The following is a 55,686-nucleotide window of genomic DNA, read 5'->3' as shown; positions in this document are numbered from 1 at the left end:
TCCCAGCATCCGGGCGAAGTACGCCTCGGAGACCGCGGTCGAGCCGGACGACGCCTCGACGATCGTGGTCGCCGGGCCGATCCAGCCGTTGCAGAGGCCGTACAGGAAGAGCGAGCGGGCCAGCCGGTGTTTGAGCGAGCCGGTGGGGTGCACCGACTCGTCCTTGAGATAGAGGTCGATCCCCCATTCCCTGGGTAGCGGGAAGGGCAGCAGGTGGGTGTCGGCGGAGCGGTTGGCGTCCGCCTCGACCGTGGCGATCGCCTCGGTCACCCAGGCTCGGCTGGCCTCGTCACATCGGTCGAGATGAGTCACGCCGGCAACGTTACAAGCGAGGTCAGCTCGTATCTCGGCAGGCCCGGCGCTCCGACCGCGCCAGCCGTCAGGAGGCGGGCGGCTCGACCGGCTGGGGGCGGTTCTCCCACTTGGTCGACAGGGCGATGCCGGTACGGGTGGAGGCGACCCCGGGCGTCCGGTTCAGCCGGACAATCAGCTGCTCCAGCTCGGCGATGGTGCCTACCCGCGCCTTGAGCAGGAACGACTCGACCCCGGCCATGAAGTAGCAGGACTCGATCTCGGGCATCTGCCGGAACGCGTCCAGCACGTCGTCGGTGTCGGCGTCGGAGTCCTCCACGATGCCGATCAGCGCGGTGACCCGGAGCCCGATCGCCTCCGGCTCCACCTCGGCCCGGTACGCCCGGATGACCCCGCTCGCCTCCAGCTTGCCGACCCGCTCGTGCACGGCCGGGGCGGAGAGGCCGACCTGGCGGGCCAGCTCGGCGTACGACAGGCGTGCGTTGCCGCGTAGCAGTTCCACGAGGCTGAGGTCGATCGCGTCCACGGAGTGTGACCCTATCCGTTCGGGCGTACCGCCCTACGCCGGGCATCAGCTGAACCTGACAGTTGGTAAGGGCTTCCCAAAGTCGCAGTCACTGGGGTTCTCCGCCGGTACCATTTACTAACTTCTCACTCCGTGCGTTTTTCGCGTTTTGACGGACAGGCCAGGTCGCCGGTGCTGTAATTGCCATACGTCCCTCATGACGGCTCTGGGCTCGCACCGGCCGGGGGCAGTGTGTTCAGCCGGGGGCTTCGTCGACGCGAGGAGGGGGCTGTGGACACTGGAGATCGCCTGCTGACACCGGGTGAGGTCGCCGCGCTGTTTCGGGTTGACCCGAAGACCGTGACGAGATGGGCAGCGGCCGGCCGGATAGGCAGCATCCGGACTCCAGGCGGGCATCGCCGGTTTCGGGAATCCGAGGTGCGAGCCCTGCTTGAGGGGGAGGGCATGCTGGACGAGGCGGAGGATATGAGCAGGCCGCGTAATACGGGACCGACCGCCTCGACCGGCCCCGGACCGGCGAACGCCGGTCTGTACTGACCTGGTGCCGATCGGCACGCGGACCGGCCGTCAGGTGCGGTCCGCGTCCCGTCGGGCCGCCGCCAGTTCACCGGACCAGCGTCGGAAGAGCGTGTGCGGCACACCGAGCGCGTCCAACACCTTGCCGGCCACGAAGTCGACCAGCTGCTGGGCGGAGGCCGTCGCGCCGGCGCCGTAGAAGCCGGGGCTGGCGGGCAGTACGACGGCACCGGCGTCGTGCAGCGTGACGAGGTGTTCCAGGTGGCTGCGGGTCACCGGGGTCTCTCGTGGCACCACGACCACGGGCCGCCGTTCCTTGAGGTTCACCTCGGCGGCGCGCTGCAACAGGTCCTTGGAGAGCCCGATGGCGATGCCGGCGCAGGCGGCCGTGCTGGCCGGGACGACGGCCATCCCGCGTACCCGGTAGGAGCCGCTGCTCGGCCCCGCCGCCAGGTCGCCGGCGGGCCAGAACCGCAGGTCCGTGCCGGCGAGGTCGCGGTCCAACCAGGCGGCCAGGTCGTCGGCCCAGTGCGCGTCCCGGAAGGGACGTCCGGTCTCGTCCAGGATGGTCAGCCGGGCGGCCCGGGAGACGATCAGGTCGACCGCCTCACCGGCGTCGAGCAGGCCCCGGACGACGGCGGCCGGGTACGGCGTGCCGGATGCCCCGGAGACGCCCACCACCCATGGTTCGCGCATACCGTCAAGCGTGCCTGGTCGGCCGGAGCGCCGGGCGGGCACCCCCGGTGGACCGGTCCGAGCTGTCCTGTTTGTTGGTGCATGTCCTCTGGTCGCGTGGGAATCCCACGAACCTGCCATGCTTCCGTCGACGAGCCACGGTCGGTGGAAGGGATCGGTGATGACGGCAGCCGTGCTCCGGTCACTGCGCTCCGCCTGCCCGATCGCGCCCCGACTCTCCCCGCACGCCGAGCCGGTGCAGCAGTGGCTGACCGGCCAACTCGACCGTCTCGGGCTGCCGCCGGACGCCGCCGCCCGGGAACGGCTGGCCCGCGCCGGCTTCGCCCGGTACGCCGGCCGACTCCACCCGGACGCCGACGAACCCGACCTGCGCGTGCTGACCGCCCTGTTCACCTGGTTCTTCCTGGTGGACGACAGCTGCGACGGGCCGGGGCAGCCGGACCCGGCGCGGATCCGGGCCCTGCGGGACGGCGTGCTCACCCTGCTCCGGCAGGGCTCCCGCGCCCGGCATCCCGGCTTCGCCGGCCCGTTGCGCCGGCTGCTCGTGCAGGGGTGGCGGGAGCCCCGACGCCGGATGCCGGCCCGCTGGCGGCTCCGCTTCACCGACGCCGTCGCCCACCATCTCGACGGCGCGTGGCGGGAGGCGGTCGCCAGGTCCGCCGGCCGGCCGCCCGGGGTCGACGAGTACGTGGAACTGCGCCGGGCCACCTCGGCGGCGTACGTGTCGTACCCCCTGATCGAGTTCGCGACCGGCCGGCCGCTGCCCGACGCGGTCTACCACCACCCCGCGCTGCGCCAGCTCGCCGACATCGCCAACGACCTGCTCTCCTGGTTCAACGACATCGCCTCGCTGGAGCGGGACCGGGCCAGCGCCGGCGGCCACAACCTGGTGCTGGCGGTGGCCGCCGAGCGGGGCGTGCCGGTGACGGACGCGGTGGACCTGGTCGCCGACCGCTGGCGCGGCGAGATGGCGCGCTTCCTGGCGCTGCGCGCCGCCGTACCGTCCTTCGGGCCCGCGCTGGACGAGTCGATCACCGCCCATCTCGACGGGGTGGCCAACGCCGTCCGCGGCACCGTCGACTGGACCCTCGAAAGCGCCCGGTACGGGTAAGGAAGGGCCCCTTCTTGACGCCTCCGGTAGAGCAGGGGCCCCCTGTTAACAGACCGCGGCGGCCGGCTCACGGGTGCAGGTCGAGGCGAACCACCAGGTCGAGCAGGGCGAAGACGAACAGCGCGATGCCGACGAAGCCGTTGGCGGTGAAGAACGCCCGGTTGACCTTGCTCAGGTCGGTCGGGCTGACCACCAGGTGCTGGTAGCCGAAGGCGAGCGCGGTGAACGCCAGCCCGATCCACCAGAGCCAGCCGAACCCGACCAGCGCGCCGAACCAGAGGAACAGCGCGAAGGTCACCACGTGCGCCACGGTGGAGGCGTGCAGCGCGAAGCGCAGCCCGTACCGGGCGGGGACGCTGTGCACCCCGATCCGCCGGTCGACGTCGGCGTCCTGGCAGGCGTAGATCAGGTCGAAGCCGCCGATCCACAGGCCCACGGCCGCGCCGAGCAGCCAGGCCGGCCAGGAGCCGGCGAGGGTGCCGGTGACCGCCAGCCACGCGCCGACCGGCCCGACCGCCTGGGCGATCGCCAGGATGGCGTGCGGCCAGTTGGTGAACCGCTTGCCGTACGGGTAGACGACCAGCGGCACCACGGCGAGCGGCGCGAGCGCCAGGCAGAGCGGGTTGAGCAGGGCGGCGGTGGCGAGGAAGACCACCAGCGCGACCGCCGCGCCGGTCCAGGCCGTCCGCAGGCTCACCGCCCCGGTGACCAGTTCCCGGTTGGCGGTACGCGGGTTCCGCGCGTCGATCCGCCGGTCGAGGATCCGGTTGGCGGCCATGGCGAACGTGCGCGCCCCGACCATCGCCACGGTGATCAGCAGCAGGTCGACCCAGCGGACGTGCCCGCCGTCGACCCGCATCGCGGTCAGCGCCGACAGGTACGCGAACGGCAGCGCGAAGACCGAGTGCTCGATCGCGACCAGCTTGAGGAAGGACTTGACCCGGCCCGGACGTACCACCGGGGCCTCAGCGACGGCGGCCATCAGATCCCGTACTCCTTCCAGCGCTTGTCGACCAGCGAGACCACCTCGGGCGTCATGGTCATCTCCTCCGGCCAGCCCCGGGTATAGCCCTCGGCGGGCAGCTTGCGGGTGGCGTCGATGCCCGCCTTGCCGCCCCAGAACTGCTGGTACGACGAGTGGTCGAGGTGGTCCACCGGGCCCTCGGTGACCAGCAGGTCGCGCGCGTAGTCGACGTTGCCGAAGGCGCGGAAGGCGACCTCGGCGTAGTCGTGCACGTCGCAGTCCTCGTCGACGATCACGATCAGCTTGGTCAGCGACATCAGGTGCGCGCCCCAGATCGCGTTCATCACCTTCTGCGCGTGCTTCGGGTAGCGCTTGCGGATCGACACGATCGCGCAGTTGTGGAAGACCCCGGCGGCCGGCAGGTCGTAGTCGACGATGTCCGGGATCATCAGCTTGAGCAGTGGCTGGAAGATCCGTTCGGTGGCCTTGCCGAGGCCGTGGTCCTCCTGCGGCGGCTTGGAGGTGACGATCGAGTGGTACACCGGGTCGCGCTGCATGGTCATGGTCTCGACGTGCAGCACCGGGAACGGCTCGACCGGGGTGTAGAAGCCGGTGTGGTCGCCGAACGGCCCCTCGGGCAGCCGCTCGCCGGGCTCCAGGTAGCCCTCCAGCACCACCTGGGCGTGCGCCGGCACCTGCAGCGGCACGGTCAGGCAGTCGACCATCTCCACCCGCTCGCCACGCAGGAACCCGGCGAACAGGTATTCGTCGATGTCGCTGGGCAGCGGCGCGGTGGCCGCGTACGTGACGACCGGGTCACAGCCGATCGCGATGGCGACCGGGAGCCGCTGACCGAGCCGCTCGGCGACCGCGTGGTGGGCGGTGGAGTCCTTGTGGATCTGCCAGTGCATGCCCAGCGTGTTCCGGCCGTGCTGCTGGAGGCGGTAGAGGCCGAGGTTGCGCTTGCCGCTCTCCGGGTGCTTGGTGTGGGTCAGCCCGAAGTTGTGGAAGATGCCGCCGTCGTCCGGCCAGACCTGGAGCCCGGGCAGCCGGTTCAGGTCGACGTCGTCACCCCGGTAGACCACCTGCTGGCAGGGCGCGGTCTTCACCTTGCGCGGCGGGACGGACTTGAGCTGCATGACCTTGCCGAGGCCCTCACGGATGCCGGACCAGCCGACCGGCAGCTCCGGCTTGATCAGGCCGCCGATCCGCTCGCCGATCTCGTCCAGCGAGTCGACGCCGAGCGCCATCGCCATCCGCTTCTCGGTGCCGAACAGGTTGATCGCCAGCGGCATCTCGCCCCGGGTCGGCCGCTCGAACAGCAGCGCCGGGCCGCCGGCCCGGACCGTCCGGGTCACGATCTCGCTGATCTCCAGCGTCGGGTCGACCGGGACACTCACCCGCCGCAGCTCGCCCGCGCGCTCCAGCGCCGCGAGGAAGTCCTTCAGATCCGTGTACGGAAACCCACGAGCCGCCATACCCGCCAGTCTCCCCCACCGGGCTGCGCTGCGAGGAAGGGCCCCTTGTTAACGCCTCTGGTAGAGCAGGGTCCCCTTGTTGACACCGGCGGCATGGGCGGCGGCCGGGCGGGTAGTCGAGCGGCCCGGTGCGACGGAAGGGCGGCCGTATGGGCGACGGACGGATGCCAGCGGGGTTCACCGAGCAGCGGGCCCGGGTCGGCGACGTGACGTGGAACTACGTCCGGGGCGGCCGGGGGCCCACGGTGGTGCTGCTCCACGGCTACCCGCAGTGCTGGCGGATGTGGCGGCACCTGCTGCCGGAACTGGCGGAGTCGTACGAGGTGATCGCCCCCGACCTGCGCGGCTTCGGGGACAGCGACGCCCCGCCCGACGGGTACGACAAGAAGACCGTCGCCGCCGAGCTGCACGGGCTGCTCAGCGGGCTCGGCCTGGCCGAGGAGATCCGCCTGGTCGGCCACGACCTGGGCACCATGGTCGCGTACGCCTACGCCGCCGCCCAGCCCGACTCGGTCGCCCGGCTGGTGCTCACCGAGGCGCCGATCCCCGACGAGAGCATCTACGCCATCCCCGCGTTGACCGCCGCGGGCCCGGCGGTGTGGAACTTCGGCTTCTTCAACGTCCCCAACGGCCTGCCGGAGCAGCTCGTCGCCGGCCGGGAGGCGCTCTGGGTGGACCGCTTCAGCGACTCCATCATGGTCAACAAGGGCAGCCTCGGCCCCGACGTCATCGAGGAGTACGCCCGGCACCTGCGCGACGAGGCGCACCTGCGGGCCGGCTTCGGCTACTTCCGGGCGTTCGGGCGGGACGTCGAGGACAACGCGGCGTACCGGTCGAACCGGCTACCCATGCCGGTGCTCGCCGTGGGTGCCCGGGCCAGCCTCGGCCCGCAGGTCGCCGAACAGGTGCGCCGGTACGCCGACACGGTCACCGGCGAGGTGGTCGAGGACTGCGGCCACTGGCTGTTCGAGGAGCGCCCGGCGGAACTGGCCGCCCTGCTGCTGCCGTTCCTCCGCGGCTGACCCCGCCGGTGAGGACCGGACCGCCGCCGAGGCCTCGCCCCGCGCGGTCGGGTTCACCGTCTCAGGCGGCCGGCTCCCAGGCGTACGCGGCCAGCGGCGGGTCGACCGGCGCGCCGGTGAGCCGGTTGGCGAAGGTGGAGATGGTGTACGTCCCGACGCCGAGCACCACGTCCAACGCGTGCCGGGGTTGCCACCCGGCGGCGAGGAAGGTGTCCAGTTCGCCGTCCGAGACCGCGCCCCGGTGATCGAGCACGGCCAGGGTGAACCGGCGGAGCGCCTCCAGTCGCGGGTCGGGCAGCTCCGCGCCGGCCCGCAGGGCTTCGATCAGCTCCGGGTCGGCGCCCTGCCGGGTGAGCGCAGCGGTGTGCATGGCCACGCAGAGGTGGCATTCGTTGCGGGTGGCGACGGTGAAGACCACCACCTCGCGAGCGACCGGGTCGAGGTCGCTGGCCTCGAAGACGGCGTTGGCGGTAAGGAAGCCCTTGAGCAGCTCCGGGGACTCGGCCATCAGGGCGACGGCGGTGGGGAGGTGGCCGAGATTGCGGTGGACGCCCGTCATGGTGGCGCGGGCCGCGGCGGGCGCGGTGTCGAGGGTGTGTGCGGTGAAGACGGGTCGGGACATACCGAGCCCTCCCAGGTAGAATAGTCAACGTGGTTGACCAAATAGTAAACGGGGTTGTCGAACATGGCAACGCCTGACCGCCCCGGCTTCGTGCTTCCCCTGCTCCTGCTCGCCGGCTTCCGTACGCTCATCGACGACCTGCACGCCGAGCTGGCCCATCAGGGGCACCCCGACCTGCGCCCGGTGCACGGCTTCGTCCTCCAGGCGGTCGGCGTGGCCGGCACCACCGCGGGCGAGCTGGGCCAGCGCCTCGGCGTCTCCAAACAGGCGGCCGGCAAGACCGTCGACCGGCTGGTGGCGCTCGGCTACCTGGAACGCGCCGACGATCCCGCCGACGCCCGGCGCAAGCTGGTCCGGCTGACCGAGCGCGGGCTGGACGGGCTGCGCCGCTCCGCGGTCGTCTTCGACCAACTCCGGGACCGCTGGGTGGCGACCCTCGGTGTCGACCGGGTCGCGGCGCTGGAGGACGACCTGCACCGGATGACCCCGGCCGAGGTTTTCCGCCTCGACGTCCCCGGCTGGTTCGGTGCGTGAACTCTCAGCGGCCTCCGGCCAGCTCCACAAAGGCCCGCCAGGCGCTCGGCGAGAAGGTCAGCATCGCGCCGGCACGGTCCTTGGAATCCCGTACGTGCACCCGGCCGGGCAGATTGTCGGCGACCTCGACACACGCGCCGCTGTTGTTGCCGCTCCGGCTGGACTTGCGCCAGTGGGCGCCGGTCAGGTCCATGGCTTCAAGATCTCCTCGATCAGGCCGATCGACTGCTGCCGGGGCAGCGCGTCACTACGCAGACTCTCCCACCGTCCGAGCAGCACCGCCACCCCCTCGACGTCGTCCACCACCGTGCCGCCGATCTGGTTGTCGAGGAAGGCCGTCCAGCCCCCGTCGGCCGAACACCCGAGGATGAACGGGCCGAGCAGGCCGGGATGCAGCCCGGTGCCCTGCGGCAGCACGTGCACGCTGACGTGCGGACGCCGGGCGCAGGCCAACAGGTGCCGGAGCTGGCCCACCAGCACGTCCACACCGTCCTCGCCGAAGCGGCGCAGGGCCGTCTCGTCGATCACGGCGGTCAGGTGGGGCGGGTCCTCCCGGTCGAGGATCGCCTGCCGGTCGAGCCGGGCCGCCACCATCTCCTCCACCCGGTCGGGAGTGAGGGTGGGATCGAGCCGGAACACCGCCTGCGCGTAGTCGGCCGTCTGCAACAGGCCCGGCACCATCATGGGCTCGAAGCAACGCAGCTGGGTGGCCTCCCGTTCCGCCTCCAGCCAGGGCCGGAACCAGACCGGTTCCCGTTCCCGGCGGCCCAGCTCCCGAAGCGCGACGAAGAGCCCGCCGGTGTCGAAGACGTCGTCGGCGCGCCTCAGGAAGTCGAGTTTGGGCGCGGTGTGCCCCAACTCCACCGCCGAGATCAGCGACGTCGAATAGTGGATGCGACGACCGTACTCCTCCTGGCTCAACCCGGCCGCGACCCGGCGCTCTGTCAGCCCCGCCGCCCGAGCCCTGGAAGAGAAATGGAGAATCCGCCCTCGACGCTGGAGAGCACTTGCAGGTGCCACCCGGAGGTCGGCCGCTGCGGGGAAGCCCGTCAGTCCGAGTAGAGCCCGGCCGCGTCGACGAGGACGACGTCGGGCCGGTCTGCGGCTGCTCGCCGCAGCTCGTCGGTGAATCCTTCCCCGCTCGCCAGCAGCAGGCGGCTAGGGGTCGCGTCAATCCCGGGGCGGCGGACAAGCAGCTCCCGCACGCGCCGCAACCGTTCCAGGTCCGCCTGGCCCAGCCGCCGACCCAACTTCACCTCACCGATCCCGAGCAGCGGGCGCGCTCCGTCACCGAGCGGCGGCTCACCGAGGGCGACGAGATCCAGCTCGTGACTGGTTCGAGTGGACGGATCCGTCACGGTCGCGGCACTGGCCTCCGCGACGATGCCGTCGAAGACGTCAGGGTCGGCGAAGCGGATGGTCCACTGCCGGACAATCTCCTCGAACCGGGGGCCAAGGACGGCACTGGTGTAACGGCGTTTCGAACGACGCCAGACGTCCCCGCCACGACGCTGTTCGAGCGCGGTCCAGGCGGGTCGCATGACGGCCTGGTAGAAGGTGATGAGCGGTTCGGTGATCCGGTAGCTGCTGCGTCCGCTCCGGAGCGGATCCGGTTCCCGCACCAGCAGGCCGGCGTCCTCCAGCACGGTCAGTGGATGTTGCAGGTCGTTCGCCTTGCGCCCGATGTAGCCGGCAATCCCGCCCCGACTGGCGTTGCCTTCGGCAACCGCCGCGAGCACGGAGTGGTAGAGAGCGGTGTCCCGCAGATCTGGGTCCTCGGCAAGCAGGTAACGCGCCTCCCGGAACAACGGGCGGGCCGGGTTGAGGACTGCCCGCACCACCCAACTGTCGAAGTCCTCCGGACCGTCCGGCGCATCGTCCTGGACGTATTCGCGACGGTAGGCCGGCGTCCCACCCACGATGGAAAAGACCCTCACGGCCAGCAACGGGTCCTCAATGCCCCAGAAGGCCGCGGCGGCCCGGTAGTCCAGCGGCTGCACCGGCAGTTCCAGGCCGGCCCGGCCCCGCAGCGGCGCGGACCCGGCGAGCAGGCCACCCATGAAGGACAGGGCCGATCCGCAGAGCAGCAGACGGGCACGGGACTGCGTGCGTTCGGGCCGTCCTGGCGTAAGCGCGTGCTGGATGATCGACGGAAGGTCGCGGGCCGCGCGGACCAGATACGGGAACTCGTCGATGACCACGGTCACCGGGCGTTCCCGACCCAGGGCGAGCAGCGCATCCACCGCCGCGCTCCAATCGGCCAGCTGAAGCGGTCCTGGCGCGCCTGTGTGTGCGCCGAGCGCCTCGCCGAGCCGCCGAAGCGACTCCGCCGCCGTGGCCTCGGTGGCCCCGAAGTAGAAGCCGTCAGTGGCCTGAGCCAGCTCGTAAAGCAGCAACGTCTTGCCCTGGCGGCGGCGGCCGCTCACGACCCCGAGGGTCGCGCCCGGGCGCTCGTCGGCGGCGAAGCGGGTCAGCTCCGCCCACTCGACGTCCCGGTCGAAGATCCCCTTCGGCTTCTGCAGTTGAGTCACCTGAGGCCACCGCATTTCATAGGACTACACTTCTTAGAAGTGTAGTCCTACATCTTGCTCTGGGCGTGGGGATCCACTCCATGCCGCGCACTTGGCGGCATTCGGCCCTCGCCGAGACCACCGCATCTCGCGCACGGAGTCGATCACGACCTGGTCCGGGCGGGAGCGAAGGCGGCTACGGCTCGCGGCGGGAAGATACGGGTATGAGTGACGCGTATGTGGTGGGCGACCCCGACGGCCTGACCCCGCTGCTCCAGGAGATCCGGGACGCGGTGGCCCGCGAGCTGCACGCGCAGCTGGCCATGCGGGCCGAGCGGATCGAGCTGGCCGACGTCCCCGAGATCGCCTACCAGGTGACGCTCGGCGTCGACCGGGTGCTCACCGATCGACGCCGGACGAGGATCAGTTGACGCCGGCGTACGAGTGCAGGCCGGTGAAGAAGAAGTTGACCCCGAACAGGTTCATCAGCATGGTCAGGAAGCCCAGGATCGAGATCCAGGTGGCCACGTTCCGCTTGACGCTCGGGGTGGCCCGGGCGTGCAGGTAGCCCGCGTACACCACCCAGGAGATGAACGCCCAGGTCTCCTTCGGGTCCCAGCCCCAGGCCCGACCCCAGGCCGCCTCGGCCCAGATCGCCCCGGCGATCACCGCGAAGGTGAAGACCGGGAACGCGAACGCGTGCAGCGTGAAGGTCAGCCGCTCCAGGCCGGCCGCCGCCGGCAGCCGGCGGGCCAGGGTGTACGGGAAGCTCCGCCGGCCCTGCTCCCAGCCGGCCCGCATCAGGTACGAGGCCGCCGGCACCACGCCGAGCAGGAAGATGCCGGAGGCGAAGACGATCGTCGACACGTGGATGATGAACCAGTACGACTGGAGCGCCGGCATCAGCGGCGTGACCTGCACATAGAGCTTCAGCTCGGCGAACGCCAGCAGCAGCACCATGACCAGGGTCAGGAAGAGCCCGAGCCGGCGCAGTTGCGGGCGCTTCCAGAGCAGCGCCAGCCAGGCGACGGCCCCGATGAAGGTGACCGTCAGCACGAACTCGTACATGTTGCCCCAGGGCATCCGCTCGGCGGCGAGACCCCGGGTGATCAGCGCGCCCAGGTGCAGCACGGCGGCGAGCGCGGTGACCCAGCCGGCGATCTGTCCGGCCAGCGCGCCCCGCGCGGCCGAGCGGACGGGCCGGGTCTCGGTCGGGGCGGCGGGCGGGGCCGGCACCGTCGCATCGGTGCCACCGGCACCGCCGACGCCCGCGCCGACCAACTCGCGGGCCGGGGCGGCGACCCTCGCCGACACCGCCCGGGCGTTGCCCAGCGCGTACTCGACGGCGTGGCTGATCATCGCGACCAGGTACGCCAGGATCGCGTACGTGACCAGCTGGTCGGAGAGTGCGGACATCACTCGTCTCCTTCTCGCGCCCGCAGGTCGTCTCGCTCGTCGTCGCTGACCGCGGCGACGAGCTGCGCGAACTCGTCGGCGAACCCTGGATGCTCGGTGCGCGGCAGCCCACCGGCCTCCACCAAGCTACTACCGGCCGTCGGAGATCCACCCTCGGGGGGCGAAACCCGGAACCAGACCCGCCGCCGCCGGGCGAAGAGGGAACCCATCAGGCCGAGCAGCAGCGTCACGCAGGCGCCGAGCATCAACGTCTGCCCGGGGGCGTATCGGACGGAGACGGTGATGTACGGCTTGGTGCCGACGAACTCCAGCGTGCTGCCGTCGTCCAGGGTCCATTTCTCGCCCAGGCCCAGCTTCTTGTCGCCGACCTGCTTCAGCTTGCCGTTGTCGATCTGCCGCTGGTCGAGCTTGTAGACCGAGCCGGGGATGCCGGCGTCCAACCCGAGGTTGCCCTGGTACGCGACCAGCACCACCGCCGGGTTGCGCTCCCCGGGGAACTGGGACGAGACGAACGGCGCGCGGTCCGGCGCGGTGGGCAGGTAGAGACCGTCGAAGGCGACCTGCTGGTCGGCCGCACGCTGGCCGGTCTTCGGGTCGACGTTCGCGTCCGGGAAGGCGGCCACGCCCTCCTCGGTCGCGTTCGGGTCGCCGGTACGCAGGAAGGGCGCCGTGCTGGTCTGGCTGCGGCCGTACCTGTCGGTGTACTTCAGGATCGGCGCGTACCCGTTGCCGAGCAGGTAGACGTTGGCCGGGCCGAGCCGCAGCGGCGAGTTCACCGAGAAGCCGGCGGTCCGCGTCGACCCGTCCGGCTCGTCCACCGTCACCGTCGCCCAGAAGCGCTTCGGCTGCCCGGACGGGAGGTAGTCCGCCTCGAACCGGTCGAGGGTGAGGCAGAACGGGGGCAGGTCGGCGCTGTCCACCCGCGGGCCGAGCGACGCCTCGGCGTACTGCTGGCGGGTGTTGCAAAAGGCGTTGTCCGCGCCGGACACGAGGATCCGGTTGCCGTGCCAGCCGTACCACGAGCCGACCGCGACGCCGAACAGGACGGCGACCAGCGACACGTGGAAGATCAGGTTGCCGGTCTCCTTGAGGTAGCCCTTCTCGGCGGAGACCTCGTTGTCGCGTACCACGACCCGCCAGCGACGGCGGCGCAGCACCGCCGCGATCGCCTCGGGGTCGGCGGCGGCCGGCGCCTCCAGCACCGCGTGCTGCGGCAGCCGGTCGAGCCGCTTCGGCGCGGCCGGCGGCCGGCGGCGCAGCGCCCGGACGTGGTCGCGGGCCCGGGGCAGGATGCAGCCGACCAGCGAGGTGAAGAGCAGCAGGTAGATCGCGGAGAACCAGACCGAGCCGAACACCTCGAACATGCCGAGCTGATCGAGCCGGGGGGCCAGGTCGGGGTGGTCGACGAACCACTGGTTGACCTTCTCCGGGTTGACCCCGCGCTGTGGCAGCACCGAGCCGGGGATGGCGGCGACCGCGAGCAGGAAGAGCAGGATCAGCGCGGTACGCATACTGGTGAGCTGACGCCACGAGTTGCGCAGCAGGGCGAGCACCGGGTTGACCCGTCGCCGGGGCGCTCCGGCGGGCGGCGCGGACGGCCGGTCGTCCACCGTCGTCATCAGATGCTCACCTCGCCCGGGCCCACGTGCGTCTTCAGCCAGATCACGAAGTCCTGCCAGCCGCCGGTGACCAGCGCCAGGCCGATCAGGATCAGCAGGACGCCACCGATCCGGGTGACCCAGCGGCTGTTGCGGCGGACCGCGCGGAACACCCCGAGCAGGCGATGGAAGCCCAACCCGAAGACGACGAACGGTGTCCCCAACCCCAGGCAGTACGCCACGGCGAGCAACACCGCCCGGTCGGTCTTGCCCTCCGCGGCCGCCATGCCGAGCACCGCGCCGAGCGTCGGGCCGGTGCAGGGCACCCAGCTCAGCGCGAAGACCGCGCCGAGGACCGGCGCGCCGAGCAGGCCGGCGGCGGGCAGCCGCTGGATCCGGAACTCGCGCTGCAGGCCGGGAATCACCCCGAGGTAGCTGAGCCCGAGCACCACGATCAGCACACCGATGACGGTCTCCAGCGTGCGTTGGTGCTGGAAGAACGCCCGGCCGATGCCGGAGACCAGGATCGCGGTGGTGACGAAGACGGCGGTGAAGCCGGCGATGAAGAGCAGCGTGCCGGCGAGCACCCGCCCCTTCACGGCCGCCACCGGCCGCGCCGGGGGCGCCGCGACGCCCACCCCGCCACCGCCGGTGTTGACCGGGGCCCCGTCCTCCACCGGAGGCGTTAACAGGGGGCCCTTCCTGGCCGCTCGGCCCTCCAGGTCGGTGCCGGCCAGGCCGGTTACGTACGACAGGTAGCCGGGCATCAGGGGGAGGACGCAGGGGGAGAGGAAGCTGACCAGTCCGGCGAGGGCCGCCGCGCCGACGGCCAGCAGCAGCGGACCGGACTCGGCGAGCTGGCGGAACGTCTCGCCCATCAGCGGGATCCGTTGGGCGCCGGCTGCTCGGCGGCGATCCGCTCGACGACCGGTCGCAGCTCGTCCTGGGTGACGGCTCTGCGGATCACCACCGCGATCCGGCCGTCCCGGTCGAGCACGACCGTCGCCGGGGTGGTGTTCGGCGGGATGTCGAAGTTGAGCGCCTGCCGGCTGGCCGGGTCGAAGATGCTCGGATACGTGACCCGGCCCTCCTCGAAGGCGATCGCCTTGTCCTTGCTGTCCTGTGTGTTGATGCCGAGGAAGGTCACCCCGGACGCCTTGGTGGCCTGGTAGGTGGCCTCCAGGTCGTCGGCCTCGGCCCGGCAGGGCGCGCACCAGGAGCCCCAGAAGTTGACCACGACCACCTGCCCGCGGTCGCGGGAGACGTCGTAGCTGCCGCCGGTGAGCAGCTCACCGCTCACCTTCGGGGTCTTCGACCGCTGGTCGGGCGCGCAGGTGATGGTGAGGCCGTCACTCGTGCACCGGCTCTCCTGGTTGCCGGCGGAGCAACCGACCAGGGCCGCGCCGGCGGTGGCGGCGGCGAGCAGGGCAGCGAGCGTCCTCCGGCCGGGCATCTCAGGCCCCCTTGGCCGTCCGGGCCGTCGCCGACATCGCGATCAGGTGGGCGGCCGGCTCGGAGTAGCCGATGCCGGCGATCTTGGCGCCGTCGAAGTGGAACGAGGTGAGGCTCGCCAGCCCGCACTGCCGCTTACGCGGGTCGTGCCAGAGCCGCTTGTGCTCGACGTACCGGCGCAGGGTCCAGATGGGCAGCTGGTGGGAGACCAGCACGGCCTCGCGCCCCTCGGCGGCGATCCGGGCGGCGTGCAGCGCGGCGAACATCCGCTCGGCGATGGCCCGGTACGCCTCGCCCCAGGACGGGGTGACCGGGTCGCGCAGCACCCACCAGTTACGCGGGTCGCGGAACGAGCCGTCGCCCGGCGAGACCTTCTTGCCCTCGAAGAAGTTGGCGCTCTCGATCAGCCGCTCGTCCACCCCGACCGGCAGGCCGAATTGCCCGGCGATCGGCTCGGCGGTCTGCTGCGCGCGTTCCAGCGGGCTGGCAGCCACGTGCACCACGGTCTTGTCGGCGAGCGCCTGAGCGGCCGCCTTGGCCATCTGGACGCCCAGCTCAGAGAGACGGAAACCCGGCAACCGGCCGTAGAGGATGCCGTCCGGGTTGTGCACCTCGCCGTGCCGCAGCACGTGGACCACCGTCTCGCTCACGCCTGTTACCCCCCGTGTCCCGCCGCTGCCGCCGCCGTCGCCGCGCCGGGCAGGGCATCGGCGATCTGTTCCAGGGCGGCGTCGTCGATCGCCGCCGACACGAACCACGCCTCGAACGCGCTCGGCGGCAGGTAGACGCCGGCGGCGAGCATCGCGTGGAAGAACGCCTTGAACGCGGGCACCTGCTGGGTGCGGGCGCTGTCGTAGTCGACCACGTCGGCGTCGGTGAAGAAGATCGAGAACATGTTGCCCGCGTACGACAGGCGGTGCGGGACCCCGGCGGCGGCCAGCGCGTCGGCGGCGAGCTTGCTCACCACGGCGGCCGTCTCGTCGAGCTTGCGGTAGAGCGCCTCGTCGGCGAGGCGGAGCGTGGCCAGGCCGGCGGCGCAGGCCAGCGGGTTACCGGAGAGGGTGCCGGCCTGGTAGACCGGGCCGGCCGGGGCCAGCTTCGCCATGATCTCCGCGCGCCCGCCGAACGCCGCGGCGGGCAGGCCACCGCCCATGACCTTCCCGTACGTCCACAGGTCGGCGTCGGACGGGTCGAGACCGTGCCAGCCGGCGCGGGAGACCCGGAACCCGGTCATCACCTCATCGACGATGAGCAGCGCGCCGTACGCGTGGGCGATCCGGGCGAGGTGCTGGTTGAAGCCGTCCCGCGGGGCGACCACGCCCATGTTGCCGGCGGCCGCCTCGGTGATGATCGCGGCGATGTGCTGGCCCTCGGCGGCGAAGGCAGCCTCGACGGCGGTGAGGTCGTTGTACGGCAGCACGATGGTGTCGCCGGCGGCGGCCCCGGTCACGCCGGGCGAGTCGGGCAGGCCGAGGGTGGCCACGCCGGAGCCGGCGGCGGCGAGCAGCGCATCCGAGTGCCCGTGATAGCAGCCGGAGAACTTGATGATTTTGGCGCGGCCGGTGAAGCCACGGGCCAGCCGGATCGCCGACATGGTCGCCTCGGTGCCCGAGTTGACCAGCCGGACCTGCTCCACCGGGGTACGCGCGATGATCTCCTCGGCCAGGTCGACCTCACCCGGGGTCGGGGTGCCGAAGCTGGTACCGAGTGCCGCGGCCTCCCGCAACGCCTCCACCACCACCGGGTGGGCGTGGCCGAGAACCAGCGGCCCCCAGGAACAGACCAGGTCGACGTAGCGGCGACCATCGGCGTCGAACAGCCAGGGACCCTCCCCCCGCACCATGAAACGCGGAGTGCCGCCCACGGCACGGAACGCGCGCACAGGAGAATTCACCCCGCCGGGCACGATGGCCTTGGCGCGGTCGAACAGGGCCTCGGAGGCCGGTGCGTCGGCCGGGTACCGGCCGGATCCGGCGGAAAACATATCGCTCACGATGCCGCCATTGTGTCAGCGTCGGGCTGCTGGTCGGCAGCCACCCCGCTCAGGGGGTTACGAGACTCACGCTCGGGCCCGCCCGGACTCACGCTCGGGCCGTCCGAAACGGGACAGCAGGGGGCGGTGGCTCAGCGGGCCGGGTGGTCGAGATCGCGATAGGGTGACCGGGTGGATCGTGCCGAACTGTCCATCACGGTACACCGGACGGGCGATGAAGCCGTGCTTCGCCTCGCCGGTGAGATCGACATGCTCACGGCCGCCCAGCTGTCGACCGTTGTCAATGAGGTGCTGGCCGATCCGCCGCCGCGCATCGTGCTCGACCTGGGCGGGGTGACCTTCTGCGACTCGCAGGGCCTCGGCACCCTGGTGGTGCTCAGCCGCAAGGCCAGTCACGCGCAGAGCCTGCTGGTCCTGAGCAACGTCGGCGACTTCCTGCTCCGCGTCCTGGACATCACCGGCCTCCGCTCAGCCCTGATGATCCGCAACGAAACCGCCCCCTAACCCCCACCCCCACCCCCACCCCTCCCGGCCCACCCCCACCCCACCCCCGGGCCCGGCGGTTGATCATGAGGTTAGCGGCGCGACACGCCGACGCGGAGGGCGCCAACCTCATGATCAACGGTGCCGGACCCGGGTGGGGGTGGGGTGGTGGGGGTGGGGTGGGGGGTGGGGGGGTTAGGTGGTGGGGATGTCGCGGCGGTGGAAGGTGGCTACGCCGGCTGCTGCCAGGGCCAGGGCCACGGTGGCCAGGGTCCAGAGGGGGGTGGCGCTCCACTGGGGCCTGAGCACCTGCGGGGTGTGGGTGAACGGGGAGACGTCCAGCAGCCACTGGCTCAGCTTCAGCACCGCGCCGAGCTGGCCGAGCAGCACGCAGACCGCCAGGATCGCCCAGGCCACCGAGGCGAGCCGGGGCAGCAGACCGTAGAGCAGCACCGCGAGCCCGGCCAGCACCCAGGCCGCGGGCACCTGGGCCAGCCCGGCGCCGACCATCCGGGGCAGCTCACGCGGCACATCGTGCACGCTCAGCCCGTAGGTCAGGCCGGTGGCGAGACCGGTCACGGCCAGCACCACCACCGGCCCGAGCAGCGCGAACACCACGTGGGACAGCAGCCAGGTCGAGCGGCGCGTCTCGGTGGCGAGCAGCGGCTCGGCCCGCCCGTCGGTCTCCTCCGACCGCATCCGCAGCGCGGCCTGCACGCCGTACCCGGCCGCAGCCAGGCCGGCCAGGCTCAGCGTCGCACCGAGGTACGCGTCGGCCAGGCCCGAGGCCCCACCGAGCCGGGCCATGATCTCCTCCAGCTGGGCGTTGCCTTCGAGGGACCGGCCGGCGGCCTGCGCCGCCCCGCCCAGGATCAGCCCGAGCAGGCCGAAGCCGACCGACCACCAGAGGATCGGCCCCCGGTGCAGCCGCCAGGCCAACCCGAACGACCCGGACAGGGCCCGCCCGGCGGTGGCCGGCCCCAGGCGGGGTGGCAGCAGGCCGGCGCCCAGGTCGCGGCGCACCGACAGCGGGTACGCGAGCGCGGCGAACAGCACCGTCGCGGCCAGCGGCAGCGCCAGCACCCACCAGCGCTCCCCCTCGTACGCCCGCACGCGGGCCGCCCAGCCCAGCGGCGAGAGCCAGCTCGGCCAGTCGTGCGTGGCGGTGTCGCCGACGAGCCGGAGCCCGAAGGCGGCCCCGAGGATCGCGATCCCGATGCCCCGCGCCCCGCCCGCCGACTCGGTGAGCTGGGCGGCCAGCCCGCCGATGGTGGCGAAGACGATGCCGGTCAGCGCGGTGGCGAGGCCGTACGCGTACGAGCCGCCGGCCGGGAGCCCGGAGGAGACCAGCCCGGCCGCGGTGATCAGACCGAGCAGCAGGTCGGCCGCGTACGTCACGAGCAGCGCGGCGGTCAGCCCGGCGTGCCGGCCGAGCACCGTGCCGCTGAGCAGCTCCCGCCGGCCGGCCTCCTCCTCGCTCCGGGTGTGCCGGACGACGGTGAGCAGGCTGGCCAGCCCGATGATCACCAGCATGAGCCCGCTGCGCTGGGCGGTGAGCGCGCCGATGCTGTCGCCGTACACCGGGCCGAGCAGCGCGACGATCGACGGGTTGCGGGCGGTGCCGGCGGCGTACGCCGCCCGCTGGGCCTCGGTCGGGAACAGCTCGAAGAAGCTGGCCGCGTACGTGGCCGGGAGGACTGCGAGCAGCAGCACCCAGAGCGGCAGCACGAAGCGGTCCCGGCGCAGGATCAGCCGGGCCAGGTGGCGTGTTCCGGTGAGCGTGCTCATGCGTCCGCCTCGCTCCGCTCGGCAGCCGCACGAGGCTCGACCGCACCGCAACGATGATTCACTCGCTGACGCTCGCTCATGCGTCCGCCTCGCTCCGCTCGGCAGCCGCACAAGGCCCGACCGCACCGCAACGATGATTCACTCGCTGACGCTCGCTCATGCCGACACCTCGGTGGGTGCCGTCTCGTAGTGGCGCAGGAACAGCTGCTCCAGCGTCGGCGGCTGGCTGACCAGGCTGCGTACGCCCAGCTCGGTGAGCCGGCGCAGCGCGGTCTCCAGCGCGGCGGTGTCCACGTCGAAGCGCACCCGGTTGCCGTCCACCCGCAGGTCGTGCACGCCGGGCAGGTCGGCCAGCCCGTCCAGTGGGGCGACGATCTCGGCCTCGATCGAGGTGCGCTGGAGGTGACGCAGCTCGTCGAGGGTGCCGGACTCGACGGCGACGCCGTTGCGGATGATCGTCACCCGGTCGCAGAGCGCCTCCACCTCGGCCAGGATGTGGCTGGAGAGCAGCACGGTGCGGCCGTCCTGCTTGGCCCCGCGCACCCAGTGCTGGAAGACCTCCTCCATCAGCGGGTCCAGCCCGGAGGTCGGCTCGTCGAGGATCAGCAGCTCGACGTCGGAGGCGAGCGCGGCGACCAGGCCGACCTTCTGCCGGTTGCCCTTCGAGTAGGCCCGGCCCCGCTTGCGCGGGTCGAGTTCGAAGGACTCCAGCAGTTCGGCGCGGCGCTTCGGGTCGAGCCCGCCGCGCATCCGGCCGAGCAGGTCGATCACCTCGCCACCGGTGAGGCTCGGCCAGAGGGTGACGTCGCCTGGGACGTACGCGAGGCGGCGGTGCAGGGCGACGGCGTCGCGCCACGGGTCGCCGCCGAGCAACCGGACGGCTCCCGCGTCAGGCCGCAGCAGACCGAGCAGCACCCGGATGGTGGTCGACTTGCCGGCGCCGTTGGGGCCCAGAAAGCCGTGCACCTCCCCGGCGCGGACGGTGAGGTCGAGTCCGTCGAGTGCCCGGGTCCGGCCGAAGGTCTTCACCAGGCCGGACACCTCAATCGGGGTTTCCATGCTTCGGAAGCTACGCTCGTTTCATAAACTTGTGAAGACAGTGTTGGTTGAGGCACCATCACTTTCACACCCTTTTAACGCGAGGAGCCAGCGCCGATGCCCGACGACCACCGCCCGGACCGAAACGAGGAAGAGGTGCACCTCTTCGTCGAACGGATGGCGATGGCCTTCGCGGACGTCGGCTTCCCCCGGATGGCCGGCCGGGTGCTCTTCACCGTGATGAGCGCGGACGAGCCGCTCACCGCCGCCGAGATCGGCGAACGGCTCGGGGTCAGCGCGGCGGCGGTCTCCGGCGCGGTCCGCTACCTGACCCAGTTCGCCATCCTGGTCCGCGAGCCCGTCAAGGGCTCCCGGCGGGACCGCTACCGGATGCCGGACAACCCCTGGTACGAGGCCACCATCACCAAGACCGGCCTCTACAAGAACTTCATCGACATCGCCAACGGCGGCGTGGAGGCGCTACTCGGACGGGACACCCCGTCCGGCGAGCGGGTGGCCGAGATGCGGGACTTCTTCGTCTTCGTACAGGAGGAGATCGACGGCCTCGGCGAGCGGTGGCGGTCCCGGCGCGCCGCGACCGGGCACGGCGGCCCGGCCGCCTGAGAGATCAGCCCGGGTTTCCCCAGCGGGCCTGCTCCAGGATGTCCACCGCGCGGTCCCGGGACTCCGGGCCGTCGTCGGCGCGGAGCAGGGCCGTGGCCTCGTCCACCGCGTCGGTGAGCGCCCGCCACTGGGTTTCCCGCTCCCGCACCAGATCCGACTGGGCGGCGAGCTGGCGGGTCTTCACCCACAGCTCCACGAAGACCGACACCTTCGCCCGCAGCACCCACGGGTCGAACGGCTTGGTCAGGTAGTCGACCGCACCGACCGCGTAGCCGCGCAGGGCGAGCTGGGCGTCCCGGTCCGCCGCGGTGAGGAAGATGATCGGTACGTGCCGGGTCCGCTCCCGCCGCTTGATGTGGGTGGCCGTCTCGAAGCCGTCCATGTCGGGCATCTGGGCGTCGAGCAGGATCACCGCGAAGTCGTCGACCAGGAGCTGCTTCAGCGCCGCCTCGCCGCTCTCCACGGCGACCGACTGCACCGGAAGCCCCTGGAGGATCGCCTCCAGGGCCATGAGGTTCTCCCGCCGGTCATCCACCAGCAGCGCCTTGGCCATCTGACTCACGCCGCCGCCTCGCTCCGCTCCACGGCGGCGCGAGGCGCCACGCTACTGAGCCGCATGGTTCGCTCGCTCCGCTCGCTCACGAGATCTCCTCGCCTCGGCTTCGGCCGATCCAGGACGTCATCAGCTCGATCAGCTCGTCCAGGTCCACCGGCTTGGTGATGTAGTCGCTGCCGCCGGCGGTGATCGCCGACTCCCGGTCACCGGGCATCGCCTTCGCCGTCAGGAAGACGATCGGCAGGTCCGTGAAGCGATGGTTGCGGCGGATCTGCCGGGTCGTCTCGTAGCCGTCCTGGTCCGGCATCATCGCGTCCATCAGCACGATGTCCACCTCCGGATGCTCGGCGAGCTGGCGGACACCGTCCGTCCCGTTGTCCGAGTACAACACGGTCATCCCATGAAGTTCCAACGCGGAGGTGAGCGCGAAGACGTTTCGGACGTCGTCATCGACGATCAGAACGGTCACGCCCTCCAGCCGCCGGGTCGCCGGAGTCTCCGGCGGCTGGGGCAGCTCCATCGGCATGAGCAGCGACGACGGCAGGCCCGCGCGGCTCGGCGAGGGCGGCGCCGGCGCCACCACCGCATCCGGTGCCAGCACGTCCGGTACGAAGAGAGTGAAGGTCGAGCCCTGCCCGGGCGCCGACGCGACGGTGATCGTGCCACCGAGCAGGCGGGCCAGGTCCCGGCTGATCGACAGGCCCAGCCCGGTGCCGCCGTACCGCCGGCTGGTCGTGCCGTCGGCCTGCTGGAACGCCTCGAAGATCAGCGAGAGCTTGTCGTCCGAGACGCCGATGCCGGTGTCGATCACCGTGAACGCGACGACCCGCTGGGCGTTGGTCAGCGCCGGCACGTCGAAGACCGCGTTGTCGGCGGCCGGCGCGATACGCAGCGTCACCGCACCGTTGTCGGTGAACTTCACCGCGTTGGAGAGCAGGTTACGGAGGATCTGCTGCAACCGCTGGGCGTCGGTGACCAGCGCCGGCGACAGGTCCTTGCTGATCCGTACCTGGAAGTCGAGGCCCTTCTCCTCCGCCTGCCGCGCGAACACCTGCTCGACGTAGCCGCGGATCTCCGAGAACCGGACCTCGGTCGGCTCCACGTCCATCCGGCCCGCCTCGATCTTCGACAGGTCGAGGATGTCGTCGATCAGGGAGAGCAGGTCCGACCCGGCGCTGTGGATCGTGCGGGCGAACTCGATCTGCTTCGGCGACAGGTTCTGCTCCGGGTTCTCCGCGAGCAGCCGGGCCAGCAGCAGCAGCGAGTTCAGCGGCGTACGCAGCTCGTGGCTCATGTTCGCCAGGAACTCCGACTTGTACGCCGACGCCCGGGTGAGCTGCTGCGCCTTGTCCTCCAGGCCGAGCCGGGCCAGTTCTATCTCCCGGTTCTGGGTCTCGATGTTGGCCTTCTGCTCCGACAGCAGCTTCGCCTTGTCCTCCAGCTCGGCGTTGGTGCGCTGGAGTTCCGCCGACTGCTCCTGCAACTCCTGCGCCAGCCGCTGCGACTGGGCCAGCAGCTCCTCGGTACGCCGGTTGGCCTGGATGGTGTTGACCGCGATGCCGATCGTGCCGACCAGCCGCTCCAGGAACGCCAGGTGCAACTCGGAGAAGGTGATCACGCCGGCGAACTCGATCACGCCGAGCAGCTCGCCCTCGAACAGCACCGGCAGCACCACCAGGTCGGCCGGGGGCGTCTCGGCGAGGCCGGAACGCAGCACCAGCCGCCCGTCGGGCTGGGCGTTGACCCGGATGGTCCGCCGGGACAGGGCGGCCTGCCCGACCAGCCCCTCACCCGGTCCGAAGGTGACGTCGTGCCCCCGCGCCACGTACCCGTACGAGGCGGTGAGCCGCAACCGCATGCTCCCGTCAGAGCTGTCCGCCAGGAAGAACGCGCCGAGCTGCGCGTCGACCAGCGGGGTCACCTCCATCATGATCATGCGGCAGACCTCGCCGAGGTCACGCTGCCCCTGTAGCAGTCCACCGATCCGGGCCAGGTTGGAGTCCAGCCAGCCCTGCTCGGCGTTCTTCTTGGTCGTCTCCCGGAGGGTGACGATCATCTGGTTGATGTTGTCCTTCAGCTCGGCGACCTCGCCCTGCGCCTTCACGGCGATCCGCTGGGTCAGGTCGCCCCGGGTCACCGAGGTGGAGACCTGGGCGATCGCCCGGAGCTGGGTGGTGAGCGTCGAGGCGAGCTGGTTCACGTTCTCGGTCAGGTCCCGCCAGGTACCCGAGACCCCCTTGACCTGCGCCTGACCGCCCAACTTGCCCTCGATGCCGACCTCGCGGGCCACCCGGGTCACCTCGTCCGCGAACGACGACAGCTGATCCACCATCGTGTTCACGGTGTTCTTCAGCTCCAGGATCTCGCCCTGCGCGTCGACCGTGATCTTCTGGCCCAGGTCGCCCTTCGCCACGGCGGTGGTCACCGAGGCGATGTTGCGCACCTGCGACGTCAGGTTCGACGCCATCGAGTTCACGTTGCCGGTCAGGTCCCGCCAGGTGCCGCTGACCCCCTTGACCTGCGCCTGACCGCCCAACTTGCCCTCGGTGCCCACCTCACGGGCCACCCGGGTCACCTCGTCCGCGAACGACGACAGCTGATCCACCATCGTGTTCACGGTGTTCTTCAGCTCCAGGATCTCGCCCTGCGCGTCCACCGTGATCTTCTGCGAGAGGTCGCCCTTCGCCACCGCCGTCGAGACCTGGGCGATGTTGCGCACCTGCGACGTCAGGTTCGACGCCATCGAGTTCACGTTGTCGGTCAGGTCCCGCCAGGTGCCGGCGACCCCGCGTACCTGGGCCTGGCCACCCAGCTTGCCCTCGGTGCCCACCTCGCGGGCCACCCGGGTCACCTCGTCCGCGAACGACGACAGCTGATCCACCATCGTGTTGACCGTGGATTTCAGCTCCAGGATCTCGCCCCGGGCGTCGACCGTGATCTTCTGGCCCAGGTCGCCCTTCGCCACGGCGGTGGTCACCGAGGCGATGTTGCGCACCTGCGACGTCAGGTTCGACGCCATCGAGTTCACGTTGTCGGTCAGGTCGCGCCAGGTACCCGAGACCCCCTTGACCTGCGCCTGACCGCCCAACTTGCCCTCGGTGCCGACCTCGCGGGCCACCCGGGTCACCTCGTCCGCGAACGACGACAGCTGATCCACCATCGTGTTCACGGTGTTCTTCAGCTCCAGGACCTCACCCTGCGCGTCCACCGTGATCTTCTGCGAGAGGTCGCCCTTCGCCACCGCCGTCGACACCTGCGAGATGTTCCGCACCTGACTGGTCAGGTTGCCGGCGAGCTGGTTGACGTTCTCGGTGAGGTCGCGCCAGGTGCCGGAGACGCCGCGTACCTGGGCCTGGCCACCCAGCTTGCCCTCGATGCCGACCTCGCGGGCCACCCGGGTCACCTCGTCCGCGAACGACGACAGCTGATCCACCATCGTGTTCACGGTGTCCTTCAACTCCAGGATCTCGCCCTGGGCGGCCACCGTGATCTTCTGCGACAGGTCGCCCCGGGCCACCGCGGTGGAGACCTGGGCGATGTTGCGCACCTGCGCCGTCAGGTTCGACGCCATCGAGTTGACGCTGTCGGTCAGGTCCTTCCACGTGCCGGCGACGTTCGGCACCTCCGCCTGGCCGCCCAGGTTGCCCTCCGTGCCCACCTCTCTGGCCACCCGGGTCACCTGCTCGGCGAAGAGCCGCAGGGTGTCGGTGAGCGAGTTGAAGGTGTGCGCCAGCTCGGCCACCTCGCCCATGGCCGACACGGTGATCTTCTGCGACAGGTCACCCTTCGCCACCGCCGCGGCCACCTGCGAGATCGACCGCACCTGGTACGTCAGGTTCGACGCCATGGTGTTCACCGAGTCGGTGAGGTCCTTCCAGGTGCCGGCGACCCCGCGTACGTCGGCCTGGCCGCCCAGCTTGCCCTCGGTGCCCACCTCGCGGGCCACCCGGGTCACCTCGTTCGAGAAGGACGAGAGCTGGTCGACCATGGTGTTGACGGTGCGGCCGATGCGCAGGTACTCACCCCGAAGCGGGCGGCCGTCGATCTCCAGCGCCATGTGCTGGGACAGGTCGCCGTCGGCCACCGCCACGATCACCCGGGCGATCTCCGTGGCCGGCCGGCCCAGGTCGTCGATCAGCGAGTTGATCGCCCGCTGCCCCTCCACCCACGAGCCGTCCAGGCCCTCGTCGTCGAGGCGTTCGGTGAGCCGGCCGTCCCGGCCGACGATCCGGCTGATCCGGCGCAGGTCCAGATGCTGCCGCTCCTGGAGCGACACCACGTCGTTGAAGGCGTCGGCCACCTCACCGGCCAGGCCGGCCCGCCGGGGCAACCGGACCTTGAGGTCGCCGCGTCGCACCTGACGCAGCGCCTCCACCAGTTCACCGAGAAGCACTTCGTGGTCGGAAGCGGACGCGTCCGCGGCTACCGACTGTCTCGCCGTGGTCATCAGATTCCTCGCTCAGCTCGGGGCCGTCTGGCTCGTGCCGACACGTGGCCATCCCACCATTCTGCCCGCGTCCCGTCGAGGTGACGGCCGACGAGCGCACGCCACGCCCGGGCGTTCCGGCCGCCGCTCCTGAAAGCCCCTCCGGTTCGCCACCGCTCCTGGGAGGCGCTCCGGTTCCCGCCGTCGGGGAGCCGCTCGGGATGGTGCGCGGGGCCGCGATCGGCGGAGCGTTTGGCACCCGGGGCGGCGGCAGTGGAGGATAACCAGGTGTCAGCGGAGGCGGGGCCGGCGAGGAACGGCGGCCTGGACGAGCACGTCCGGCGGGTCCGCCTCCCCGCGGACCGGCGCACTCCCGCCGCGGCCCGAGCGCTGGTCCGGTCCGTCCTCGCCGAGGCGAACCTGGACGAACTGCTCGACGAGGCGCTGCTGCTCACCACCGAGCTCACCACCAACGCCGTGGAGCACGCGCGTACCGAGCTGGACATCGAGGTCGAAGCGGACACCGGGGGACTGACCGTCACGGTCACCGACTTCGCGGCCGGCCCGGTCGAGGACCTGGTGGTCGGCATACGCAACATCACCTCCGACATTACCGAGGTGGCCGAGCGCGGGCGCGGGCTGCTGCTGGTCGACCACTTCGCCAGCCGGTGGGGCACCACCTACCTGCCCACCGGGAAGGGCATCTGGTTCCGGCTCGACCGGCACGACGTGGCACCCCCGGCCCGTGCCGCCACGGCCGAACGGCCCGCGACGGCCGTCGACCCGCTTGGGGCGGGCGACGGCACCCCGAGCGCCGCCGCGATGAGCGAGCTGATGCAGACCAACCCCGACCCGTACGCGGACGACCCGCTACCGGAGTTCGCGACCGAGCTGCTGACCCGGCTCGCCGAGATGGTCGGCGCGGCCGGCGGCGTGGTCCGGCTGGACCGGGGCGACGGGCAGGGCAGCCAGTTGCTCGCCCGGTACGGCCGGCAGCCCCGCGAGGGGAACGAACTGCTCCAGGTCCCGCTCGCCGTGCACCGGCCGTACACCGGCCAGCTGGAGCTGGACGCGGCGCCCTCGGCGTACGCCCAGCCGCTGGCGGTGCTGGCCGCCGAACGACTCTCGCTGCACCTGGAGAACGACCGGCTGCGCCGGGCCGACGTCCGCCGGTCGGCGTGGTTGACCTTCCTCGCCGAGGCGAGTGAACTGCTCGCCCAGTCCCTGGACGTCGAGCTGACCATGGCGCTCATCCCGCAGTTGGTGGTGCCCCGGCTCGGCCAGTGGTGCGCGGTGCACACCACCGACGAGTGGGGCCGGCTGCGGCTCGCCGCGTCCAGCCACGCCGACGAGTCGGTGCTGCCGCAGCTGCACCGGGTGCTCCAGGAGACCGGGCCGGACTCGATCCAGGCCCGGCTGCGCGAGTCGTCGCGGAGTGCGGCGCAGGTGCCGCTGAGTGGGCCGATGGAGGGGTTCGCCGTTCCGCTGATCGCCCGCGGGCAGCGGCTCGGCACCCTGGCCGTCGGCCGGCATCATGGGCACCGGCACGATCCGGACGAGGTCTCGGTGCTGGAGGACGTGGCCCGGCGCGCCGCGCTCGCCATCGAGAACGCCCGCATCCACGCCGAGCGGCGGCGGGTCGCCCACACGCTCCAGCAGTCCCTGCTGCCGCCGGTGCTCCCGGTGGTCGAGGGCATCGGCTTCGCCGCCGAGTACGTCCCGACCGGCGGCGACGCCGAGGTCGGCGGCGACTTCTACGACGTGGTGCCGCTGCCGGACGGCCGCTGGCTGGTGGTGATCGGCGACGTCTCGGGCAAGGGCGTGCAGGCGGCGTCGGTGACCGGCCTGGTCCGGGACGTGATCCGGGTGCTGGCCGGTGACGGCAAGCCGCTGCCGGAGGTGCTGGTCCGGCTCAACGAGACGCTGGTCGAGCGGGGCAGCGGACGGTACTGCACCCTGGCCCTGGCGGCGGTCGGGCCGGGCGACGGGGACCAGCTCGACGTCTCCCTGCACCTGGCCGGGCACGATCGCCCGGTGCTGCTGCACGGCGCCGGTGGCGCCGCCTTCGTCGGCACCGGTGGTACGGCGCTCGGGCTGCTCGACTCGATCACCACGCCGACGGCCGACTTCCCGCTCGATCCGGGCGACTCGCTGATCTTCTACACCGACGGGGTCACCGAGCGGCGACGCGGCCGGGAACTGTTCGGCACCGAACGGCTACGCGGGTCGGCGGCCCCGCTGGCCGGCTACTCGGCGGACGTGGTGGCCGCCCGGCTGCGCGCCACGGCGATCGGCTTCTCGGTGGAGGCCCCCCGCGACGACATCGCCATCCTGGTCCTCCGCAACGACCCAATCTGAACCGGGCTCGCGCCGCACCCGCCGCGCGACTTCGGGGAAGTTGCTGCCTCGCGCCGCAAACAGCAACGTCCCCGACCTGCCGCGCCACGACGGTCAGAGGCCGCCGGGGAGGCGGCCGGGGGCCAGGCGGTGGTGGGGATCGAGGTGTGCCTTCGCCGTGCGGAGGCCGGGCAGGGTGGGCAGTTCGCCCCAGAGGTCGACGGCCCGCCGGACCGGGGCCGGGGCGGACACCACCACGCAGCGGCCCTGCCGAGCGAGAAGCACCCCGCGGACGGCGGCGAGGATCGAGGCCACCCGGTCGGCGGGCAGGGTGGCGGGCAACGCCGCGTGCACCGTCCCGACGCCGGCCGAGCCGCGCACCGGCACCGGGGCACCGGCGGCGTCGCGAAGCGCGTAGACCGCGGCGTGGAGGTCGTTGATCGGGACCTCGATCCGCAGCGCGGTGTCGCCCGGGCCGAACGGGTAGCGCCCCCACCACTCGGGTGCCGTGTGCCCGACGGTGGCCTCCGGACCGAGCAGGGCCGCCAGCCGCTCGGCCCGCTCCGCCACGTCGGCCGGGCCACCCTCCAGCAGCACCACCAGGCTGCCCGACGCGGCCGGCCGGGTCAGCCGCCCGGTCACCGACGGATGGTCGGGCCGCCGGAACACGGACGGGTGCGACGGGTGCACCCGCCGGCGCGGCAACGGCACCGGCACCGGCAGGTCCAGCTCGACGGCCGCCGGATCGAGCCCGGCGGCGAGCACGGCCCGGACCAGGTCGTGCACCTCCAACGGGGTCCAGACGGGACGGGACACCCAGACCCGGCTGGCCGGCACGGCCTGCACCCGCATGGTGGCCGAGACCAGCACTCCCAGGCCGCCCTGCGAGCCGCAGAGCAGCCGGGCCACGTCGAGCCCCGGCAGGTTGCCGGTGCCGAAGACCGCGGCAGCACCGCCACCCAACCCGGCACCGCCCGACGGGCCGGCACCGCCGCCCAGCCCGGCGCCGCCCGACGGGCCGGCACCGCCCGCCGGGTCGGCGGACACCGCGCTGCCGCCCGCGTGGTCGCAAGCCGTCGGCGCGGCCCGGCGCAGCGACGCCGTGCCGGACTCACCGATGCTGACCAGCTCGCCGTCGGCGTCCAGGTAGCGGACCCCGACGAGCTGGGCACACGGAGTGCCGTGCCGGTGCCGCAGCGGGCCGGCCTCGTCGGCGGCGAGCACCCCGCCGAGGGTCGCTCCGGGGGAGGGCGCGTCGACCGGCAGGCGCTGGCCGGTGCGGCCCAGAGTCGCCTGCACCGCCCGCAACGGGGTGCCGGCACCGATCTCGGCCACCGGAGAGCCCTGCGGCTCGTGCCAGACCCCGGCGAGCCGGCCCGTGTCGAGCATGATGTCGACCTGCGCCGGGGCCGCCCCCCAGTCGATCTTCGTGCCGGCGCCGCGCGGCACCACCGTGAGATCGTGCGCGGCGGCGAGCCGCAGCACCTCGGCGGCGGCGCGCGGGCCGCCCGGCACCGCCACCCAGCGGGCCGTCCGGCCGGCCACCTCGTCGGCCGGGCCGGCGAACCGGGCGAACGGCGAGCCACAGATCCCCGCCAGTCGCCGGGTGATCTCCAGGGCTCCGGGTCGATCGGTGGAACTCGCAGCAGCCGCCATGGCGCTCATCGTACACATGTTCGAAAGCGCTGGCGGCGGTTCGGCGGATCCGGCAGCGCGCCCGCCCGACGGCACACGTCCGGCCGGTAACGTGACGCCGTGACCACCACATCCGCACCCGTCGCCAAGCGCGTCCCGACCGAGCGCACCCACCACGGCGACACCGTCGTCGACGAGTACGCCTGGCTCGCCGCCAAGGACGACCCGGCGACGATCGCCCACCTCACCGCGGAGAACGCGTACACCGAGGCGCGCACCGCGCACCTGGCGGGGCTGCGCGCGGAGCTGTTCGAGGAGACCCGCCGGCGCACCCAGGAAACCGACCTGTCGGTGCCCACCCGCAAGGACGGCTACTGGTACTACACCCGCACGGTCGAGGGCCAGCAGTACGGCGTGCACTGCCGCCGGGCCGTCCGGGACGGGGAGACCGCGCCCCCGATCAGCGCCGACGGCGCCCCGCTGGACGGCGAGGAGGTGCTGCTCGACGGCAACCAGCTCGCCGAGGGGCACGACTTCTTCTCCCTCGGCGCGTTCGACGTCAGCCCGGACGGACGCTGGCTGGCCTACTCGGCGGACTTCGCCGGCGACGAGCGGTTCACCCTGCGGGTCAAGGACCTGAGCAGCGGCGAGGTGCTGTCCGACGAGATCCCGGACACCTTCTACGGCACCGCCTGGTCCACCGACGCCTCGACGCTCTTCTACGTCACGGTGGACGACGCCTGGCGGCCGAACCGGGTCTGGCGGCACGCGGTCGGCACCCCGTCGAGCGAGGACGTGGTGGTCCACCAGGAGGACGACGAGCGATTCTGGGTCGGCGTCGAGCTGACCCGCTCCGAGCGGTTCGTGGTCATCGACATCCACAGCAAGATCACCAGCGAGGTACGGGTCATCCCGGCCGCCAACGCCACCGGCGAGCCGGCGATCGTCGCCCCGCGGCGGCAGGGCGTCGAATACTCGGTGGAACACCACGGGCACCGGTTCCTGATCCTGCACAACGACGGCGCGGAGGACTTCGCACTGGCGTTCACCTCGGCGGACACGCCCGGCGACTGGACGCCGCTGATCGAGCACTCGCCGGGCACCCGGCTGGAGGCCGTCGACGCGTTCGAGAACCACCTGGTCGTCTCGCTGCGCAGCAACGGGCTGGCCGGGCTGCGGGTGCTGCCCGTCGGCGGTGGCGACCCGTACGACATCGACTTCCCCGAGCCGATCTACAGCGTCGGGTTGGAGACCAGCCCGGAGTACCGCACCAACGAGGTGCGGCTGCGCTACACGTCGCTCGTCACCCCCGACTCGATCTACGACTACGACCTGGTCACCCGGCAGATGGTGCTACGCAAGCAGAAGCCGGTCCGCCCGGGGCCGGACGGGCGGGCGTACGACCCGACCGACTACGAGCAGCACCGGGAATGGGCGCTCGCCGACGACGGCACCCGGGTGCCGATCTCGCTGGTCTGCCGGAAGGACACCCCGCGCGACGGTTCCGCCCCGTGCGTCATCTACGGCTACGGCTCGTACGAGTCGAGCATGGACCCCTGGTTCGCGATCCCCCGGCTCAGCCTGCTCGACCGGGGGGTCATCTTCGCCGTCGCGCACATCCGCGGCGGCGGCGAGCTGGGCCGCCGCTGGTACGACCAGGGCAAGCTGCTCGCCAAGCGGAACACCTTCACCGACTTCGTGGCCTGCGCCCGGCACCTGGTCAAGGCCGGTTGGACGGCCGGCGACCGCCTGGTGGCGCGGGGTGCGTCGGCCGGCGGCCTGCTGATGGGCGCGGTGGCCAACCTCGCTCCGGACGCGTTCGCCGGGATCGTCGCGCAGGTGCCCTTCGTGGACGCGCTCACCTCGATCCTCGACCCGTCGCTGCCGCTGACCGTCACCGAGTGGGAGGAGTGGGGCAACCCGCTCGACGACCCCGAGGTGTACGCGTACATGAAGTCGTACACCCCGTACGAGAACGTGGCCCCCGTCGACTACCCGGCCATCCTCGCGGTGACCAGCCTGAACGACACCCGGGTGCTCTACCACGAGCCGGCCAAGTGGATCGCCCGGCTGCGGGCCGTCGCTCCGCGGGGCGACTACCTGCTCAAGACCGAGATGGGCGCCGGCCACGGCGGCCCGAGCGGCCGCTACGACGCCTGGCGCGAGGAGGCGTTCATCAACGCCTGGATCCTCGACCGCCTCGGCCGAGCCTGAAAGGAGGGGTCCCTGTCAACGCCTGCGGCACAGCAGGGGCCCCTTCTTAACACTCACCCGGCGAGCGACGCCAGCACCGCCGGATCGACGTTGCCGCCGGTGACCACCGCGACGGTCCGCCCCGACGGCAGCTCGTCCCGGTGGAACAGGCGCGCCGCCACCGCCACGGCAGCGCTCGGCTCGACCACCAGCCGGGCCTCGCGGACCAGCCGGCCCATCGCCGCCGTGATCTCCTCCTCGGTCACCGTGACGATGCCGTCGAGGCGTTCCCGCAGGTGGGCCAGGGTCAGCTCGGACAGGTTGGTACGCAGCCCGTCGGCGCTGGTCCGGTAGGTCCGCTCGACGTCCCAGACCACCACCGCACCGGTGGCGAGCGAGTCGCGGGCGTCCGCGGCGAGCAGCGGCTCCACCCCGATGACCGCGGCCGACGGGCGCAGCGCCTTCACCGCCGTGGCGATCCCCGAGGAGAGCCCGCCGCCGCCCACCGGCACCAGCACCACGTCCACGTCGGGCAGGTCGGCGAGGACCTCCAGCCCGATGGTGCCCTGCCCGGCGATGATCCGCGGGTCGTCGAAGGGCGGCACCAGGGTGGCACCGGTCTCGGCGGCGACCCGCTCCGCCTCGGGCAGCCGGCGGGCCGGCGGGACGAACCGCACCTCGGCACCGAGCGCCCGGATCCGATCCACCTTGACCTGCGGCGCCCCCTCGGGAACGACCACCGTGCAGGGGACTCCGGCCGCCCGGGCCGCGTGCGCGAGGGCCTGACCATGGTTGCCCGACGAGTGGGTCACCACGCCCCGGGACCGGACGGCGGGGTCGAGCCGGGCCACCGCGTGGGTGGCCCCGCGCAGCTTGAACGACCCGACCGGTTGCAGGCTCTCCGGTTTCACCCACAGCTCGTCGTCCCACGGCACCGGCAGCAGCGGGGTACGCACCACCGTCCCGGCGATGTCGTCCGCGGCGGCTCGAACATCCTCGATCGAGATCAGCTCCATCCCCCCATCCTGCCCCGCCGCCGCGACGGTCCGCCGTCCCGCCGCGACGGTCCGCCGTCCCGCCGCCCGCCGCCCGCCGTCTGCCGTCTGCCGTCTGCCAAGATCGCCCTCGATCGTGGAAAGGCGTGGAGGCCACTACATCCACGATCGAGCGGGACCTTGCGACCGGGCGCCTAGACTGCGCGGGTGAGTGGGGGCGATGACGGGGAGCCGGGGACGGAACCCGGGGCGGGGCGGCGCGGGCCGACCTGGGTGATCCTCGCGGTGGTCACCGCCGCGCTGCTCGTCTGCTGCTGCTCGGCGCTGATCGGGCTGGCGGTCTCCTGGTCCGCCGGCCTCTTCGGCGGCCGCTGAGCCCCCCGCCGCGTCACGTCAGGTCGTCCGCTACTCCTCCCCGCCGTGCCGAACAGCAGGGATCGTCAGGTCGTCCGCAGTTCCTCCACTGCCGTGCTGGAGCGCAGGAAGAGCAGACCGACGCCGACGGTCACCAGCACCGCCACCAGGGCACCCCCCGCGAGCCACGCCAACTGCTCCACCGGTACGTCGGGAACCACGGTGATCTCGGGGACCCAGACCGTGCGGGTGTACCTGGCGGCCGTCGCCGGGTCGCCGCAGAGGGTGGCACCCGCGTTACAGACCTCCTGCGAGGAACCGCCGCTGCTCGGCGAGCCGAGGACGCCCCGGGCGAGCAGCAGGCCGACGGTCAGGGCGATGGCGATCGAGGGCACCGCCGGCGCGAGCGACTGCCAGAGGATGGACCGTCGGAGCGCGCCGCGCGGCACCCCGGTCGCGACCAGCGCCGCGTACTGGCGGCGGCGGGCGATGATCCCCTCCACCAGGGCGACCAGCAACCCGCCCGCCGCGATCACCACCGCCACCGCCACCGTCAGGTCGACCAGGTTCATCGTGCCGAGGTAGAAGTCGTCCGAGCCGCTCATCTCGCCGCCGGTGCGGCCGCTGAGTTCCACCGTAGCCATGAAGTAGGCGCGGAACCCGGCGGCCCCGGCCCCGAAGATGAGCGCGGCGAGCAGCGCGGCGAAGGTCCGGCTGCCCGCCCACGGGTCGGCCATCAGCCGACGGGCCGCCAGCAGCGCGGCGGGTTGCCGGGCGTACCGGTGCAGCAGCCGACCGGAGGTGTGGGAGATCCAGCCGGTGCCGGTGACCACCCCGATCATGGCGGCCAGTCCGCCGCCGACCAGCAGCGCCGGCAGCAGCCAGAGCGGCGGCTGGCTGTGCCGCCGTTCGTACCAGATCGCCACCGGTCGGACGGCGGCGAAGGCGGCCAGTCCCAGAATGATCAGCAGGCCGGGCCAGGGCCAGGGGCCCCGGGTCCGCACCTTCCGGACCACACCGAACGGGGTGGTCGCCACCCGGCGAAGCATCAGCGCGGTGATCAGCGCGGCGACCACCGGCAGCCCGAGCACCAGCACCGCCGCCCCGACGGTCGACGGGTACACGTCGGTGGGCAGCGGCAGCCGGCCCCGCTCGTCGGGCCGGTCCAGCAGCCGGTGGCCGGCCAGGTAGAGGCCCAGGCCGGCCAGCGCGCCGAGCAGGGTGGCCACTCCGGTCTCCGCCATGGCGACCCGGGTGACCTGGCCGGGGGTGGCCCCGGCCAGCCGGAGGGCGGCGAGCCGCCGGTCCCGGGCCGGAGCGCCGAGCCGGGCGCACTGCCCGGCCAACGCCAGCACCGGGATGGCCAGCAGCAGCAGTGCGAACGCCGTGCCGCCGCGCAGCCCCGGCTCCCGCAGCAGGGCGTTGGCGTACTGCTCCGACCAGCGGGCTTCGTTGCCGGCCGTGGCCGGCGGCGTCGGGATGGCCAGCACGGTCAGGGCGGCCAGGGCGGTGAGGATGGACAGGGTGGCGCTCAGTGCGGTCAGCGCCACCCTGGCCAGGTCGGTCCGGGTGCCGGCCAGCGCGAGCCGGAACACCGCGGTCGGCCTCATCGCCGGCCGCCCGGCACCGCGGCGTCGAGCCCCAGGCCCGAGTGGTCCACCATCCCGTCCCGCAGGGTCACCTCGCGGTCGGCGTACGCGGCGATGCGCGGCTCGTGGGTGATCAGCACGACGGTGGTGCCCTGCTCGCGGGCGAGCCGGACCAGTTGGGTGAGCACCTGCTCGCCGCTGAGCGTGTCCAGCGCGCCGGTCGGCTCGTCGGCGAAGAGCACCCGGGGCTCGGTGACCAACGCCCGGGCGGTGGCGCAGCGCTGCTGCTGTCCGCCGGACATCTCGCCCGGCCGGACGTCGGCGACCTCGGCCACGCCCAGCCGTTCCAGCCAGGTCAGCGCCGCCGTCCGCGCCTCTCGCCGCCCCGTGCCGGCGAGCAGCAGTGGAAGGGCGACGTTCTCCGCCGCGGTCAGCTCGGCAACGAGCTGACCGAACTGGAAGAGCACCCCGAAGTCGGTACGGCGTAACCGGGACCGGGCCGCCTCCGACCAGGTGTCGATGCGCTCACCCCGCCACGTGACCTCGCCCGCGTCGGGGCGCAGGATGCCGGCTAGGCAGTGCAGCAGCGTCGACTTGCCGCAACCGCTCGGCCCGGTGACGGCGACGACCTCCCCCTCCGCCACGGCGAGCGTCACGCCACGCAGGGCGGGCGTCCGGCCGTATGCCTTGACCACGCCGCGAGCTTCCAGATGTGTCACGAGTGCACCTCCCGGTGCCAGTCGGCGACCCGTTCCAGGGTGGTGTGCAGCCACCTCAGGTCGGCGTCGAGATGGTTGATCGCGAAGTCGGCCGCGATCACGTCGTCGAGGCTGGCCGAGGGGGCGGCCTTCACCGCGGTCAGTTCGCGGAGCCGTTCGGTGTGTGCCCGGCGCTGGGCGACGAGGTAGGACCGGGCCCGGTCGACGTCGGCGACCAGCAGCGCGACCACCACCTTGGCGAAGAGGGTGCTCGCCACGTGGGGCATGGGTGGCTCGACGGTGGCCAGCCACCGGTCGAGCGCGACCTGCCCTTCCCCCGTCAGCGCGTACGCCGTGCGGTCGGGACCACCCTCGCGCTCCTGGCCGGCCGGGACCACCAGGCCGTCCCGCTGGAGCCGGGTGAGGGTCGCGTAGACCTGCCCGAAGGCGAGCGGCCGGGCCCGGGGCAGCCGCTCGTCGTGGGCGCGCTTCAGCTCATAGCCGTGCCGGGCACCGCCGGCGAGCAGCCCGAGCAGGACGTGTTGTGTGGACACAGAGGCCACTATTCATTCAGCGAATAGTGATGTCAAGAACGGCCCGCGCGGCGTTTCGCCACGCGGGCCGGAGATTCTCAGTGCGTCCAGGCGGGATCTCGGCCGGTCCGGCCGAGAAGACGGTCCAGGTCGGTGGCGCCCGGGGCGGTGGACACCGGTTCGCCGAAGGCGCCCATCCGCTGGCCGGTGTCCCCCATCCGGTCCATGAAGCCGTGCCCGGTCACGAGCACCGCCGGTTCGACCTCGATCCGCTGCCCGGTCGCGCGGGCCAGGTCCCAGCCGTGCACGGTGAGGTCGATGAGGGCCATGTCGCCGATCGTCTCCTGCGGCAGCCCCATGCCGGGCGAGACACCCTCCAGCGCCGCCGGGTCCGACCACGCCTCGACCAGGCGGACGGACTCCGCGGCGAACCGGTCCCGCCAGCCCTCGGTCACGTGGTCGGTCTTGCCCGACCAGTCGACCTCTCCCCGACGGGCCATCTCCTGGAAGTTGACCACCACGTCGAACAGGTGGTTGAGCAGGCCGCGCACCGTGTACTCGGGGCACGGGGTGGGCAGGTCGAGCTGATCGTCGGAGATGCCGCGGACCACCGCCACCGTTCCGGGCGCGGCGACGGCCAGCAGCTCACTAGTCTTCGTGGTCATAGGGCCAGCGTATGAGGGCGGTCTTGAAGAAATGCGACACGAAACGCGGCGGGACAGCCGGGGCATCCTCGACCCCGGCCGGCTGCTGCGGCAGGTCCGCTTCCGCCGCCGGCTGCCCGCTCCGGCGCTGCGCCCGTACGTCGAGCACTACTGGCTGATCGACTGGGACCTGATTGAGCCCTTCGACCAGCACGTCGTGCCGCACCCGGCGGTCAACATGGTGTTCCAGGCCCGGGAGGGCGACCCGGAGACCGGCGAGATCGCCGGGGTCGGCACCGGCCTGTTCACCGTCACCCTGCACGGCGTCGGCCGGGTAACCGGGGTGCAGTTCCGCCCGGGTGGCTTCCGCCCGTTCTGGCGCCGGCCGGTGGCCGAGCTGACCGGGCAGCGCCGTCCGCTGCCCGCCGGACCGCCTCCCGCCCGCGCGGCGCCCGCCAAACCATTCACCGCCGGGCCGTTCACCGCCGACCCGTTCGCCGCCGGGCCGTTCACCGCCGACCCGTTCGCCGCCGGGCCGTTCACCGCCGGGCCGGTCTGCCCGGGTGGTGACGACGACCGGTGCCGCCGGCTGGACGACCTGCTCACCGGCTGGGGGCCGGTGCCGGACCCGCTCGCCGCCGAGGCCACCGGGCTGGTCGAGGAGATCCGCGCCGACCGGAGCATCCTGCGGGTCGACGACTTCGCCCGGCGGCATGCCGTCTCGATCCGGCGGCTCCAGCGGCTCTTCCTGGACCACGTCGGGGTCGGCCCCAAGTGGGTGATCCGGCGGTACCGGCTCCAGGAGGCCATCGAGCAGGCCGCCGCCGGGCCGGTGGACTGGTCGTGGGTCGCCGCCGACCTCGGGTACGCCGACCAGGCGCACCTGGTCCGCGAGTTCACCACGGTCGCCGGGGTCTCCCCAGCGGCGTACGCCCGCTCGCTGGCCGGCCGGGGCGGCGGGTGACGGCCGCGCCGACCCGGGTCAATGGCGGCGGACGGCGACCACCGCGATGTCGTCGCTGTTCTCCGGCGGTGCCAGCTCGACCAGCAGCCGCCGGCAGAACTGGTCGAGGTCGTCGTCCACCCGCACGGCGATCGCGCCCAACGCCGCGATCCCCTCGTCGATGGTGGCGTCCCGGCGCTCGATCAGGCCGTCGGTGTAGAGGACCAGCGCCGCCCCGGCCGGCAGCACGAACTCCAGGTCCGGCGGGCGGGGCGCGCGGACCCCGAGCAGCGGGACGGTCTGCTGCACGAACCGCACCCGCCCAGCATCGCTGACCAGCGCCGGCAGGTGGCCCGCGCTGGCCAGCCGGACCTGCCCGCTGCGCGGGTCGAGCAGCAGCACACAGATCGTGGCCAGCTCGTTCGGCAGCAGGACGCGCATCAGCTCGTTGACCCGCTCCAGGATCACCCCCGGTGGGTGCCCCTCGACCGCGTACGCCCGCACCGCGTGCCGCAGCTCGGCCATCACGGTGGCGGCGTGCAGCGAGTGCCCGGCCACGTCACCGATCGCCATCAGCAGATGACTGTCGAGCATCACCAGTTCGTAGAAGTCGCCGCCCACCTCGGTCCGGGCGCTCGCCGGCTCGTACCGGACGGCCAGGTCGAGGCCGGCGATCTCGGGCAGCCGGCGGGGCAGCAGGCTGCGCTGGAGGGTCACCGCGATCCGGTGCTCCTCGTCGAAGGAGCGCTGCGCCTCCGCCGCCGAGGCGATGGCCTGGGCGAGCTGCACCAGCACCGGCGTCCGGACGGTCTGGGTTGCGGTGGGCACCGCCACGTAGAGCGGGGGCCGGTCCTCGCGCAGCCGGGCGGCGGCCACGGTGAGGGTGTCCCCGGCCGGCCAGCCGACCAGGTCCCAGTTGCCCGGATCGTCCAACCGGACCGTGGTGCCGATCGGCACTCCCGCGTCGGCCACCGTCCAGGACGCCACCGCCGGCGGCGCGTCCGGTCCGGCGACCACCCCGGCCAGGCAGTTTCCGTCGGAGGCTTCCGCGATCACCGCCGCCGGGCTCTTGAAGATCCGCGCCGCGCCGGCCGCCGCCGCTTCCAAAAGCCGGACGAAGTTCGGCGTGGCGTGCATCCGGACGGTGGCGTCGGCCAGCGCGGCCAGCCGCTCGGCGAGCAACTCGGCCCGTCGCCGGGCCGCGCCGTCCTCCAGCGTCATGCTTCGCTCGTGGGGAGGATCACCCTGACGGTGCTGCCCCGACCGGGTTCGGTGAGGTCGGTGCGGTCGGCCAGGCCCCGCTGCCGTTCGCCCGCCATGGCGACCTCCTGAACCTCGGCCGGGGCGGACTCTATCACCGGAGCGGGCCGCGCTCCTTGTCTCAGGACAAAGAAATGATCGCGGCGTCGCTGTCGGTTCCCGTTCTGCGTATCACCCGCTTCGTGGGATACCGTTCCACCGAACACGGGAGGTCGGCGAATGTCCCTGACGGTGCAGACGGAACAGCGCGACGAGGTCGTCGTCGTGTCGGTCGCGGGCGAGCTGGACATGGCCACGGCACCGCAGCTCCAGGACCAGATCACGGACCTGCTGGACAAGGGGCGCAACCGCCTCGTCTTCGACCTGGCGGAGCTGTCGTTCTGTGACTCGACCGGGCTGTCGGTGTTCGTCCGGGCCAAGAACAGCTGCGACGAGACCGGCGGCGTGGTCCGGCTGGCCGCCCCGCAACGCGGTGTGCTCCGCATCCTGGAGGTCAGCGGCCTCGTCGAGGTGCTGCACACCTACCCGACGGTCGAGCAGGCGGTCGCGGGCAACCCGACACCGGCCTCCTCCTGACCGTCGCCGGCCAGGAGCTCGTCCTCGATGTAGCGGGGGCGGGCGATCACCAGACCCGCCGCCGTCTGCATGCCGAGGGCCGCCAGCAGGAAGCCGATCGGCGCGGTCCAGCCCCCGGTCACCTCGTAGAGGATGCCGACCAGCAGCGGGCCGAGCGCCGCGATGAGGTACCCGGTGCTCTGCGCGAAGGCCGACAGCGCCACCGTGCCCTCGGCGGTCCTGGCCCGGAGCCCGATGGTGGTCAGGATCAGCGGGAACGCGCCCTGGCCGAGGGCCAGCAGCAGCACCCAGAGCAGCGCGTAGCCGTGTGGCGCGACGGCCAGACCGAGGTACGCGACGGTGGAGAAACCGGTCAGCGAGAGCACCAGCGGGCGCAGCGTCCCCAGCCGGCCGGCCAGAGCCGGCATCAGCAGCGCCACTGGCACGCCGAGCGCGGTCACCCCGGCGAGCAGCAGCCCGGCGGCCTCGGGCGCGTACCCGGCGTCCCGGAAGAGCTGGGCCAGCCAGCCCATGATCGCGTACCCGCTGAGCGACTGCGCCCCGAAGTAGACGGCCATGGCCCAGCCGAGCCGGGTCCGCGCCGGCCGTACCCGGGCCGGGGCCGCGGCGACCGCCGCCGAGTTCGCCGCCCGCCGCGCCGCCTGGGCGCGCAGCGCCAGCGGCACCCAGGGGAGTACGGCCACGGCGGCCAGCCCGGCCCAGACGCCGAGGCCGACCCGCCACGAGCCGAAGGCGTGCGCCACCGGCACCGCCGAGGCCGCGGCCACCGTCGTGCCCATGGTCAGCGACATCGTGTACGCCCCGGTGACCAGCCCGGTGCGGTGCGGGAAGTGCTGCTTGACCAGCATCGGCAGCAGGATGTTCGCGATCGCGATGCCGGACAGGGCGAGCGCGCTGGTGAGCACGAAGACCGCCGCCGAGTCGGTGACCACCCGGAGCACCTGCCCGACGGCGAGCGCCACCATGGCCAGCACCAACACCCGGGCGGCCGGCCAGCGGCGGACCAGCCACGGGGTGAGCGCGCCGAGCCCGGCGAAGGCGATGGTGGGCAGGGTGGTGACGAGGCCGGCCATGGTGCCCGAGAGGCCCAGGCCGGTGCGGATCTCGTCGAGCAGGGCGCCCAGACTGGTCACCGCCGCGCGCAGGTTGAGCGCGACCAGCAGCATGCCGACCAGCACCAGCACGCCGCCGGTGGCCGGGGTGACCGGGCGCGCGGGCTCGGCCGCGGCGGGGGTCGGTCCGGGCGCCACGGTCAGGGTCGTCCCGTCAGCGGGCGCGTCGGTGCAGCTGGTTGGCGGGGTCATGACCTCCAACCTACAATCATGGGATGAATTTCGGGAGGAGTTGTAACCCGTGACACGTGCCCTCGACTCCGTCGCCGTGCCCCCGCGCGGCCACCGGGTACGCCAGACGATCGAGCAGCTCCGGGCCCGGATCCTCGGCGGTGAGTGGCCGGTGGGCGGACGCATCCCCACCGAGCCGCAGCTCGTCGCCGCGCTCGGCGTCGGACGCAACACCGTCCGGGAGGCGGTCCGCGCACTGGTGCACGCCGGGGTGCTGGAATGCCGCCAGGGCTCCGGGACGTACGTGGTGTCGACCGATGAACTGGCCCCGGTGGTGGCCCGCCAGCTCACCGACGACCGGATGGCCGAGGTGGTCGAGGTCCGCCGCGCCTTCGAGGTGGAGGCGGCCCGGCTCGCCGCGCTGCGGCGTACCCCGGAAGACCTGGCGGCGCTCGACGCCGTGCTCGCCGCCCGCGAGACCGCCTGGCGATCCGGCCGGGTGGACGAGTTCGTCGAGGCGGACGCCGCGCTGCACAGCGCGGTCGTGGCCGCCGCCCACAACGGCATGCTGGCGGAGCTGTACGCGTCGGTCGGCGCCGCGCTGCGCAGCACTGTCGCCCAGGCGATGGGTGACGCGCTGGAGCCGGAGCGGTACGTCGACCACGGCCGGCTGGTCGACGCGATCCGGGAAGGTGATCCGGCGCAGGCTGCCATCGAGGCCGGCGCTTTCCTGGAGCCCCCCTCCGGGGCATAGGTTGTCCCGGACGAGATACCGGACAGCACGGGAGAGCGGATGCTCAAGGGCTTCAAAGACTTCATCATGCGCGGCAACGTCATCGACCTGGCGGTCGGTGTCGTCATCGGTGCCGCGTTCACCGGCCTGGTCTCGGCCTTCACCAACTCGTTCCTGAAGCCGATCATCAAGCTGGTCGGCGGCGGCGAGGACCAGTTCGCAGGGGCCTGGGAGATCAGCAAGGGCAACTTCGTGGACTGGGCCGCCTTCGTCAACGCGGCGGTCACCTTCCTGATCACCGCCGCGGTGCTCTACTTCCTCGTGGTGTTCCCGATGAACAAGCTCGCCGAGCGGCGCAAGCGCGGCGAGGAGCCGCCGCCGGCGGCCCCCAGCGAGGAGGTCAGGCTGCTCACCGAGATCCGGGACGCGCTGCTCGCCGGCAACCAGGCCACGCCGGCCCAGCGGGGCGCGCTGGACGACGTGCTGGGCCACCGGCAGGAGCCGCCTGCCCCGCGCTGACGCACCGCCCGCACCCGGCCCCTGTGGGAATCCCACGGGGGCCGACGTGTGTCGAACACATGTTCGATAGAGTCCGGGGCATGGAGCAGCGCAGGCACTGGTGGAACGGGAAATGGGGGCGGCTGGCCCGGCGGGACGTCTTCCTGCGGGTGGACGGCGACCGCTGGCACATCGAGCAGCGCGCCGGCGGCGCCGAGGGGGTCTCCCGGTTCTACGAGTACGGCAGCGTTGACGAGGCGGAGAACACGGTCCGGGCACTGATGGAAGGGCCGGACACCTGGCGCGAGCTCTCACCCCGCCCGCCGAGCGGCTGGGCCCCGCCCGTTTAGCGCCGGGCCGGCCCGGGAACCGCTGCCTGCATGAGCCAGGAGACCATTTCCCGGGTCACCACGGGTATGCGAGTGGTCGACTCGACCGGCGCCCAGGTCGGCACCGTGGATCTCGTTCAGCGCGGCGACCCGAACGCGGTGACCGTGCAGGCGCCCGCCCCGGTGGACCCGGGCAGCAGCCTGGACGAGCTGATCGAGTCGGCGGCGGTCGAGGAACCGGACGTCCCCGCCGACCTGGCCGCCCGGCTGCTGCGTACCGGCTACCTGAAGGTCTGCACCGAGCTGGTCCGGACCGGCGCGGTCTACGTGCTGGCCGACCGGATCGCCGCCGTCACCGACCAGGGCGTACGCCTCGACGTCCCGGCCGCGGAATTGCCCGAGGAGGAATGACCGGCCCGGGACCTCCTCGAGTGATCCACTCCATGTGCCGCAAACGGCGGTCTCCGCGGCCTCCGAGACCACCACATTCCGCACACGGAGTCGATCAAAGGCGCGTCGCGGGGACCGGCTCCCCCGCCGGCCGCTCCGCCACCGGCGACGTCGGCCGCTCCGCCATCGGCGACGTCGGCCGGTCCGCCATCGGCGACGTCGGCCGGTCGGCCGAGGACGGCGGTGTCGCACGGCCGGTCCGGCGGCGGAAGAGCAGGAGCATCAGCCAGCCGGCGACCAGGCCCCAGAACGCGCCGCCCACCCCGAGCAGGCTCACCCCGGAGGCGGTGACCACGAAGGTGACCACCGCCGCCTCCCGGGCGTCCGGCTCGGCGACGGCCGCGGAGACCGCGCCGGCCAGCGCGCCGAGCAGCGCCAGTCCGGCCACCGCCTCGACCAGGACCGGCGGCGAGAGCAGCACCAGGGCGGTCGCCACGCCGGCGCCCAGGCCGAGCAGTGCCATGCCGATGCCGGCGGTGACCGAGGCGATCCAGCGCCGCTCCGGGTCGGGGTGGGCGTCCGGGCCGGCGGCCAGGGCGGCGGTGATCGCGGCCAGGTTCACCGCGTGCCCGCCGGCCGGGGCGCCGAGCGCGGTGGCGAGCCCGGTCGCCCGGAGCGCGGAGCCCAGCGGGGCCCGGTAGCCGTAGCCGGCGAGGACGGCCGTCCCGGGCACGTTCTGCGCGGCCATGGTGACCAGGAACAGCGGCAGCGCGAGGCCGAACACCGCGGGCAGCGTCCAGGTCGGTGCGGTCAGCGCGACGGTCGGGGCGAGGTGCGCCCGGACCGGCCCGGAGGTGGTCAGCGCGATCGCCACCGCCGCCACGGCCAGCGCGCCCGGCACCGCCCAGCGGCGGGCGAACCGGTGCAGCACCAGCCAGGCGAGCACCACCGGCCCGGCCAGTCGGGGCACCTCGACCAGGGCCCGGACCGGCGCGGTGCACAGTGGCAGCAGCACTCCGGCGAGCATGGCGCTGGCGATCGGGCCGGGGATCGCGGCGACCGCCCGGCCGAGCGCCGGGACCAGTCCGGCGGCGGCGATCAGCAGGCCGGTGAGCAGGAACGCGCCGACGGCCGCCGGCCAGCCGCCGGGCACGGGGCCGGTGGCGACCAGCAGCGCCGCGCCCGGGGTGGACCAGGCGATCGCCAGTGGCAGCCGGTGGCGCAGCCCCAGCCAGACCGCGCAGCAGCCGGTGGCGACGCAGAGCGCCAGCAGGCCGGAGGCCGCCTGCGCCTGGTCGGCGCCGACCGCACGCAGCCCGGCGAGCACCACCGTGAACGAGCTGGCGAAGCCGACGAGGGCGGTCACGACCCCGGCCAGCACGGGTTGGAGTCGACCGGTCATGCCTTCCTCCCGCGGGTTGCGGTCCGCGCCGCCGTTGCGGCGGCCGCACCGTTCCGTTTACGGAACGGTGCGATGTAGCACCATAGCCGGATGGCAGCAGCCCCACCAGACCGGGACCCGACAGCCGACACGGGGGCCGGGGCGGTCGGACGCCAGGTCCGCGCCCTCCGCGAGGAGCGCGGGATGTCCCTCTCCACGCTGGCCCGGCTGGCGGGCGTCGGGAAGGCCACCCTCTCCGGACTGGAGAACGGCACCCGCAACCCGACCCTGGAAACCCTGTACGCGGTCACCGCGCAGCTCGGCGTACCGCTCACCGCCGTACTCTCCGCGGCGGCGGCGGAACCCACGGTCAGCGGCGCGGCGGTCAGCGCCACCCTGCTGGAGGTCTTCACCGAGGCCGACGCGACCTACGAGCTGTACCGGATGCGGGTCACCCCCGGGCCCGGCCAGCTCTCCCCCGCGCACCAGTCCGGGGTGACCGAGCACGTCACCGTCTTCGCGGGCGTGCTGCGGGCCGGGCCGGTGGATGCCCCGCTGACCGCCGCGGCCGGTGGCCACCTGCGCTGGACCTCCGACGTACCGCACAGCTATGCCGCGGTCGGCGACGAGGAGGTGCACGCCAGCCTGCTGCTGCGTTACCCGCGCCGCTGAGCCCGGCACCGGCCACTGCGGAGAGCCGGTGACTCGATTGTTGATGAAAGACGGCAGCAGTTCTTTCAGCGGACGGGCACCTCGGTAGAGACGGGGAGCGGGTCTTCTTGGCAAGCTTGTCCCATGACGCTGATCCTCCGCTCGGCCATCCGCAACGACGTCGGCCTCGTCCGGACCAACAACGAGGACTCCGCACTCGCCGGTGACCGCCTGGTGGCGGTGGCCGACGGGATGGGCGGGCTGCCCGCCGGCGAGGTGGCGAGCGAGATCGTCATCCGGATCCTGGACGAGCTGACCCCGCCGACCACCCCCGACGAGGCCGCCGACGCGCTGCGTGCCGTGGTGAGCGCCGCCAACCAGCGCATCCGGGACGCCATCGCGGTGGACCCGGCCCGCGAGGGCATGGGTACGACGTTGACCGCCGGCCTGCTCGCCGGCGACGCCCTGGTCCTCGCCCAGGTCGGCGACTCCCGCTGCTATCTGCTGCGCGACGGCGAGCTGTCCCAGCTCACCCGGGACGACACCTTCGTGCAGGCGCTGGTCGACCAGGGCGCGCTCTCCGCCGACCAGGCCCGGCACCACCCGCAGCGTTCCCTGGTCACCCGCGCCGTGCAGGGTTCCGACACACCGCCGGCCATCGGGGTGCTGACCCTCGTCCCCGGCGACCGGCTGCTGCTGTGCAGCGACGGCCTGTCCGACTATGTGGAGGATGCGGCCATCGCCACGACGCTCGCCACGTACACCGACCGGCAGCAGTGCGGCGAGCAGTTGGTCAAGCTCGCCCACCAGGCCGGCGCGCCGGACAACGTCACCGTCGTGGTGTCCGACGTCGCCGCGGGCTGAACCGGCCGCCCGTCGCAGCACGGGCGGCGTCTACCTAGCTAGATAGTTGTGCCATCTAGATAGTGGCGCTACCCTTCCGTTCCGTGGAGATCGAGCGGCGGGGTCAGTGGTTGCGCGGGGTGCTCGACCTCTGCGTCCTCGGCCTGTTGCGCGACCGCGAGTCGTACGGCTACGAGCTGGCCCAGTCGCTCGACGCGGCGGGCATCGGCCCCATCCAGGGCGGCACCCTCTACCCGGTGCTGCTGCGACTGCAACGCGCCGGCCTGGTCACCGCGCTGTGGCGCGAGGGGGCGAGCGGCCCGGCCCGCAAGTACTACCGGATCACCGACCACGGACGGGCCGCCCTGAGCCGGGGCGGGCACGACTGGACGGCGTTCGTGACGCCGGTGACCGCCATCGTGACGGGAGGAGTCGACGGGTGAACGCCGACCAGTGGCTACACACGTTCGGGGCCGAGCTGCGGCGGCGCCGGGTGGCGAGCGAGGACATCCGGCACGTGGTCGCCGAGGCCGCCACCCACCTGCGGGACAGCGGCGGCGACCCGTGGGCCGTGTTCGGCCCGCCGGACCGGTACGCCGCCGTGATCGCCGACAGCATCGGCACCCGCCCGGGCCCCCGCCCCGGTCCGGTCCGGCTGCACGCCGAGGGCATCACCAAACGCTACGGCCGGCGGACCGTGTTGCGCGACGCCGGGTTGACCGTCCGAGCCGGGCAGATCGCGGCGGTGGTCGGCGCCAACGGCTGCGGCAAGAGCACCTTCCTGCGGATCTGCGCCGGCCTGGAATCCCCCGACGGCGGGCAGGTTACCGTGTCCGGCCGGCTGGGCTACTGCCCGCAGCAGGGCGGCACCGCCGACTTCCTCCTGCCGGACGAGCACTTCGTGCTGATCGGCGCCGGCCAGGGCCTGGGCCGGGCCGGCGCCCGCCGAGCCGGGCAGGTCGCGGCCCGCCAACTCGGCTGGGAGTCCGACGAGCCGGTGCTCACCCGGCGGCTCTCCGGCGGCACCCGGCAGAAGCTCAACCTCACCCTGTCCACCCTGACCGAGCCGGACGTGCTGCTGCTCGACGAGCCGTACCAGGGCTTCGACCGGGGCTCCTACGTCAACTTCTGGGACCAGCTCCTGCGGTTGCGGGACGAGGGCCGGGCCATCGTCGTGGTGACCCACCTGCTCAACCAGCTCGACCGGGTCGACCTGGTCCTCGACCTCACCCCCGCCAGATCGGGAGGCCGTCCGTGAACCCACTGCTGACCGTCGCCGAGATGACCCTGCGGGAGCTGATCCGCCGCCGGGGCGTACTCCTGTTGCTGCTCCTCATGCCGCTCGCCTTCTACCTCATCCGCCGCGACGCCTACATCGGGCAGTCGGTACGCGCGCTGCTGCTCGGGATCAGCTGGGCGGTGAGCACCGCGGCGCTCTTCGCCACCGGCGCGGCCCGTGAGCTGGAGCCCCGGCTGCGGCTCGCCGGATACCGGCCGCACGACATCTACCTCGGGCGGATGCTCGGCCTCTGGGCGATCGGCGTCGCCATCGCCGTGCCCTTCTTCGCGCTCATCGCCGTCGACGCGTCCGGCCTCCGGTACGGCGGGGTGGCGGCCGCGATGCTCTGCGCCGTCGCGGTGGCCGCGCCCTTCGGCATGCTGATCGGCGCGGTGCTGCCGCGCGAACTGGAGGGGACCCTGCTGCTGCTCACCGTGGTGGCGGTGCAGATGCTGATCGACCCGGCCGGCACCGGCGCCCGGCTCACCCCGTTCTGGTCGGCCCGGGAGATCGCCACCTGGGCGGTCGACCACACCGACGACGGCTACCTGGCCCGGGGGCTGGTACACGCGGTGGTGGTGACCGCCGTACTGGTCCTCGCGGTGGCGGGCGTGTCCACCGCCCGGCTGCGCCGCCGTCGGCACGTACGGCACCTGCCGGTGACCTGACCGGACCGGCCAATCCGGTTGCGCCGGTCGCCCCGGCAGGTTGGGATGAGCAGATGATCATCCGCCGGTTGGCCGCCGAGGAGCGCCTGACCCACAGCTTCCCGCTCCAGGCGTACGCGTTCGAGGCGTCGCCGATGGCCGCGTCCCGAATCGACGAGTTCCGCGAGTACCTGCCGTACCAGACGGGCAACCGGACGCTGGTCGTCGAGGAGGACGGTGGCGCGACGGCCGCCGCCACGGCGATCCCGATGCGGCAGAACCTGCGTGGTCGCGTCCTGCCGATGGCCGGCGTGGCCGGGGTGGCGACCCACCCGCTGGCCCGCCGGCGTGGCCACGTCCGGGCGCTGCTGCATCAGCTCCTCGACGAGATGCGGGCGGAGGGGCACGCGCTGACCGCGCTGTACCCGTTCCGCGCCTCCTTCTACGAGCGCTTCGGCTATGTCGGGCTGCCGCACCGGCGTAGCGCCGTCTTCTCTCCGGCCGACCTGGCCCCGCTGCTCCGGGCCGAACTGCCCGGCGAGCTGGTCTGGGAACGGACCGGCGCTGGCTACGAGAGGTGGCGCGCGTACACCGAGCACTGCCTGCACCAGCGACACGGGTTCGCGATCTTCCCCGACTTCCGGGCCGTCGGCCTGCGCGACCGGGACGACCGCTGGCTGCTCACCGCGGTACGCGACGGCGCGACGGTCGGCGCGGTCACCTACCGCATCGACGACCACGGCGGCGAGCTGATCGCCGACGACCTGCTCGCCGACGACCCGTACGCCCGCGCGTCGCTGCTCCAGTTCTTCGCCCGCCACGTCGACCAGGTGGACCGGATCCGCGTCCACCTGCCCGTCGACGAGTTGCCCGAGCTGTGGCTGACCGACCTGGCGGTGCACGTCGAGGCGCGGGTGTCCCGGCCCGGGTCGTCCGCCCCGATGGCCCGGCTGCTCGACCTGGACGCGCTCGCCGGTCTGCCGGCCGGAGCCGGCCGGGTCAATGTCGAGCTGGTCGGTGACCGGTGGCTCGCCGGCACCCACCTGCTCGACGGCACCACCGGCCGGCTGGAGGTGTTGCCCGGAGATTCCGCCGGTGCGGGCACCGTCCCGACCGCGACGCTCACCGCCGCCGGGCTCTCCGGCCTGGCGTACGGGGTGCTGGACCCCGCCGAGGTCGCCATCCGGGGGCTCGGCGAGATCCCGGCGGAAGCCGCCACCGAGCTCCGCCGCCTCTTCCCCCGCCAGCTCCCATATCTCTTCGCCGACTTCTAACCCCCCCACCCCCGCCCCCCGAAACCCCAAGATCCACGCAGATTCACGGAAACTGTGGCCTCCGAGCGCCGGAAGGCCACTCTTTCGGCGAAAGTGCGGCCTGTATGGACGGGCGGGGGCGGTGGCTTAGGGGTGGGTTAAGGATGTGGCGGAAGGTCGTGCGGGAGCTGGTGGGCTCCTAGCATCGGGCGGTGCGTATCAAGTCGCTCGTCGTCCTGTTCGTCCTCGGGATGGGGGCCGCCGCGCTGCCCGCGTGCGGCTCGACCGATCCGGCCGGTTCCCGCGCGGCACCGGTCGGCGCGACCGGATCCGCGGCCGCTCCGGCGGTCACCCCGACGGCCGGCCCGGCCGCGCGGGCCGCACTCGGCGCCGCGCAGCCGAGCGCCACCCCGTCGGCGTCCCCGTTCCGGGCCGGCAACCCGGGTGGTGGTGCCGCCGTGCCGGCCGAGGCGCGGGCGGTGGACACCGCACGCCCGACCCGTACGGTCGGCTCCGGGACCGCCGCGAGCTGCACCTCCGAGGCGGTGGTGAAGGCCGTCGCGGCCGGCGGGATCATCACCTTCGACTGCGGCCCGGCGCCGGTGACCATCCGGATGAAGGCCACCGCGAAGGTGGTCAACTCGCACGGGCCGCGGATCGTGCTGGACGGCGGCGGCAAGGTGACCCTGAGCGGCGGTGGCCAGCGCCGGATCCTCTACATGAACACCTGCGACCAGGCCCAGGGCTGGACCACCTCGCACTGCCAGAACCAGGACCACCCGCAGCTCACCGTGCAGAACCTGACCTTCGCCGCCGGCAACTCGACGGGCGACCGCACCGAGGGCGGCGGAGGCGGCGCGATCTTCGTACGGGGCGGCCGGTTCAAGGTGGTCAACACCCGGTTCGTCGACAACCGTTGCGACAGGACCGGGCCGGACCTGGGCGGCGCCGCCCTCCGGGTGCTCAGCCAGTACGAGAACAAGCCGGTGTACGTGGTGAGCAGCACCTTCACCGGCGGGGTCTGCGCCAACGGCGCGGCGACCAGCAGCATCGGCGTCTCCTGGACCGTGCTGAACAGCGTCTTCCGCGACAACCGGGCGGTCGGCGCGGGCGCCAACCCGGCCCGGGGCGGCACCTCCGGTGGCGGCAGCGGCGGCGCGATCTACTGCGACGGCAACGAGTTCACCGTCCGGATCGCCGGCACGATCATCGAGGGCAACCGCGCCAACGAGGGCGGTGGCGCGATCTTCTTCGTCAGCAACAACCGGACCGGGACCCTGCGGATCGAGCACTCGACCCTGCGCCGCAACCCCAGCCAGGGCTTCGAGACCCGGGGCTTTCCCGGCATCTTCTTCCTCGGCGCCCGCCCACCCACGGTGACCGCCTCCACCCTGACCTGAGCCGATGAACCCCTGCGCCACGAAGCGATTAGTTCACTACGGAGAGTAATCCGATGGTGCATGCAAGTGGGGTTGACGGCACCGGCAAGTCGCCTCGCCCAGAGTGCCGCAATCATGACTTTGCGACGTACAACCAGGTGGACTTCTTGATCATTGATCTCTGCGAAGATTGTGGACGGTGAGACATCTACATTCGCTCCTCCCCACGGATAGTAATTGGTGAACCGAGGGTGACGAGGGGGAATGATGAACGAAGCGCTGCCGGATCCGCTCTCCGGATACGAGGTGATGGCTGCCGCACTAGCCGTCGCTGGCACGACGGCAGGGTTGGTACGGGCCTACGTCGCGCACCGGACACGGTTACACGAGGAGCGCGAGGCGTCGACACGCACCGCAGCCCGGGTGACCGGGCTGATAAGGCTCGCAGAGGCCGACCACGACGTGGTGCGGATCGTGGAGCGTGATCGTGACGGGCATCGTGAGGTGGAGCTGGGTGGCCGCAGCACACCGAGGTACGACGACTCCAGGGAGGCCGCGTGATCGGGGTGGAGGGCACCGCCGCCCTGATACCGGAGCCGGCCGACAGCGAGACGGCGCGAAAGGCGGAGGCCGCGCGCCTCAAAGCCGAGCATGACCAGGAATTCGAGGTTTTCGCCGAGAACAATTACCACACAGTGGAGCGAATCCTCAGGGCGGGGTGCTGGGACCGTGAGGTGGTCCAGGACGCTCTCAACGAGGCGTACCTACACGCGCGAGTCCAGTGGCCCAAGCTCCGTACCTACGCCGAGCCGATCGGCTGGGTGATCATCACGGCCCGGAACAAGATCCGCAAGGAGCGTCAACGACGTCAGCGGGAAGCGGCGGTAGCGCCCGAAGACCTGCCACCAGCGCCGCACCCGGACATCGCCGACGTGTGGGAGGCACAGGAGACGCTACGGACATGGTTGCACCAACTCCCGTCGAGGCATGCCGAGGTGTTTCAGATGTCCCGCGAGGGGTTCTCCAACCAGGAGATTGCCCGGGTCCTCGGATTGGCCGAGAACAGCGTCCGCTCCTACAAACTCGCCGCGAGAAGGCGGCTGCGCGAACTGGCCGAGGAAGCCGGCTACACGGACTCGGAAAGCCGTCGGCGCCGGGGAGGCAGTCGTGGATCTCGATGACATTCTGGCGCTGGCCGAAACAAGCCAGCCCAGCCCTCTGGAACTCGCCCGCGCACGCCGCGTCGCCCGGGCGACTCAGGGCCAGTACGACCTCTCACTCGCCGAAGGGTACGAGATCATTGTCGACACCGATCTCGCCGACCCGTTGACCGCGGATATCGACGAGGCGACCAGAGTCGCGCGCGCCGCACAGCTGGCGAAGCTGGGCACGATCACCTGGACGACCGGTTGCGGTAAGACCGAAGGTTTCGGACGCCTCTTCTGGTCGGACGAAATGGCAATGATCTTCGGCCACGCGCCGGGAACGCTGCGCCTCACCCCCGAGACGCTTGTCAAACTCGTTCATCCCGCAGATGTGGAGATGGTTCGCAGTGCTGTCGAAACGGCATGGGAACGGCGCCATCCCGGCGAGGTCACCTTCAGGGTGATCCAGCCGGCCGGCTGCGTCCGCCACGTGCACTGCCACATCGAGATACTCACCACCGCGGGCGAGCCGTCGGGGATCATCGCCACCGGAAATGATGTCACCGCACTTGAGCTTGTCCGGCAAGAGCGCCGCCGGCTCGCCACCCGCAGCGAGATGCTCTGTGCCGACCTGGCCATGCAGGACATCGTGACCGGACTGCCGACCCGCGGCTACCTCATCGACGAGGTCGATCGAGCACGCCGTACCACCGGCGGAGCACTTGTCGTCGTGGCGACCGAACCCGCCACTCGGCTACCCGATGCGCTCACCGACGAGGATCACGACCAGTTGACGGCGGCGGTCGCCCGGCTCCTGCGCACGATCGTCGGGGATGAGGTGACCTGTGGGCTGGTCGGCTCCGGCCTGTGGGGCGTGCTCCATGCCCCGGCCGACGAGCACGCGGAAGCCGCCGAAACCCTGGCGGCCCGGATCATCGACACGTTCCGACGCCATCTGTTCAGTGTCCGGCGGAAAACTCTGCGCCTCAACACGTGGGCGGGCTTGGTACATTTCGGCAGCGGCGTTTCCGCCACCGGGTTCGACCTGCTCATCGATGGCGAGCACGCGGCCCGCGACGCGCGCCGCAACGGCAGCCCGATCACCATTCTCGATCAGCCCGTTGCCGACAAGGATCGGACAGACCGCTGCCGTTCCCGGGTACGGCGTGCGGTGTCGGCCAACAGGTTCGCGCTCTATGCCCAGCCCATCGTCGACCTCCGCCTCAACGAGGTCACTCGCCACGAGATCCTCCTGCGAATTCGCAGCGATACCGGCGAGTCCGTCGCACCTTCGGCTTTCCTCGACATGGCCGAGCGTGTCGGCGAGATCCTCACGGTGGACAAGTGGGTCATCGACCATGCCCTGGAACTGATCGGCCGGGGAGCCCAGACCTCCCACTACCAGGTCAATATCTCTGGCAAGTCGCTCGCCGACCCCGGCCTGCTCAACTACGTGACCGAGGCGATCAACCGGCACGGAGTGAAGCCGGAATGCCTGACCTTCGAGATCACTGAGACGACTCTCATCGAGAACCGTAACGAAGCCCTGGCCTTCGCCACGGGGATCAGGCAGATCGGCTGTCACCTCGCGCTCGACGACTTCGGTACGGGATACGCCGCCCTTGCTCATCTGAAATACCTTCCGGTGGACCTGGTCAAGATCGATGGAGTGTTCGTCGTCGATCTCTGCCGGTCGGCTACGGACCAAGCCGTCGTGTCGAAGCTGGTGGAGCTGTGTCACACACTCGGTATCAGTGTCGCTGCTGAATATGTCCAGGACGACGCGACCATCGAACTTCTGAAGAGCTGTGGGGTCGACTTCGCCCAGGGCTACGCGACCGGAAGACCTGAACCGATAGCGGTAAGCCCAGGGCAGCAGGTGCAGACGATCGAACTCGAACTGGGGTTTCCGCCGCAGCACACCGCCATGGGCTAGCAGAGGGCCATGGGATGAACCAGTCAGTCCGGTCTGCGGCCATGACACGGGGCGGCCCGGCTGCACCCGTACGACCCGCGCCAGTCGTTCACGGCTTCACCGCTCCGTCACTGTCCGCAGCTCCTCGTCCTGGTCGGGGAGGCTCATACGCCGCGAATCCCCGCGCGGCGGACTCGGTCTGCCCGGACTCCAGGAGCGGCTCGGCATGCTGGGCGGCACGCTCACCGCTGGGCCGCGCCGGCCCCGCGGGTGGCGGCTGGTCGGGTGCCTTTCCCGTGGCCTGCTGCCTTCCCCGCGCGTGCCAGACCCAGGCTGTTCGCGCGTACCCGATCGTGGCCGCGACCTGGTCGGCGGTGGCGGCCACGCCACACCGGATCTGCGACAAGTGGCAGGCTTGCCAGCATGCGTAAGAAGTCCGCCGCGACGGGCTTCAGTTCGTCGGTGCCGGGCTGACCGGTGCGCAGGCGGTCAGCGCCTCCTTCGTCTTCGCGTCGGACGGGTCGAGATTGTCCAGATTGACGCCGCGCCCGTTGAGGCAGGTGCGGTAGGCCGTGTCACGCCCGTCGCCCTGGCCGGCGCCCGGCCCGGCCGAGCCGCCGGGCCCGCCCCACCCGCCGGGCCGTCCGGTCGGCATCAGCGACGAGCACGCCTCCTGCGCCTTCTGCCAGGTGGCCTCGTCGACATCCGCCGGCCGGCCCATCCCCGGGAACCCGCGTCCCCCGCCACCGGAGGGTCGAGCCGTCGGGAAACCGGAGGGCCGGTCCGTCGGGAAGCCGGACGGCCAGGCGGTCGGGAAGCCGGACGGCCGATCGGTCGGGAAGCCGGACGGCCGCTCCCTGGGAGAGCGGTCCGGGCCGGCCGAAGGCAGGGTGATGCCGTTGTCGCGCAGGCAGTTCTGGTACGCGGCGAAGGCGTTGTTCCCTTCGCCGCCGGTCGCGGCGGTGGTGGGGGTACTGTCTCCGCCGCAGGCGGTCAGCAGCGCCGACGCGGCGGCGGTCAGGACGGCCGCCAGCAGGCGGCCCCTTCCAGTCTTCGACACGGAGACTCCTCAGCCGTTTCCGGGACCCGCTCAGGTAACCGGTCCCAGCTCCGGGTCGCCTCGGACCGGACTGGGAGTTGCCTCGGAGCTTTCTCGGTGGCGCCCGGGCCGACCCCGCCGGTGGGGCCGCTGCTTTGAGGCAACTCCGAGCTGGGACCGAGCCGGTGGAGAGGAGCGGCCGGCAGACTGACCCGTCATGGAAGACGGCCAGACCCGACTGTGGCGTACTCGACGGGGCCGCTGGGGGGCCGCGGTCGCCGGCGCCACGCTCGTGCTCGGCACCGCCGGGGCGTTGGTGTTCACCGCGGACGCCGACGAGGTACCGGCCCAGCCGGTCACCGTCGCGGTCGACCGGGGACCGGTCGAGATCCAGGTCGCCACCACCGGCACGGTCCAGACGGCGACCACCCGGGCGCTGAGCTTCACGGTTTCCGGCACGGTGGCGAGCGTCGCCGTTCGGCCCGGCACCGTGGTGCGGGCCGGGCAGCAGCTCGCCACCCTCTCCGACGAGGACGTCGCCGCGGCGGCCGACGCGGTCAACCGTGCCGAGCAGGACCTGACGGATGCCCGGAACGCGCTGACCGAAGCGCGCAAGCCGACCAGCGCGGCGTCGAGCTGTCCGACCGCCGCCGTCCGGCCCGTCGCGTGGACGTCGCCGCAGCCCACCGGGACGGCGACCCCGACTCCCTCGGCGGCGTCGGAATCCGCGACACCGGCCCCGTCCGCCAGCAGCGTGCCACCCGCCTCCCCCACCCGCCCCGTCCCCGCACAGACCGCCCCCGCACGAACCGGGGCCCCGCAGGCCCCGCAGCCCGGCGCGACACGTGCACCCGGCGGCGCCGCCTGCTCCGGCGGATCCCAGGGCGGCGGCGGACCTCAGGGCGGCGGATCCCAGGGCGGCGGCGACCGGATCCTCGATGCGCAACGCCGGGTGAACCAGGCCGAGGCAGCGGTGGCGGAGGCGGAGAGTACGCGTTCCGGTGCCACCATCACCGCGCCGATCCGGGGCACCGTCCTGTCCGTCGCCGGGAAGGTGGGCAGCACGGTCGGCCGAGGCGCCACCTTCATCACCCTGGCGGACACCTTCAGCATGCAGGTCGAGGCGAAGTTCCCGGAGGCGGACGCGGCGGCCATCGCGGTCGGGCAGACCGCCACGGTGGGCCTCGCCGACCGGGCCGGCCAGACGTTCTCGGCGACCGTCGTGCAGGTGGATCCGGCCGGTACCGCCGACGGCCAGATGGTCCGCTACGGCGTGGTGCTCTCGTTCACCGAGGCCCCGGAGAACCTGCTGATCGGGCAGACCGCGGCGGTGACCGTGCGCACCGGATCGGTCACCGATTCGCTGCGCGTGCCGTCCACCGCGGTGCACGATGTGACGGACGGCCACGGCACCGTGCGGTTCGGTGATTCCGGCGAGTTGCGTACGGTCGCCGTCGGCCTACGTGGCGACCAGTACACCCAGGTCACCGAGGGGCTGG

Annotated in this window: 55 protein-coding genes and 1 pseudogene (2 of these 56 only partly in view); 27 read left to right on the top strand and 29 right to left on the bottom strand. The window is 72.3% G+C overall.

What is annotated here, in order from left to right:
* Positions 1–312, bottom strand: partial view of a PLP-dependent cysteine synthase family protein gene (locus ACIRG9_RS11410; protein WP_402853689.1) — the 5' portion only. It extends 780 nt beyond the left edge of the window; the window shows 312 of its 1,092 coding nt (coding positions 1–312); the start codon lies at positions 310–312; its stop codon lies beyond the left edge, outside the window.
* Positions 313–379: 67 nt separating this feature from the next.
* Positions 380–838 carry an Lrp/AsnC family transcriptional regulator gene (locus ACIRG9_RS11405; RefSeq protein ID WP_402853687.1) on the bottom strand — a complete coding sequence of 153 codons (459 nt, stop codon included), beginning with the start codon at positions 836–838 and terminating at the stop codon, positions 380–382.
* Positions 839–1,108: 270 nt separating this feature from the next.
* On the opposite strand from ACIRG9_RS11405, the gene ACIRG9_RS11400 reads away from it, so the two are divergent.
* The gene (locus ACIRG9_RS11400) at positions 1,109–1,375 is read left to right on the top strand and encodes a BldC family transcriptional regulator (protein ID WP_402853684.1); all 267 of its coding nucleotides are present in this window, start codon (positions 1,109–1,111) and stop codon (positions 1,373–1,375) included.
* Between the two features lie 30 nt (positions 1,376–1,405).
* Here ACIRG9_RS11400 and ACIRG9_RS11395 read toward each other — a convergent pair whose 3' ends face one another.
* Positions 1,406–2,050, bottom strand: coding sequence for a UbiX family flavin prenyltransferase (locus ACIRG9_RS11395; protein WP_402853681.1), 645 nt, complete (start codon positions 2,048–2,050; stop codon positions 1,406–1,408).
* Between the two features lie 160 nt (positions 2,051–2,210).
* On the opposite strand from ACIRG9_RS11395, the gene ACIRG9_RS11390 reads away from it, so the two are divergent.
* Positions 2,211–3,161: a terpene synthase gene (locus ACIRG9_RS11390; protein ID WP_402853678.1), complete on the top strand. Its 951-nt coding sequence runs from the start codon at positions 2,211–2,213 to the stop codon at positions 3,159–3,161.
* Positions 3,162–3,228: 67 nt separating this feature from the next.
* Here the strand turns inward: ACIRG9_RS11390 and mqnP are convergent, their stop codons facing one another.
* Together mqnP and ACIRG9_RS11380 are read right to left on the bottom strand one after the other, a co-directional pair.
* Entirely contained in the window at positions 3,229–4,143 is a 915-nt protein-coding gene (gene mqnP, locus ACIRG9_RS11385) for a menaquinone biosynthesis prenyltransferase MqnP (protein WP_402853675.1), read from the bottom strand.
* Complete coding sequence (locus tag ACIRG9_RS11380) at positions 4,143–5,603, bottom strand: menaquinone biosynthesis decarboxylase (RefSeq protein WP_402853673.1); 1,461 nt, start codon at positions 5,601–5,603, stop codon at positions 4,143–4,145. Before ACIRG9_RS11380 ends, mqnP begins: the two co-directional genes overlap by 1 nt.
* 149 nt (positions 5,604–5,752) lie before the next feature.
* Here ACIRG9_RS11380 and ACIRG9_RS11375 point away from each other — a divergent pair, with 149 nt between their 5' ends.
* Positions 5,753–6,625 (top strand): alpha/beta fold hydrolase, encoded by an 873-nt coding sequence (locus tag ACIRG9_RS11375; protein WP_402853670.1) that lies wholly within the window; start codon positions 5,753–5,755, stop codon positions 6,623–6,625.
* Between the two features lie 61 nt (positions 6,626–6,686).
* On the opposite strand, the gene ACIRG9_RS11370 is transcribed toward ACIRG9_RS11375, so the two are convergent.
* Positions 6,687–7,247: a carboxymuconolactone decarboxylase family protein gene (locus tag ACIRG9_RS11370; protein ID WP_402853667.1), complete on the bottom strand. Its 561-nt coding sequence runs from the start codon at positions 7,245–7,247 to the stop codon at positions 6,687–6,689.
* Positions 7,248–7,310: 63 nt separating this feature from the next.
* On the opposite strand from ACIRG9_RS11370, the gene ACIRG9_RS11365 reads away from it, so the two are divergent.
* On the top strand, positions 7,311–7,781 hold the full coding sequence (locus tag ACIRG9_RS11365; protein WP_402853664.1) for a MarR family winged helix-turn-helix transcriptional regulator: 471 nt from the start codon (positions 7,311–7,313) through the stop codon (positions 7,779–7,781).
* A 4-nt stretch (positions 7,782–7,785) separates the two neighbouring features.
* Here ACIRG9_RS11365 and ACIRG9_RS11360 read toward each other — a convergent pair whose 3' ends face one another.
* From ACIRG9_RS11360 to ACIRG9_RS11350, 3 genes are all read right to left on the bottom strand, one after another.
* Entirely contained in the window at positions 7,786–7,974 is a 189-nt protein-coding gene (locus ACIRG9_RS11360) for a DUF397 domain-containing protein (protein WP_402853661.1), read from the bottom strand.
* Entirely contained in the window at positions 7,965–8,729 is a 765-nt protein-coding gene (locus tag ACIRG9_RS11355) for a helix-turn-helix transcriptional regulator (protein WP_402854259.1), read from the bottom strand. The genes ACIRG9_RS11360 and ACIRG9_RS11355 overlap by 10 nt, the downstream gene beginning before the upstream one ends.
* 101 nt (positions 8,730–8,830) lie before the next feature.
* Complete coding sequence (locus ACIRG9_RS11350) at positions 8,831–10,312, bottom strand: ATP-binding protein (RefSeq protein WP_402853658.1); 1,482 nt, start codon at positions 10,310–10,312, stop codon at positions 8,831–8,833.
* A 203-nt stretch (positions 10,313–10,515) separates the two neighbouring features.
* On the opposite strand from ACIRG9_RS11350, the gene ACIRG9_RS11345 reads away from it, so the two are divergent.
* The gene (locus tag ACIRG9_RS11345) at positions 10,516–10,722 is read left to right on the top strand and encodes a hypothetical protein (RefSeq protein WP_402853655.1); all 207 of its coding nucleotides are present in this window, start codon (positions 10,516–10,518) and stop codon (positions 10,720–10,722) included.
* Here ACIRG9_RS11345 and ccsB read toward each other — a convergent pair.
* From ccsB to hemL, 6 genes are read right to left on the bottom strand one after another with little or no spacing between them, the layout of a single operon-like run.
* Entirely contained in the window at positions 10,715–11,707 is a 993-nt protein-coding gene (gene ccsB / locus ACIRG9_RS11340; protein ID WP_402853652.1) for a c-type cytochrome biogenesis protein CcsB, read from the bottom strand. The two genes, ACIRG9_RS11345 and ccsB, sit on opposite strands and share 8 nt — an antisense overlap.
* The gene (locus ACIRG9_RS11335) at positions 11,707–13,326 is read right to left on the bottom strand and encodes a cytochrome c biogenesis protein ResB (protein ID WP_402853650.1); all 1,620 of its coding nucleotides are present in this window, start codon (positions 13,324–13,326) and stop codon (positions 11,707–11,709) included. The genes ccsB and ACIRG9_RS11335 overlap by 1 nt, the downstream gene beginning before the upstream one ends.
* Positions 13,326–14,183, bottom strand: a complete 858-nt coding sequence (locus tag ACIRG9_RS11330; RefSeq protein ID WP_402853647.1) for a cytochrome c biogenesis CcdA family protein — start codon at positions 14,181–14,183, stop codon at positions 13,326–13,328. The genes ACIRG9_RS11335 and ACIRG9_RS11330 overlap by 1 nt, the downstream gene beginning before the upstream one ends.
* Positions 14,183–14,758, bottom strand: a complete 576-nt coding sequence (locus ACIRG9_RS11325; protein WP_402853645.1) for a TlpA family protein disulfide reductase — start codon at positions 14,756–14,758, stop codon at positions 14,183–14,185. Before ACIRG9_RS11325 ends, ACIRG9_RS11330 begins: the two co-directional genes overlap by 1 nt.
* A 1-nt stretch (position 14,759) precedes the next feature.
* On the bottom strand, positions 14,760–15,407 hold the full coding sequence (locus tag ACIRG9_RS11320; RefSeq protein ID WP_402853643.1) for a histidine phosphatase family protein: 648 nt from the start codon (positions 15,405–15,407) through the stop codon (positions 14,760–14,762).
* A gap of 5 nt (positions 15,408–15,412) precedes the next feature.
* Positions 15,413–16,750, bottom strand: coding sequence for a glutamate-1-semialdehyde 2,1-aminomutase (gene hemL / locus ACIRG9_RS11315; RefSeq protein ID WP_402853641.1), 1,338 nt, complete (start codon positions 16,748–16,750; stop codon positions 15,413–15,415).
* A gap of 171 nt (positions 16,751–16,921) precedes the next feature.
* Between hemL and ACIRG9_RS11310 the strand changes: the two genes are divergently transcribed.
* The gene (locus tag ACIRG9_RS11310) at positions 16,922–17,254 is read left to right on the top strand and encodes an STAS domain-containing protein (protein ID WP_402853638.1); all 333 of its coding nucleotides are present in this window, start codon (positions 16,922–16,924) and stop codon (positions 17,252–17,254) included.
* Between the two features lie 174 nt (positions 17,255–17,428).
* Here the strand turns inward: ACIRG9_RS11310 and ACIRG9_RS11305 are convergent, their stop codons facing one another.
* Positions 17,429–19,021 carry an ABC transporter permease gene (locus tag ACIRG9_RS11305; protein WP_402853636.1) on the bottom strand — a complete coding sequence of 531 codons (1,593 nt, stop codon included), beginning with the start codon at positions 19,019–19,021 and terminating at the stop codon, positions 17,429–17,431.
* A gap of 156 nt (positions 19,022–19,177) precedes the next feature.
* Positions 19,178–20,080: an ATP-binding cassette domain-containing protein gene (locus ACIRG9_RS11300; RefSeq protein ID WP_402853633.1), complete on the bottom strand. Its 903-nt coding sequence runs from the start codon at positions 20,078–20,080 to the stop codon at positions 19,178–19,180.
* A 96-nt stretch (positions 20,081–20,176) separates the two neighbouring features.
* On the opposite strand from ACIRG9_RS11300, the gene ACIRG9_RS11295 reads away from it, so the two are divergent.
* Positions 20,177–20,683: a GbsR/MarR family transcriptional regulator gene (locus ACIRG9_RS11295; protein ID WP_402853630.1), complete on the top strand. Its 507-nt coding sequence runs from the start codon at positions 20,177–20,179 to the stop codon at positions 20,681–20,683.
* Positions 20,684–20,687: 4 nt separating this feature from the next.
* Here ACIRG9_RS11295 and ACIRG9_RS11290 read toward each other — a convergent pair whose 3' ends face one another.
* Positions 20,688–21,245, bottom strand: coding sequence for a two-component system response regulator (locus ACIRG9_RS11290; protein ID WP_402853627.1), 558 nt, complete (start codon positions 21,243–21,245; stop codon positions 20,688–20,690).
* A gap of 76 nt (positions 21,246–21,321) precedes the next feature.
* Positions 21,322–25,686: a HAMP domain-containing protein gene (locus ACIRG9_RS11285; RefSeq protein ID WP_402853624.1), complete on the bottom strand. Its 4,365-nt coding sequence runs from the start codon at positions 25,684–25,686 to the stop codon at positions 21,322–21,324.
* A 267-nt stretch (positions 25,687–25,953) separates the two neighbouring features.
* On the opposite strand from ACIRG9_RS11285, the gene ACIRG9_RS11280 reads away from it, so the two are divergent.
* Entirely contained in the window at positions 25,954–28,023 is a 2,070-nt protein-coding gene (locus ACIRG9_RS11280; RefSeq protein ID WP_402853621.1) for a SpoIIE family protein phosphatase, read from the top strand.
* 93 nt (positions 28,024–28,116) lie between these two features.
* On the opposite strand, the gene ACIRG9_RS11275 is transcribed toward ACIRG9_RS11280, so the two are convergent.
* Positions 28,117–29,658 carry an FAD-binding oxidoreductase gene (locus tag ACIRG9_RS11275; RefSeq protein ID WP_402853618.1) on the bottom strand — a complete coding sequence of 514 codons (1,542 nt, stop codon included), beginning with the start codon at positions 29,656–29,658 and terminating at the stop codon, positions 28,117–28,119.
* A gap of 99 nt (positions 29,659–29,757) precedes the next feature.
* Between ACIRG9_RS11275 and ACIRG9_RS11270 the strand changes: the two genes are divergently transcribed.
* A complete protein-coding gene (locus ACIRG9_RS11270; RefSeq protein WP_402853615.1) occupies positions 29,758–31,851 on the top strand; it encodes a S9 family peptidase in 2,094 nt (697 codons plus the stop codon).
* A 53-nt stretch (positions 31,852–31,904) separates the two neighbouring features.
* Here the strand turns inward: ACIRG9_RS11270 and ACIRG9_RS11265 are convergent, their stop codons facing one another.
* Positions 31,905–32,846 (bottom strand): threonine/serine dehydratase, encoded by a 942-nt coding sequence (locus tag ACIRG9_RS11265; RefSeq protein WP_402853613.1) that lies wholly within the window; start codon positions 32,844–32,846, stop codon positions 31,905–31,907.
* Positions 32,847–33,032: 186 nt separating this feature from the next.
* Here ACIRG9_RS11265 and ACIRG9_RS11260 point away from each other — a divergent pair, with 186 nt between their 5' ends.
* Entirely contained in the window at positions 33,033–33,200 is a 168-nt protein-coding gene (locus ACIRG9_RS11260) for a hypothetical protein (RefSeq protein ID WP_402853610.1), read from the top strand.
* A gap of 65 nt (positions 33,201–33,265) precedes the next feature.
* Here ACIRG9_RS11260 and ACIRG9_RS11255 read toward each other — a convergent pair whose 3' ends face one another.
* The 4 genes from ACIRG9_RS11255 to ACIRG9_RS11240 all read right to left on the bottom strand — a co-directional run bounded on the left by ACIRG9_RS11255 (position 33,266) and on the right by ACIRG9_RS11240 (position 36,664).
* The gene (locus ACIRG9_RS11255) at positions 33,266–34,789 is read right to left on the bottom strand and encodes an FtsX-like permease family protein (protein ID WP_402853607.1); all 1,524 of its coding nucleotides are present in this window, start codon (positions 34,787–34,789) and stop codon (positions 33,266–33,268) included.
* The gene (locus tag ACIRG9_RS11250; RefSeq protein WP_402853604.1) at positions 34,786–35,487 is read right to left on the bottom strand and encodes an ABC transporter ATP-binding protein; all 702 of its coding nucleotides are present in this window, start codon (positions 35,485–35,487) and stop codon (positions 34,786–34,788) included. The genes ACIRG9_RS11255 and ACIRG9_RS11250 overlap by 4 nt, the downstream gene beginning before the upstream one ends.
* On the bottom strand, positions 35,484–36,020 hold the full coding sequence (locus ACIRG9_RS11245; RefSeq protein WP_402853601.1) for a PadR family transcriptional regulator: 537 nt from the start codon (positions 36,018–36,020) through the stop codon (positions 35,484–35,486). The genes ACIRG9_RS11250 and ACIRG9_RS11245 overlap by 4 nt, the downstream gene beginning before the upstream one ends.
* A 77-nt stretch (positions 36,021–36,097) precedes the next feature.
* A complete protein-coding gene (locus ACIRG9_RS11240; protein WP_402853598.1) occupies positions 36,098–36,664 on the bottom strand; it encodes a TIGR03086 family metal-binding protein in 567 nt (188 codons plus the stop codon).
* A gap of 31 nt (positions 36,665–36,695) precedes the next feature.
* Between ACIRG9_RS11240 and ACIRG9_RS11235 the strand changes: the two genes are divergently transcribed.
* The gene (locus tag ACIRG9_RS11235) at positions 36,696–37,607 is read left to right on the top strand and encodes a DUF6597 domain-containing transcriptional factor (protein ID WP_402853595.1); all 912 of its coding nucleotides are present in this window, start codon (positions 36,696–36,698) and stop codon (positions 37,605–37,607) included.
* 18 nt (positions 37,608–37,625) lie between these two features.
* Here the strand turns inward: ACIRG9_RS11235 and ACIRG9_RS11230 are convergent.
* Positions 37,626–38,786, bottom strand: a pseudogene (locus tag ACIRG9_RS11230) (PP2C family protein-serine/threonine phosphatase); the annotation flags it as partial.
* Positions 38,787–39,065: 279 nt separating this feature from the next.
* Between ACIRG9_RS11230 and ACIRG9_RS11225 the strand changes: the two are divergent.
* Positions 39,066–39,422: an STAS domain-containing protein gene (locus ACIRG9_RS11225; protein ID WP_402853592.1), complete on the top strand. Its 357-nt coding sequence runs from the start codon at positions 39,066–39,068 to the stop codon at positions 39,420–39,422.
* Here ACIRG9_RS11225 and ACIRG9_RS11220 read toward each other — a convergent pair.
* Positions 39,368–40,726 carry an MFS transporter gene (locus ACIRG9_RS11220; RefSeq protein ID WP_402853589.1) on the bottom strand — a complete coding sequence of 453 codons (1,359 nt, stop codon included), beginning with the start codon at positions 40,724–40,726 and terminating at the stop codon, positions 39,368–39,370. The genes ACIRG9_RS11225 and ACIRG9_RS11220 overlap by 55 nt on opposite strands.
* A 49-nt stretch (positions 40,727–40,775) precedes the next feature.
* On the opposite strand from ACIRG9_RS11220, the gene ACIRG9_RS11215 reads away from it, so the two are divergent.
* The 4 genes from ACIRG9_RS11215 (at position 40,776) to ACIRG9_RS11200 (ending at position 42,676) form a co-directional block, all read left to right on the top strand.
* Positions 40,776–41,459, top strand: coding sequence for a FadR/GntR family transcriptional regulator (locus tag ACIRG9_RS11215; RefSeq protein WP_402853586.1), 684 nt, complete (start codon positions 40,776–40,778; stop codon positions 41,457–41,459).
* Positions 41,460–41,498: 39 nt separating this feature from the next.
* Positions 41,499–41,957, top strand: coding sequence for a large conductance mechanosensitive channel protein MscL (mscL, locus tag ACIRG9_RS11210; protein WP_402853583.1), 459 nt, complete (start codon positions 41,499–41,501; stop codon positions 41,955–41,957).
* Between the two features lie 80 nt (positions 41,958–42,037).
* On the top strand, positions 42,038–42,286 hold the full coding sequence (locus ACIRG9_RS11205) for a hypothetical protein (RefSeq protein WP_402853581.1): 249 nt from the start codon (positions 42,038–42,040) through the stop codon (positions 42,284–42,286).
* A gap of 30 nt (positions 42,287–42,316) precedes the next feature.
* Positions 42,317–42,676, top strand: a complete 360-nt coding sequence (locus ACIRG9_RS11200) for a hypothetical protein (protein WP_402853578.1) — start codon at positions 42,317–42,319, stop codon at positions 42,674–42,676.
* 94 nt (positions 42,677–42,770) lie between these two features.
* Here the strand turns inward: ACIRG9_RS11200 and ACIRG9_RS11195 are convergent, their stop codons facing one another.
* Entirely contained in the window at positions 42,771–44,057 is a 1,287-nt protein-coding gene (locus tag ACIRG9_RS11195) for a benzoate/H(+) symporter BenE family transporter (RefSeq protein WP_402853575.1), read from the bottom strand.
* Between the two features lie 90 nt (positions 44,058–44,147).
* On the opposite strand from ACIRG9_RS11195, the gene ACIRG9_RS11190 reads away from it, so the two are divergent.
* The 10 genes from ACIRG9_RS11190 (at position 44,148) to ACIRG9_RS11145 (ending at position 53,169) form a co-directional block, all read left to right on the top strand.
* Entirely contained in the window at positions 44,148–44,708 is a 561-nt protein-coding gene (locus ACIRG9_RS11190; RefSeq protein WP_402853572.1) for a helix-turn-helix domain-containing protein, read from the top strand.
* A gap of 123 nt (positions 44,709–44,831) precedes the next feature.
* Positions 44,832–45,551 (top strand): PP2C family protein-serine/threonine phosphatase, encoded by a 720-nt coding sequence (locus ACIRG9_RS11185; RefSeq protein WP_402853570.1) that lies wholly within the window; start codon positions 44,832–44,834, stop codon positions 45,549–45,551.
* Positions 45,552–45,634: 83 nt separating this feature from the next.
* The gene (locus ACIRG9_RS11180) at positions 45,635–45,973 is read left to right on the top strand and encodes a PadR family transcriptional regulator (RefSeq protein ID WP_402853567.1); all 339 of its coding nucleotides are present in this window, start codon (positions 45,635–45,637) and stop codon (positions 45,971–45,973) included.
* Entirely contained in the window at positions 45,970–46,788 is an 819-nt protein-coding gene (locus ACIRG9_RS11175; protein ID WP_402853564.1) for an ATP-binding cassette domain-containing protein, read from the top strand. Before ACIRG9_RS11180 ends, ACIRG9_RS11175 begins: the two co-directional genes overlap by 4 nt.
* Entirely contained in the window at positions 46,785–47,477 is a 693-nt protein-coding gene (locus ACIRG9_RS11170) for a hypothetical protein (RefSeq protein ID WP_402853561.1), read from the top strand. Before ACIRG9_RS11175 ends, ACIRG9_RS11170 begins: the two co-directional genes overlap by 4 nt.
* A gap of 53 nt (positions 47,478–47,530) precedes the next feature.
* The gene (eis, locus tag ACIRG9_RS11165) at positions 47,531–48,730 is read left to right on the top strand and encodes an enhanced intracellular survival protein Eis (protein ID WP_402853558.1); all 1,200 of its coding nucleotides are present in this window, start codon (positions 47,531–47,533) and stop codon (positions 48,728–48,730) included.
* A 197-nt stretch (positions 48,731–48,927) separates the two neighbouring features.
* Positions 48,928–50,109, top strand: coding sequence for a hypothetical protein (locus ACIRG9_RS11160; RefSeq protein WP_402854257.1), 1,182 nt, complete (start codon positions 48,928–48,930; stop codon positions 50,107–50,109).
* Positions 50,110–50,355: 246 nt separating this feature from the next.
* Positions 50,356–50,649, top strand: coding sequence for a hypothetical protein (locus ACIRG9_RS11155; RefSeq protein WP_402853555.1), 294 nt, complete (start codon positions 50,356–50,358; stop codon positions 50,647–50,649).
* A complete protein-coding gene (locus ACIRG9_RS11150; protein WP_402853552.1) occupies positions 50,646–51,269 on the top strand; it encodes an RNA polymerase sigma factor in 624 nt (207 codons plus the stop codon). Before ACIRG9_RS11155 ends, ACIRG9_RS11150 begins: the two co-directional genes overlap by 4 nt.
* Positions 51,256–53,169, top strand: coding sequence for an EAL domain-containing protein (locus tag ACIRG9_RS11145; protein WP_402853549.1), 1,914 nt, complete (start codon positions 51,256–51,258; stop codon positions 53,167–53,169). The genes ACIRG9_RS11150 and ACIRG9_RS11145 overlap by 14 nt, the downstream gene beginning before the upstream one ends.
* A 430-nt stretch (positions 53,170–53,599) precedes the next feature.
* Here the strand turns inward: ACIRG9_RS11145 and ACIRG9_RS11140 are convergent, their stop codons facing one another.
* The gene (locus ACIRG9_RS11140) at positions 53,600–54,208 is read right to left on the bottom strand and encodes a hypothetical protein (protein ID WP_402853546.1); all 609 of its coding nucleotides are present in this window, start codon (positions 54,206–54,208) and stop codon (positions 53,600–53,602) included.
* 196 nt (positions 54,209–54,404) lie between these two features.
* On the opposite strand from ACIRG9_RS11140, the gene ACIRG9_RS11135 reads away from it, so the two are divergent.
* On the top strand, positions 54,405–55,686 hold the 5' portion of the coding sequence (locus ACIRG9_RS11135) for an efflux RND transporter periplasmic adaptor subunit (protein ID WP_402853543.1). 32 nt of this gene lie beyond the right edge of the window; 1,282 of the gene's 1,314 nt are visible here — the first part of the coding sequence; its start codon is at positions 54,405–54,407; its stop codon lies off the right edge, out of view.

It is taken from the genome of Micromonospora sp. NPDC093277 (assembly GCF_044765245.1).
In the GTDB taxonomy this organism is placed as follows: Bacteria; Actinomycetota; Actinomycetes; order Mycobacteriales; family Micromonosporaceae; genus Micromonospora.
The sequence above is the reverse complement of the archived record's forward strand: the minus strand, read 5'-3'. Positions and strand labels throughout refer to the sequence as shown.

Excerpts from the sequence above, each read along its gene's own strand:
- ACIRG9_RS11395 (WP_402853681.1), bottom strand. The coding sequence starts at position 2,050 with ATGCGCGAACCATGGGTGGTGGGCGTCTCCGGGGCATCCGGCACGCCG.
- ACIRG9_RS11390 (WP_402853678.1), top strand. The coding sequence starts at position 2,211 with ATGACGGCAGCCGTGCTCCGGTCACTGCGCTCCGCCTGCCCGATCGCG.
- mqnP (WP_402853675.1), bottom strand. The coding sequence starts at position 4,143 with ATGGCCGCCGTCGCTGAGGCCCCGGTGGTACGTCCGGGCCGGGTCAAG.
- ACIRG9_RS11380 (WP_402853673.1), bottom strand. The coding sequence starts at position 5,603 with ATGGCGGCTCGTGGGTTTCCGTACACGGATCTGAAGGACTTCCTCGCG.
- ACIRG9_RS11375 (WP_402853670.1), top strand. The coding sequence starts at position 5,753 with ATGGGCGACGGACGGATGCCAGCGGGGTTCACCGAGCAGCGGGCCCGG.
- ACIRG9_RS11370 (WP_402853667.1), bottom strand. The coding sequence starts at position 7,247 with ATGTCCCGACCCGTCTTCACCGCACACACCCTCGACACCGCGCCCGCC.
- ACIRG9_RS11365 (WP_402853664.1), top strand. The coding sequence starts at position 7,311 with ATGGCAACGCCTGACCGCCCCGGCTTCGTGCTTCCCCTGCTCCTGCTC.
- ACIRG9_RS11360 (WP_402853661.1), bottom strand. The coding sequence starts at position 7,974 with ATGGACCTGACCGGCGCCCACTGGCGCAAGTCCAGCCGGAGCGGCAAC.
- ACIRG9_RS11345 (WP_402853655.1), top strand. The coding sequence starts at position 10,516 with ATGAGTGACGCGTATGTGGTGGGCGACCCCGACGGCCTGACCCCGCTG.
- ccsB (WP_402853652.1), bottom strand. The coding sequence starts at position 11,707 with ATGTCCGCACTCTCCGACCAGCTGGTCACGTACGCGATCCTGGCGTAC.
- ACIRG9_RS11335 (WP_402853650.1), bottom strand. The coding sequence starts at position 13,326 with ATGACGACGGTGGACGACCGGCCGTCCGCGCCGCCCGCCGGAGCGCCC.
- ACIRG9_RS11330 (WP_402853647.1), bottom strand. The coding sequence starts at position 14,183 with ATGGGCGAGACGTTCCGCCAGCTCGCCGAGTCCGGTCCGCTGCTGCTG.
- ACIRG9_RS11325 (WP_402853645.1), bottom strand. The coding sequence starts at position 14,758 with ATGCCCGGCCGGAGGACGCTCGCTGCCCTGCTCGCCGCCGCCACCGCC.
- ACIRG9_RS11305 (WP_402853636.1), bottom strand. The coding sequence starts at position 19,021 with ATGAGCACGCTCACCGGAACACGCCACCTGGCCCGGCTGATCCTGCGC.
- ACIRG9_RS11300 (WP_402853633.1), bottom strand. The coding sequence starts at position 20,080 with ATGGAAACCCCGATTGAGGTGTCCGGCCTGGTGAAGACCTTCGGCCGG.
- ACIRG9_RS11295 (WP_402853630.1), top strand. The coding sequence starts at position 20,177 with ATGCCCGACGACCACCGCCCGGACCGAAACGAGGAAGAGGTGCACCTC.
- ACIRG9_RS11285 (WP_402853624.1), bottom strand. The coding sequence starts at position 25,686 with ATGACCACGGCGAGACAGTCGGTAGCCGCGGACGCGTCCGCTTCCGAC.
- ACIRG9_RS11275 (WP_402853618.1), bottom strand. The coding sequence starts at position 29,658 with ATGGCGGCTGCTGCGAGTTCCACCGATCGACCCGGAGCCCTGGAGATC.
- ACIRG9_RS11265 (WP_402853613.1), bottom strand. The coding sequence starts at position 32,846 with ATGGAGCTGATCTCGATCGAGGATGTTCGAGCCGCCGCGGACGACATC.
- ACIRG9_RS11255 (WP_402853607.1), bottom strand. The coding sequence starts at position 34,789 with ATGAGGCCGACCGCGGTGTTCCGGCTCGCGCTGGCCGGCACCCGGACC.
- ACIRG9_RS11240 (WP_402853598.1), bottom strand. The coding sequence starts at position 36,664 with ATGACCACGAAGACTAGTGAGCTGCTGGCCGTCGCCGCGCCCGGAACG.
- ACIRG9_RS11235 (WP_402853595.1), top strand. The coding sequence starts at position 36,696 with ATGCGACACGAAACGCGGCGGGACAGCCGGGGCATCCTCGACCCCGGC.
- ACIRG9_RS11225 (WP_402853592.1), top strand. The coding sequence starts at position 39,066 with ATGTCCCTGACGGTGCAGACGGAACAGCGCGACGAGGTCGTCGTCGTG.
- ACIRG9_RS11220 (WP_402853589.1), bottom strand. The coding sequence starts at position 40,726 with ATGACCCCGCCAACCAGCTGCACCGACGCGCCCGCTGACGGGACGACC.
- mscL (WP_402853583.1), top strand. The coding sequence starts at position 41,499 with ATGCTCAAGGGCTTCAAAGACTTCATCATGCGCGGCAACGTCATCGAC.
- ACIRG9_RS11205 (WP_402853581.1), top strand. The coding sequence starts at position 42,038 with ATGGAGCAGCGCAGGCACTGGTGGAACGGGAAATGGGGGCGGCTGGCC.
- ACIRG9_RS11200 (WP_402853578.1), top strand. The coding sequence starts at position 42,317 with ATGAGCCAGGAGACCATTTCCCGGGTCACCACGGGTATGCGAGTGGTC.
- ACIRG9_RS11195 (WP_402853575.1), bottom strand. The coding sequence starts at position 44,057 with ATGACCGGTCGACTCCAACCCGTGCTGGCCGGGGTCGTGACCGCCCTC.
- ACIRG9_RS11190 (WP_402853572.1), top strand. The coding sequence starts at position 44,148 with ATGGCAGCAGCCCCACCAGACCGGGACCCGACAGCCGACACGGGGGCC.
- ACIRG9_RS11185 (WP_402853570.1), top strand. The coding sequence starts at position 44,832 with ATGACGCTGATCCTCCGCTCGGCCATCCGCAACGACGTCGGCCTCGTC.
- eis (WP_402853558.1), top strand. The coding sequence starts at position 47,531 with ATGATCATCCGCCGGTTGGCCGCCGAGGAGCGCCTGACCCACAGCTTC.
- ACIRG9_RS11155 (WP_402853555.1), top strand. The coding sequence starts at position 50,356 with ATGAACGAAGCGCTGCCGGATCCGCTCTCCGGATACGAGGTGATGGCT.